The 57,050-nt window shown below is 63.3% G+C and carries 52 protein-coding genes and 2 pseudogenes (1 of these 54 running past the window's edge); 15 read left to right on the forward strand and 39 right to left on the reverse strand.

Translation table 11 applies throughout. The features are described from left to right. From I8J29_RS25645 to I8J29_RS25665, 5 genes are all read right to left on the reverse strand, one after another. A partial coding sequence (locus tag I8J29_RS25645; RefSeq protein ID WP_208850228.1) for a thiamine-phosphate kinase occupies window positions 1-573 on the reverse strand: 573 nt, incomplete at its 3' end. Between the two features lie 167 nt (window positions 574-740). Then, window positions 741-1,607 (reverse strand): YitT family protein, encoded by an 867-nt coding sequence (locus tag I8J29_RS25650; protein ID WP_090644066.1) that lies wholly within the window; start codon window positions 1,605-1,607, stop codon window positions 741-743. A gap of 388 nt (window positions 1,608-1,995) precedes the next feature. Further along, window positions 1,996-2,151, reverse strand: a complete 156-nt coding sequence (locus I8J29_RS25655; protein WP_177222274.1) for a hypothetical protein — start codon at window positions 2,149-2,151, stop codon at window positions 1,996-1,998. A 194-nt stretch (window positions 2,152-2,345) separates the two neighbouring features. Beyond that, window positions 2,346-2,534, reverse strand: coding sequence for an H-type small acid-soluble spore protein (locus tag I8J29_RS25660; protein WP_208850229.1), 189 nt, complete (start codon window positions 2,532-2,534; stop codon window positions 2,346-2,348). Window positions 2,535-2,536: 2 nt separating this feature from the next. Continuing rightward, window positions 2,537-2,722 (reverse strand): hypothetical protein, encoded by a 186-nt coding sequence (locus tag I8J29_RS25665; RefSeq protein WP_090644062.1) that lies wholly within the window; start codon window positions 2,720-2,722, stop codon window positions 2,537-2,539. A 168-nt stretch (window positions 2,723-2,890) separates the two neighbouring features. On the opposite strand from I8J29_RS25665, the gene ku reads away from it, so the two are divergent. Genes ku through ligD form a run of 3 tightly spaced genes read left to right on the forward strand, consistent with a single transcriptional unit; the run spans window position 2,891 to window position 5,889 of the window. Next, window positions 2,891-3,817 carry a non-homologous end joining protein Ku gene (ku, locus tag I8J29_RS25670; protein WP_208850230.1) on the forward strand — a complete coding sequence of 309 codons (927 nt, stop codon included), beginning with the start codon at window positions 2,891-2,893 and terminating at the stop codon, window positions 3,815-3,817. After that, a complete protein-coding gene (locus I8J29_RS25675) occupies window positions 3,818-4,999 on the forward strand; it encodes an ATP-dependent DNA ligase (protein WP_208850231.1) in 1,182 nt (393 codons plus the stop codon). Continuing rightward, window positions 4,996-5,889 (forward strand): non-homologous end-joining DNA ligase, encoded by an 894-nt coding sequence (gene ligD / locus I8J29_RS25680; protein ID WP_208850232.1) that lies wholly within the window; start codon window positions 4,996-4,998, stop codon window positions 5,887-5,889. Before I8J29_RS25675 ends, ligD begins: the two co-directional genes overlap by 4 nt. Window positions 5,890-6,276: 387 nt before the next feature. On the opposite strand, the gene I8J29_RS25685 is transcribed toward ligD, so the two are convergent. Further along, window positions 6,277-7,215: an aldo/keto reductase family protein gene (locus I8J29_RS25685; RefSeq protein ID WP_208850233.1), complete on the reverse strand. Its 939-nt coding sequence runs from the start codon at window positions 7,213-7,215 to the stop codon at window positions 6,277-6,279. Between the two features lie 184 nt (window positions 7,216-7,399). Here I8J29_RS25685 and I8J29_RS25690 point away from each other — a divergent pair, with 184 nt between their 5' ends. Further along, window positions 7,400-7,732 (forward strand): winged helix-turn-helix transcriptional regulator, encoded by a 333-nt coding sequence (locus I8J29_RS25690; RefSeq protein ID WP_090644051.1) that lies wholly within the window; start codon window positions 7,400-7,402, stop codon window positions 7,730-7,732. Between the two features lie 81 nt (window positions 7,733-7,813). Here the strand turns inward: I8J29_RS25690 and I8J29_RS25695 are convergent, their stop codons facing one another. From I8J29_RS25695 to I8J29_RS25790, 20 genes are all read right to left on the reverse strand, one after another. After that, entirely contained in the window at window positions 7,814-8,830 is a 1,017-nt protein-coding gene (locus I8J29_RS25695; RefSeq protein ID WP_208850234.1) for an HD-GYP domain-containing protein, read from the reverse strand. A gap of 211 nt (window positions 8,831-9,041) precedes the next feature. Beyond that, window positions 9,042-9,620, reverse strand: a complete 579-nt coding sequence (locus I8J29_RS25700; protein ID WP_208850235.1) for an RNA polymerase sigma factor — start codon at window positions 9,618-9,620, stop codon at window positions 9,042-9,044. 176 nt (window positions 9,621-9,796) lie between these two features. Next, window positions 9,797-11,020: a copper amine oxidase N-terminal domain-containing protein gene (locus I8J29_RS25705; RefSeq protein ID WP_208850236.1), complete on the reverse strand. Its 1,224-nt coding sequence runs from the start codon at window positions 11,018-11,020 to the stop codon at window positions 9,797-9,799. A 114-nt stretch (window positions 11,021-11,134) separates the two neighbouring features. Continuing rightward, entirely contained in the window at window positions 11,135-11,749 is a 615-nt protein-coding gene (locus I8J29_RS25710) for a phosphatase PAP2 family protein (RefSeq protein WP_208850237.1), read from the reverse strand. Between the two features lie 199 nt (window positions 11,750-11,948). Continuing rightward, the gene (locus tag I8J29_RS25715; protein ID WP_208850238.1) at window positions 11,949-17,546 is read right to left on the reverse strand and encodes an S-layer homology domain-containing protein; all 5,598 of its coding nucleotides are present in this window, start codon (window positions 17,544-17,546) and stop codon (window positions 11,949-11,951) included. 879 nt (window positions 17,547-18,425) lie between these two features. Next, window positions 18,426-19,277 carry a protein phosphatase 2C domain-containing protein gene (locus I8J29_RS25720; protein ID WP_208850239.1) on the reverse strand — a complete coding sequence of 284 codons (852 nt, stop codon included), beginning with the start codon at window positions 19,275-19,277 and terminating at the stop codon, window positions 18,426-18,428. 133 nt (window positions 19,278-19,410) lie between these two features. After that, a complete protein-coding gene (locus I8J29_RS25725) occupies window positions 19,411-20,415 on the reverse strand; it encodes an acrylyl-CoA reductase family protein (protein ID WP_208850266.1) in 1,005 nt (334 codons plus the stop codon). A gap of 209 nt (window positions 20,416-20,624) precedes the next feature. Next, window positions 20,625-20,903, reverse strand: coding sequence for a hypothetical protein (locus I8J29_RS25730; protein WP_208850240.1), 279 nt, complete (start codon window positions 20,901-20,903; stop codon window positions 20,625-20,627). Window positions 20,904-20,908: 5 nt separating this feature from the next. Next, window positions 20,909-22,396: an alpha-N-arabinofuranosidase gene (locus I8J29_RS25735; RefSeq protein ID WP_208850241.1), complete on the reverse strand. Its 1,488-nt coding sequence runs from the start codon at window positions 22,394-22,396 to the stop codon at window positions 20,909-20,911. 105 nt (window positions 22,397-22,501) lie between these two features. Next, window positions 22,502-23,185, reverse strand: coding sequence for a YfjL-like protein (locus I8J29_RS25740; protein ID WP_476703917.1), 684 nt, complete (start codon window positions 23,183-23,185; stop codon window positions 22,502-22,504). 1,281 nt (window positions 23,186-24,466) lie between these two features. After that, the gene (locus tag I8J29_RS25745; RefSeq protein WP_240546491.1) at window positions 24,467-26,143 is read right to left on the reverse strand and encodes a class I adenylate-forming enzyme family protein; all 1,677 of its coding nucleotides are present in this window, start codon (window positions 26,141-26,143) and stop codon (window positions 24,467-24,469) included. Between the two features lie 46 nt (window positions 26,144-26,189). Beyond that, entirely contained in the window at window positions 26,190-27,434 is a 1,245-nt protein-coding gene (fabF, locus tag I8J29_RS25750; protein ID WP_208850243.1) for a beta-ketoacyl-ACP synthase II, read from the reverse strand. Window positions 27,435-27,440: 6 nt separating this feature from the next. Beyond that, window positions 27,441-27,908: an acyl-CoA thioesterase gene (locus I8J29_RS25755; protein ID WP_208850244.1), complete on the reverse strand. Its 468-nt coding sequence runs from the start codon at window positions 27,906-27,908 to the stop codon at window positions 27,441-27,443. Between the two features lie 193 nt (window positions 27,909-28,101). Continuing rightward, window positions 28,102-29,175, reverse strand: coding sequence for an ABC transporter substrate-binding protein (locus I8J29_RS25760; protein ID WP_208850245.1), 1,074 nt, complete (start codon window positions 29,173-29,175; stop codon window positions 28,102-28,104). Then, window positions 29,172-30,014, reverse strand: a complete 843-nt coding sequence (locus I8J29_RS25765; RefSeq protein WP_208850246.1) for an ABC transporter permease — start codon at window positions 30,012-30,014, stop codon at window positions 29,172-29,174. Before I8J29_RS25765 ends, I8J29_RS25760 begins: the two co-directional genes overlap by 4 nt. 6 nt (window positions 30,015-30,020) lie before the next feature. Continuing rightward, a complete protein-coding gene (locus tag I8J29_RS25770) occupies window positions 30,021-30,776 on the reverse strand; it encodes an ABC transporter permease (RefSeq protein ID WP_208850268.1) in 756 nt (251 codons plus the stop codon). An 80-nt stretch (window positions 30,777-30,856) separates the two neighbouring features. Then, window positions 30,857-31,957 (reverse strand): ABC transporter ATP-binding protein, encoded by a 1,101-nt coding sequence (locus I8J29_RS25775; RefSeq protein ID WP_208850247.1) that lies wholly within the window; start codon window positions 31,955-31,957, stop codon window positions 30,857-30,859. A 163-nt stretch (window positions 31,958-32,120) separates the two neighbouring features. After that, window positions 32,121-32,639 carry an AAA family ATPase gene (locus tag I8J29_RS25780; RefSeq protein WP_208850248.1) on the reverse strand — a complete coding sequence of 173 codons (519 nt, stop codon included), beginning with the start codon at window positions 32,637-32,639 and terminating at the stop codon, window positions 32,121-32,123. A gap of 100 nt (window positions 32,640-32,739) precedes the next feature. Further along, the gene (locus tag I8J29_RS25785) at window positions 32,740-33,312 is read right to left on the reverse strand and encodes a hypothetical protein (protein ID WP_208850249.1); all 573 of its coding nucleotides are present in this window, start codon (window positions 33,310-33,312) and stop codon (window positions 32,740-32,742) included. Beyond that, window positions 33,309-33,818 (reverse strand): GNAT family N-acetyltransferase, encoded by a 510-nt coding sequence (locus I8J29_RS25790; protein WP_208850250.1) that lies wholly within the window; start codon window positions 33,816-33,818, stop codon window positions 33,309-33,311. The genes I8J29_RS25785 and I8J29_RS25790 overlap by 4 nt, the downstream gene beginning before the upstream one ends. 187 nt (window positions 33,819-34,005) lie before the next feature. On the opposite strand from I8J29_RS25790, the gene I8J29_RS25795 reads away from it, so the two are divergent. The 4 genes from I8J29_RS25795 (at window position 34,006) to I8J29_RS25810 (ending at window position 37,048) form a co-directional block, all read left to right on the forward strand. Then, window positions 34,006-34,494, forward strand: a complete 489-nt coding sequence (locus I8J29_RS25795; protein ID WP_256252982.1) for a chromate efflux transcriptional regulator ChrS — start codon at window positions 34,006-34,008, stop codon at window positions 34,492-34,494. Between the two features lie 84 nt (window positions 34,495-34,578). After that, complete coding sequence (locus tag I8J29_RS25800; RefSeq protein WP_090644003.1) at window positions 34,579-35,127, forward strand: chromate transporter; 549 nt, start codon at window positions 34,579-34,581, stop codon at window positions 35,125-35,127. A 315-nt stretch (window positions 35,128-35,442) separates the two neighbouring features. Beyond that, window positions 35,443-35,721 carry a hypothetical protein gene (locus I8J29_RS25805; protein WP_208850251.1) on the forward strand — a complete coding sequence of 93 codons (279 nt, stop codon included), beginning with the start codon at window positions 35,443-35,445 and terminating at the stop codon, window positions 35,719-35,721. Window positions 35,722-36,127: 406 nt separating this feature from the next. Further along, window positions 36,128-37,048, forward strand: coding sequence for a GH25 family lysozyme (locus I8J29_RS25810; protein ID WP_208850252.1), 921 nt, complete (start codon window positions 36,128-36,130; stop codon window positions 37,046-37,048). A gap of 141 nt (window positions 37,049-37,189) precedes the next feature. Here I8J29_RS25810 and I8J29_RS25815 read toward each other — a convergent pair whose 3' ends face one another. Both I8J29_RS25815 and I8J29_RS25820 read right to left on the reverse strand, forming a co-directional pair. Next, complete coding sequence (locus I8J29_RS25815) at window positions 37,190-37,783, reverse strand: hypothetical protein (protein ID WP_208850253.1); 594 nt, start codon at window positions 37,781-37,783, stop codon at window positions 37,190-37,192. Continuing rightward, window positions 37,780-38,451: a cobalamin B12-binding domain-containing protein gene (locus I8J29_RS25820; protein WP_240546492.1), complete on the reverse strand. Its 672-nt coding sequence runs from the start codon at window positions 38,449-38,451 to the stop codon at window positions 37,780-37,782. Before I8J29_RS25820 ends, I8J29_RS25815 begins: the two co-directional genes overlap by 4 nt. Before the next feature lie 298 nt (window positions 38,452-38,749). On the opposite strand from I8J29_RS25820, the gene I8J29_RS25825 reads away from it, so the two are divergent. From I8J29_RS25825 to I8J29_RS25830, 4 genes and pseudogenes are all read left to right on the forward strand, one after another. Then, window positions 38,750-39,160 carry a globin family protein gene (locus tag I8J29_RS25825; protein ID WP_240546493.1) on the forward strand — a complete coding sequence of 137 codons (411 nt, stop codon included), beginning with the start codon at window positions 38,750-38,752 and terminating at the stop codon, window positions 39,158-39,160. Between the two features lie 185 nt (window positions 39,161-39,345). Beyond that, a pseudogene (locus tag I8J29_RS33980) lies at window positions 39,346-39,756 on the forward strand (chemotaxis protein CheB); the annotation flags it as partial. Next, window positions 39,638-39,979 (forward strand): annotated as a pseudogene (locus I8J29_RS33985) (hypothetical protein); the annotation flags it as partial. The pseudogenes I8J29_RS33980 and I8J29_RS33985, both read left to right, overlap by 119 nt. A gap of 3 nt (window positions 39,980-39,982) precedes the next feature. Then, the gene (locus I8J29_RS25830; protein ID WP_240546500.1) at window positions 39,983-42,811 is read left to right on the forward strand and encodes a CheR family methyltransferase; all 2,829 of its coding nucleotides are present in this window, start codon (window positions 39,983-39,985) and stop codon (window positions 42,809-42,811) included. Between the two features lie 183 nt (window positions 42,812-42,994). On the opposite strand, the gene I8J29_RS25835 is transcribed toward I8J29_RS25830, so the two are convergent. The 3 genes from I8J29_RS25835 to I8J29_RS25845 form a co-directional block, all read right to left on the reverse strand. Further along, window positions 42,995-44,701 (reverse strand): glycerol-3-phosphate dehydrogenase/oxidase, encoded by a 1,707-nt coding sequence (locus I8J29_RS25835; protein WP_208850254.1) that lies wholly within the window; start codon window positions 44,699-44,701, stop codon window positions 42,995-42,997. A 219-nt stretch (window positions 44,702-44,920) separates the two neighbouring features. Next, on the reverse strand, window positions 44,921-46,432 hold the full coding sequence (gene glpK / locus I8J29_RS25840) for a glycerol kinase GlpK (RefSeq protein ID WP_208850255.1): 1,512 nt from the start codon (window positions 46,430-46,432) through the stop codon (window positions 44,921-44,923). A gap of 49 nt (window positions 46,433-46,481) precedes the next feature. Further along, window positions 46,482-47,036, reverse strand: a complete 555-nt coding sequence (locus tag I8J29_RS25845; protein WP_208850256.1) for a glycerol-3-phosphate responsive antiterminator — start codon at window positions 47,034-47,036, stop codon at window positions 46,482-46,484. 220 nt (window positions 47,037-47,256) lie between these two features. Here I8J29_RS25845 and I8J29_RS25850 point away from each other — a divergent pair, with 220 nt between their 5' ends. Beyond that, window positions 47,257-47,490, forward strand: a complete 234-nt coding sequence (locus I8J29_RS25850; protein WP_208850257.1) for an H-type small acid-soluble spore protein — start codon at window positions 47,257-47,259, stop codon at window positions 47,488-47,490. Between the two features lie 236 nt (window positions 47,491-47,726). On the opposite strand, the gene I8J29_RS25855 is transcribed toward I8J29_RS25850, so the two are convergent. Then, a complete protein-coding gene (locus I8J29_RS25855; RefSeq protein ID WP_208850258.1) occupies window positions 47,727-48,392 on the reverse strand; it encodes a hypothetical protein in 666 nt (221 codons plus the stop codon). A 21-nt stretch (window positions 48,393-48,413) separates the two neighbouring features. After that, window positions 48,414-49,748, reverse strand: a complete 1,335-nt coding sequence (locus I8J29_RS25860; protein WP_208850259.1) for an arsenic transporter — start codon at window positions 49,746-49,748, stop codon at window positions 48,414-48,416. A gap of 439 nt (window positions 49,749-50,187) precedes the next feature. Between I8J29_RS25860 and I8J29_RS25865 the strand changes: the two genes are divergently transcribed. Continuing rightward, on the forward strand, window positions 50,188-51,102 hold the full coding sequence (locus I8J29_RS25865) for an alpha/beta hydrolase (RefSeq protein ID WP_240546494.1): 915 nt from the start codon (window positions 50,188-50,190) through the stop codon (window positions 51,100-51,102). A 432-nt stretch (window positions 51,103-51,534) separates the two neighbouring features. On the opposite strand, the gene I8J29_RS25870 is transcribed toward I8J29_RS25865, so the two are convergent. Continuing rightward, on the reverse strand, window positions 51,535-51,882 hold the full coding sequence (locus I8J29_RS25870) for a DUF805 domain-containing protein (protein WP_208850260.1): 348 nt from the start codon (window positions 51,880-51,882) through the stop codon (window positions 51,535-51,537). Window positions 51,883-52,062: 180 nt separating this feature from the next. On the opposite strand from I8J29_RS25870, the gene I8J29_RS25875 reads away from it, so the two are divergent. Further along, a complete protein-coding gene (locus I8J29_RS25875; RefSeq protein WP_208850261.1) occupies window positions 52,063-52,623 on the forward strand; it encodes a GNAT family N-acetyltransferase in 561 nt (186 codons plus the stop codon). A 966-nt stretch (window positions 52,624-53,589) separates the two neighbouring features. On the opposite strand, the gene I8J29_RS25880 is transcribed toward I8J29_RS25875, so the two are convergent. From I8J29_RS25880 to I8J29_RS25900, 5 genes are all read right to left on the reverse strand, one after another. Further along, window positions 53,590-54,384: a phytanoyl-CoA dioxygenase family protein gene (locus tag I8J29_RS25880; RefSeq protein ID WP_208850262.1), complete on the reverse strand. Its 795-nt coding sequence runs from the start codon at window positions 54,382-54,384 to the stop codon at window positions 53,590-53,592. Window positions 54,385-54,494: 110 nt separating this feature from the next. Beyond that, a complete protein-coding gene (gene galU, locus I8J29_RS25885; protein ID WP_208850263.1) occupies window positions 54,495-55,388 on the reverse strand; it encodes a UTP--glucose-1-phosphate uridylyltransferase GalU in 894 nt (297 codons plus the stop codon). Beyond that, a complete protein-coding gene (locus I8J29_RS25890) occupies window positions 55,385-55,792 on the reverse strand; it encodes a GtrA family protein (protein ID WP_208850264.1) in 408 nt (135 codons plus the stop codon). The genes galU and I8J29_RS25890 overlap by 4 nt, the downstream gene beginning before the upstream one ends. Beyond that, window positions 55,789-56,802, reverse strand: a complete 1,014-nt coding sequence (locus I8J29_RS25895; protein ID WP_208850265.1) for a glycosyltransferase family 2 protein — start codon at window positions 56,800-56,802, stop codon at window positions 55,789-55,791. The genes I8J29_RS25890 and I8J29_RS25895 overlap by 4 nt, the downstream gene beginning before the upstream one ends. 12 nt (window positions 56,803-56,814) lie before the next feature. Continuing rightward, window positions 56,815-57,050: part of a mannosyltransferase YkcB-related protein coding region (locus tag I8J29_RS25900; RefSeq protein WP_476703918.1), annotated on the reverse strand (this coding region is incomplete at its 5' end). The annotated region continues 1,210 nt past the right edge of the window; the window shows 236 of its 1,446 annotated nt.

Here is a 57,050-nt window from a genome sequence, read left to right on the forward strand (position 1 = left end):
CGCCGGGACCGCCCCCGCGGCCGCGGCGAGCAAAAAATGCAGACCGGCCGCGGCCAGCCCCGCGGCGCCGGTCACGAACACGGCGTCGCCGGGCCGCGCGCCCGCCCGGCGGATGGCCTTGCCGGCCGCGACCGTCCCCGCGACCGTCACGGCCACGACCAAATCCCGCGGCGACGACGTCGTGTCGCCGCCGATGACCGCGACGCCGTACCGCGCGGCGCACGCGTACAGCCCGTCGTAGAGCCGGCGCACGCGCTCCGGCCCCCAAGCCTTCGGCGCGCTGACCGACACCAGCGCGTGCCGGGGCGTGCCGCCCATCGCCGCGATGTCGCTCACGTTCGCGGCAAGCGCCTTCCAGCCGACGTCCTCCGGCGCCATCGTCGCGTCGTTGAAGTGGACGGTCTCCACCATCGTGTCGACCGCCAGCAGCCATTCCACCGGGCCGCCGGCATCCGGCGGCGGCCCCACGACCGCGGCGTCGTCGCCGATGCCGAGCACGACGCCCTGCGCAGCCAGCAGGGATGCCGGCTGCCGTTGATCCGTCCAATGGCGGATTCGCGCAAATTCATCCACGTCCGACCCTCCAATGGCAGCGTTCGCGATTCCGAGTAATTGTCCTTATTATATCGGCCCGTCCGCGGCCCCGCAACAAAAGCGGGCAAGGCCGCGCGTCGCCCGCGCGGCCTTGCCCTGATCGACGCGCTTGCATGCCGGCCGGTCCCCCGCATGCAAGCGCGTCGCTAGTGAATGTCCCGCTTCTTGAAGCGGCCGCCCTTGACGTCGTGAATGTTGCCGACCGCGAGGAACGCGCTCGGATCCAGCTCCTGGACGATCGACTTCATCTTCGCTTCCTCCAGACGCGTAATGACGCAGAAGATGACTCGCTTCATGCCGCCGGAGAAGGCGCCTTCGCCCTGCAGGTACGTGACGCCGCGGCCGAGGCGGCTCATGATGGCGTCGCCGATTTCCTTCGCTTCGTCGCTGATGATCCAGACCGACTTCGACTGGTCGAAGCCCTCCAAGGTGACGTCGATCATCTTGAAGGCGATGTAATAGGCGATGAGCGAGTACATCGCGCTGTCCCACGAGAAGACGAAGCCCGCGCTGCCGAGAATGAAAAGATTGAAGAACATGACGATCTCGCCGACCGAGAACGGCGTCTTCTTCGTGAACAGGATCGCGATGATCTCCGTGCCGTCGAGCGAGCCGCCGAAGCGGATGACGAGGCCGACGCCGATGCCGAGAATGACGCCGCCGATGACCGGCGCGAGGAACGTGCTGTAGGTGAGCGCCTTGACCGGATGCAGCAGCGTGGTGCCGATGGACATGACCGTGACGCCGTAGAGCGTCGAGAGCGCGAACGTTTTGCCGATCTGCTTATACCCGATGATAAGAAAGGGCAAATTGATCAAGAATAGAAAGATACCGAGAGACACGCCCGTGATATGAGACAAAATGATGGATATGCCAACGATGCCGCCATCGATGATGTTATTCGGCACGAGAAAAATCTCGAGCGCGACCGATACGAGCGCCGCTCCGATCGTGATGAACACGATCCGCCGAAGCAATTCGAGCTTGGTAAGCTTGTAATGCTGTTTCGCCATCTCTTCTCCCCCTGTCGCATGGATCCCGAAAAATCCATCTTCTTCTTCCATTATAACGCGTTTTCCTGCGATTTCAAAATCAAAAGCCGCGTTATCGCGATTTTTAGATCGTCTAAATCCGTCTATCTTCGAATTTCGTACATTTAATGTAACTTTTCACCATACTAAAGCAAGCATTTCGCTCGGAATTGAGCAGTGTCTAAAAGGAGATGCCATGCAGCCCCGGCGATGCCTTGCGGCCGGCATCCGGTTTCGCGTCCGTCCGCGTCTCCGCCGCCGCAAGCGGGCCTCGTTCCCGCGCGGCGAGCCTTCGCGGACGCGCGAAAAAGCCCGGGCAGCCTGTCCCGGGCTTTTTTCGCCGTACTTTGTTCGTACGCCGGCTTGCCGATTAGAACTTGTCGAAGACGTAATGGACGATAAAGTACAGCGCCCCGAAGAAAATAATGAGATAGGCCGCGTACTTGATGAACGTCGAGGCAACCAGACTGGAATCCGATTTCTGTTCGATATGACGCTCCTCGACATCGATATCGCGATGTGCCATTCGTATCAGCTCCTCTTCGTTTACGGCTTACAGCCGCTGTTAGGACTGATTTACCCCGCTTTCGGACTTGTCAATCAGCCCCGGCTCCCCCTTTGGCGCGCGAATAGACCGGGGCTCCCCGAGCGCCCGGCCGTGCTTATCATGCTCCCGCGTCTTCTATTCTCGGCCCGAAGGACCGGCGCAGCCGCCTCGCCCTACGCTTCGCCCTCTTCCTTCAGACGGTCGCAGGAGACGGTCTGGGTGTCGAGCGGGTTGGAGCCGACCTGCACCGTCGCCATGCCGTTCGCCTCGTCGACGTTCTCGATCCAAACCGATTGGCCGCCTAGATGAACGGCGAACGTGTCCTTCGAATTGTAAATTTCCATCGCGCGTTTCGTGTCCATAATTACTCCTTCGATTCGATGACCATCGTATCCGTGGTGGATTCTTCGATCAGCCCGTTATTCAGCGTTACCGTGCCGCCGCCCAAGCCCTCGTTAATCATCCGGTCGATGTCCATGAAATAATCTTCGCGTCCTTCGTGCTTCTTGTCGTTGCTCGACCCCGTAGGGGAGTTGCCCGCTTCGCTCATCCCTTCCGCCTCCTTCAGATGATTGATGGCCGTGCTAACGAAAATATGCCCGAATCGGCTTAGCTTCATGCATTCGGGGGAAGACTTAGGACTAGAGGAAGCTTGGCGCAATACGGCATCCGGGCGCTTGGCCGCCCGCACCCACAATCCGCGAGGAGGAACGCCTTTATGCATACCGTTTGGAAAGGGGCCATCAGCTTCGGCCTCGTTCACGTGCCCGTCAAAATGTTTAGTGCGACGGAGGACAAGGATATCTCGATGAAGCTGATCCACCGCGTCTGCGGCAGCAACGTCTCCTACATCCGCAAATGCCCGACCTGCGAGGTCGAGGTGGAATGGGACGACATCGTCAAAGGCTACGAATACGAGAAAGGGCGTTACGTCCTGTTCGAGAAGGACGAGCTCGAGCAGCTGTCCGGCGAGGCGACGAAGACGATCAACATTCTCGATTTCGTCGCGCTGGAGGAGATCGATCCGATCTACTTCCAGAAAACGTACTACCTCTCGCCCGACCAGGCCGGCGGCAACGCCTATAACCTGCTGCTCGAAGCGATGCGGCAATCCGGGCGGATCGGCATCGCCAAGGTGGCCATCCGGTCCAAAAGCTCGCTCGCGGCAATCCGCATCATCGGCGACTGCCTGGCGATGGAGACGATTTTCTATCCCGACGAGATCCGCTCGGTGAACCAGGTGCCGGGCTTGCCCGAGACCGTGAACGTCAACGAGAAAGAGCTCTCGATGGCGCGGATGCTCATCGAACAGCTCTCCACGCCGTTCGAGCCCGCCAAATACACGGACGATTACCGCGCCCGGCTGATGGATCTGATCCAGCATAAAATCGCCGGCGAAGAGGTGTCCGTCGCGCCGGAAGCGCAGAAGACGAACGTGCTCGACCTCATGGCCGCGCTGCAGGCGAGCCTCGAGGCCGTAAAGCTGCCGCCGAACGCGCCGGGCGGCCTGGATACGAGCACGGCCGGGGCTGCCGTGCCGGCCGCGGCGGGACAGCCGGCCGCCGCCGAAGGCAGCGAGGTCGTCGCCAAGGTGAAGAAGCCGCGCGCCCCGCGCAAGACGAAGAAGGAAGATACGGTGTCGTAGATGGAACAGACCTGGCCGCAGCCGTTGCCCGACGACCCGTCTCCTTTCGCCGGACCGGACGGCGACCGCTCCGGCCTGCCGCTTCCGATCCCGCTTCCGGCCGAGCCGATGGCCCCTCTCTCCGCGGCCGAGCTGCCGTCCGGCGACGGCTGGGGCTATCAGCTGAAGTGGGACGGCGTGCGCATCCTGGCCCGGTTGGACGGGAACGGCGGCGTGGAGCTGTTCTCGCGGAAGCTGTATTTGAAGAACGGCGTATACCCCGAGATCGCCCTCCTGCTGGAAGCGAAAGCCGGCGCGCTCGGCCGCTGCCTCCTGGACGGCGAAGTCGTCTGGTGGGACGGCATCCGGCCGAATTTCCAGCAGGTGCTCAAGCGGGAGCGCTCGCGCGGGCTGGCGCGCCAGCCGCTGTCCGCGGACGCCGCGCAGCCGGCGACGGCTATGCCGGATGCGTCGGCAGCTTCGGCCGCTGACATGGCGGCCGTCCCGCCGGCGAACGCCGGCTCGGCGGCGCGGCCGAACGCGGTCCGCGCGGCCGCGATGAAGCCGCTTCCCGCCGACGCCGGCGGCCGCAGCTCGTCCGGCGGACTCGTGTACGTGCTGTTCGACCTGCTGGCCGACGAGAGCGGCGATCTTCGCGCGCTCCCTTACGAGGAGCGGCACCGCCGGCTGGCCGCGCTGTGCGGCGACGGCGACCCCCGCTTGTTCGTCACCGACTTGTTCCCTGACGGCGAAGCGCTCTGGTCCTGGGTGGAAGCGAATCGGTGGGAAGGCGTCGTCGGCAAGCGGCTCTCGAGCCCCTACCGCGAAGGCAAGAAGCATCGCGATTGGCTGAAGAAGAAGACGGAGCTCGTGCTGGACGTCGACATCGTCGGGTTGAAGTGGCGGGGCGGCATCGTGGCGAGCCTCGTCATGGAGCTGGAGGGCGAGTATCTCGGGAGCGTCTCGCTCGGCCTGAACGAAGCGCTCCGCAGCGTGCTCGCTTCCACGTTCCGGCCGCAGCGGTCCCATTTGGCCGTCGTCGCCTGCCCGTTTCCCGCGCTGCCGGACGATCTGAAGCACGAGGACGTGCAGTGGCTGTCGCTGCCGTTCCGCTGCCGGGTGACGGGGCTCGAGCTGACGTCCGCGGGGCAGCTGCGCCATCCGAAGCTCGTGACGTTCCTGCCCAAGGAGCCGCTCGCATGAGCCGGGCCGTCAAAGGCACGATCGTGGTCGAAGGACAGGAGCTGACGGTCAGCAATCCCGACAAGCTGCTGTGGCCGGAGATGGGCATCACGAAGGCGGTGTTCCTGCAGCGTCTGGCCGGTCTCGCCCCGTGGCTGCTCAAGCATTGCCAGGACCGTTTGCTGACGACGATCCGGTTCCCGGACGGCGTGAACGGCAAGTCGTTCTACCAGAAGAACAGTCCGACGCCCGCGCCGGACTTCGTGGAGACGGAGCGGCGCGAAGGCATCGACTACGTGAAGCTGACCTCGCTGCCGGTGCTGCTGTGGCTCGGCAATCTGGCCTGCCTGGAATACCACGCCTCGTTCGACCGCGTCAGCGACCCGCTCCGCCCGACGGAGTGGGTGCTCGATCTCGATCCGTCGCTGGAGGAGGAGCCGCGCATCATGGAAGCGGCGCTGCTGGCCGGCGACCTGCTCCGCTCGCTCGGCATCGCCTCGACGCCCAAGACGTCCGGAGCGACCGGCGTTCAGATCATCGTGCCGCTCGTCAAGGATCTCACCTTCGACGAGCTCCGGCGCATCGGCGAGTTCGTCGGGTCGTACCTCTCGGACAAGCATCCGCGGCTGTTCACGGTGGAACGCCTGAAGAAGCACCGCGGGGACCTGATCTACGTCGATTATTTGCAGCATTATCAGGGCAAAACGATCATCGCGCCCTACTCTCCGCGGGCGCGCGCGGCGGCGAGCGTCTCCACCCCGCTGCACTGGGACGAGGTGCGCCGCGGCGCCGCGATCGCGGACTACCACCTGCTGAACATCGAAGAGCGGCTTCACCGCGAGGGCGATTTGCTGGACCGCATTCCCGCCCAGTCGCTGCGGCCGATCCTAACGTTCATCGGGAAACGGTGAACCGCCGGTTGGGCCCATGTTTGTTCGCGACGCATCAAGGCCGCCATTCGACGAATGGCGGCCTTGACGTTTTGCTATGGATTCATGGCGCGGCCGGCGCCGATCGGGCTCCAGGTACCGTACCCGGTACCGCTCTTTCGGCCAAATCGCCGAATTCTGCTCCTGTACCGCACCTGCTACCGCTCTTTCGGCCAAATCGCCGAATTCTGCTCCATGTACCGTACCTGGTACCGCTCTTTCGGCCAAATCGCCGAATTCTGCTCCATGTACCGTACCTGGTACCGCTCTTTCGGCCAAATTGCCGAATTTCTGCTCCATGTACCGTATCTGGTACCGCTCTTTCGGCGGAAGCCGCCGTCAGCCGCGGCCCGCCGGCCTCTGCCTTCCCTACTTCAAAATCTCTTCGACCCGCGCCAGCACGTCCTCGCTCAGCACGACGCCGGACGCTTTCGCGTTCTCGACCACCTGCTCCGGACGGCTTGCGCCGACGAGCGCGCTCGCCACGTTCGGCTGGCGGAGAATCCAGGCCAGCGCCAGCTGACCCGTGGAGATCTCGAGCTCCGACGCGATCTCGGACAGCGCCCGCACTTTCGCGAGCTTCTCTTCCGTGATGCCCTTGCGCACCCATTCCAGCTTGTTCGCGCGGCTGTCGGCCGGGATGTCCGCGAGGGACGTATATTTGCCCGTCAGCAAGCCTTGGGCCAGCGGGGAGAACACGACTTGTCCGATGCCGTTCTTCTCGCCGTACGGGATGACTTCCTTCTCGATGTAACGATCGAACATGTTGTAGACCGGCTGGCTGACGACGATGCGGTCCAGCAGGTAACGGTCCGCCGTGCCCAGCGCGTCCGCCATCTGGGACGCCGTCCATTCGCTCACGCCGGCGTACAGCACCTTGCCCTGCCGGATCAGGTCGTCGATCGCGCGCAGCGTTTCCGTCAGCGGCGTCTCCGGATCGTACCGGTGGCAGTAAAAAATGTCCACGTATTCGGCGCCGAGCCGCTTCAGGCTCGCGTTGGCCTGCTCGATGACGTGCTTGCGGGACAGCCCGCGGTCGTTCGGTCCGTCGCCCATCGGCCAGAACGCTTTCGTCGCCAGGACGTAGGAGTCCCGTTTATAAGCTTTCAGCGTCTCGCCGAGCAGCGTCTCCGCCGCGCCCCGCTCGTACACGTTCGCCGTATCGAAAAAGTTGATGCCGAGGTCGTAAGCTTGCTCGATCGCCTTGACCGCGTTCTGCTTCTCGACGTAACCGCCGTAGGTCAGCCAGCTGCCGAGGCTGATTTCGCTTACTTTCACGCCGCTTCCGCCCAGTCTTCTGTATTGCACCGCAATCCCTCCAAGCTTGATTTTGTGGATCGTGACGGGCTTTCGATTCCAGCCCTTATGCCAGCCCTTCTATTCTATCAGCGGCCGCTCGCAAATAGAAAGTAGTGAAATAAATCTCATTATATTATACCGATTATATCTGCTATACTTAAGGTAACTATGTTCAAGGGAGGCTGAAACCCGCATGACCCTAAGCAATTACGTCCCGAAAGAACCTGCCGTGATCGAGTGCAACATCGAGAAAACGTTGGATGTCATCGGAGGCAAATGGGCCTTCCTCGTGCTTCGCGAGCTGTTCTGCGAGAAGCGCCGCTTCGGCGAGCTGCAGCGGCTCATTCCGGACGTCAGCCCGCGCGCGCTGACGAGCACGCTCCGCCACCTGGAAACCCAGGGCGTGCTGGAGCGCCACGTCTTCCCGACCGTCCCCGTGACGGTTGAATATTCGCTCACCCCGAAGGGCATGGACCTGCACTGCATTTTGCACGAGATGAAGCTGTGGGCCGCCAAGTGGACCTAATCGCCCCGTCGCCTCGGATCATACATGAAAGAGCAGGCGGAACGCGTCGTTCCGGCCTGCTCTTCTTCGTTGACGGGGCGGCTACAGGCCGACGATCCGCTGAATCATTAGGCTGCGCTTGCAGGAGAGGTCGACGAATTCGCCGCCGATCCGGACGAGCGGCGCCTCTTCATCGTGCGGATTGATGTAGACGACCTCGCCGATCCGGCCGTCGGTCAAGAGCACCTGCTGCCCGACCAGCCGGGTCGTGACGTTCTCCAGGAACACCGAGATGATCCCGGGATCCAGTTGACCGAAATAGCTTTCGCGCAGCTGCCGGAGCACCTCGTAGAAGGGCAGCGCTTTATGGTAGGGACGGTCGGACGACATCGCATGGAAAATGTCCGCCACCGCCACGATTTTGCTGAACGGGTCGATGTGGTCGGCGGTCAGCTCGAGGGGGTAGCCGGATCCGTCCTCGCGCTCGTGGTGCTGCAGGGCGGCGAGCGCGGCGCGGTAGCTGACGCCCTCGGTCTTCTTCAGCATCTCGTAGCCAAAGAGCGTGTGCTTCTTGACGAATTCGTACTCGTCCGGCGTCAGCTTGCCCGGCTTGTTCAGGATGTCGTCCGGGATCTTCACTTTGCCGATATCGTGCAGCGTGGCGGCAACGGTAAGCGCTGTCAAATCCGCTTCGCCCAAATCCAGCCACCGGCCGATCATCGCGGCGAGGACGCCTACGCCGATGTTGTGCTCGTACGTGTAATCGCCTTGCGCCTTGACCGCTTCGAACAGCTCGAACACGTTCGGATGGCTTGCCGCCCGCATGACCGCCGGCGCGACCTCCGCCTGCAGCTCCAGAATCGGCACCCGGCCCGTGCCCCGGGCGTCTTCGAACAGCGACTTGGCGCGCGCGACGGCGGCGCCGACCGCTTCGCGGGGCGGCACGGCCGTCGGCGTCGCGGGCTCTGCGGGATCGGGCACGACGGATACGTCCTCGATTCCGTGCCTCTCGAGCAGCGCCAAATGCTCTTCGCTCAGCCGCACGCCGGCCGGCAGCACGGTCACCCCGAAGGCGTTGACCAGATCGTGTTTTGCGATTTTCCCCAAATAATGCCGCATGGCAATGGCGCCTCCACCGAATCGATATTGTCGATCATTTCCAAGGTAAATCTTGGACGATAAGTTTACAATACCACGAGATCGCGCCTATTGTCCTATGGTATTGTTTTACAATTCCGAAACAAAAGGCCTTAAGACCCGTCTCGCAGCGGCGGTCGGAAGGCGTACCATGCAAAAAAGCCCCCTCGGCGAGAGGGGACTTCGGACCTTCCTACATGTCGCCCGCCATCAACGCCAGCGTCCAGCGCTCGATCTTGTACGGCTGCGGCTTGTACTTGCGCCGCACCGGCTTGTTCCGCGCGTAATCGGCGATATCCGGCCGGCCGCGCTTGCGCAGCGCGTTTTTCGAACGGTGCAGCACCATCTTGACCGCGGGCACGGTGCACTGCAGCCGGTCCGCGATATCCTGGTACGTGTAATCGAAGACTTCCGCCAGCAGGAGCATCTCCGTTTCGCGTTCGGACAGCAGCTCCGTCAGCCACTCCACCATCCCCCGCACGGACGCGTAATCGGGGTCGTGATGCGGCTGCTGCATCGCCTCTTCGATCGGAACGGTCAAGCCGCGGCGCCTGCGGTGCGCGTCGATCTGCAAATTGCGGGCGATCTTGTATAACAACGAACGCGGGTGACGCAGCCTCCCCGTATCCCGGTACTGCTTGAACGCCCGAAGCAGCGACTCCTGCATCAAATCCTCCGCCTCCCATTTCGAAGACGTCAAATAGCTGCAATACGCCCGCACGTGCTTCAGGTGCGGCCTCACGGCTTCTTCGAACTCGGTCCACGGCTGCATGCTTTCGCCCCCTTGCTTGTAATGATGTTCGGCTTATCCAGCTCTAAGTCTAGCAGGCCATTATGAACCTCATGTGAAAAAAGGGAGCCGAAAGGCGCTTCAAAAAACCTCATGCCCGCCTGGCGGCGGACATGAGGCTGCGTCGGGCATGGCGCGCGGGTCGCCGGCACGTCTGCCTATTCGTCGATCGTATCGAAGGACAACTCGTTGGCGTTGGAGCCCGGCGTCACGTACCATTTGCCGTCTTTCTTCTCCATGCCGTAGAGCGTCACGGTCTTCACGGCGAAGTTATCTTCCGTCGTGCCGTCCTTCGCGGTCATATCGTAGCGGAAGGCCACGAGCACGAGCGCATGGTCCGCGTCCAGCTCGACGACGGCGCTGCGCGTAACGGCCGCCTTCAGCGCGTAGTCGGGATCCGAGATCAAGCCCTCCACTTCGCCGGCGTCGTCTTCGATGCCTTCGTCGCCCGGCAGCAGCGTCGCTTTATACGCGTTGAGATCGGCTGCGTTGATGGCCGCCGTCTGCGCGTTCACCAGGTCGTTCAACGCGGTCTTGTCCGCGTCGGGCGCTTGAATTTCCTGCGCCCAGAGACTGTTCTCGTCGAGCACCGTCGACGAATCCCAGTCGACCAGGTAAATCGCCCACTTGCCGTTCGCCTCGCGGTGCAGCGTGTAATAGATTTCGTACTCCATGTTCGGGAAGAAGCCGTCGCCGCTCACCTTCGTCGCGTCCTCTACCGTGTACACGACCGCCTCCGAAGGCGAGTACGAATCGAGCGCCATGTCCACGAAATCCGTCTTGCTATGAATCTTCGCGAACTGCTCGCGAATGCTGTCCGAGAGCGCGTCCTTCAGCGGGGATTGGGAATGGAACAGCGCCAGGTACGCGTCCGCGTCCTGCTTGTCCTCGGCGGCCGCCAGCCCTCTCACCGCGGCGAACGCTTCTTCCTGCTGCGCGGCGGTCGGCTTCTTGTCCGCGATCGTGACGATCTTCTTGACGCCGTCCCATGCGACGTCCTTGTCCGACAGCGTCGCGATGAAGCGGACGCCGACCATCGTCCGGCCGTTCAGCAGCTTCATCTCGCCGTTGACCGGCACCTTGGCGCCGTCCACGAGCGCCGTCGTGCCCGTCGGCGTCATCTGGATCGTGCGGGCGTCCGATTTCGCCTTGATCGTTTTGGTCGAGGCGTTGTAATCGATGGCATATCCGAGCTTCGCGAAGAGCGTGCGGAACTCCACGAAGGTTTTGCCGTTCAGCAGTACGGGCGGCGCCGGGAAGATGACCCATTCCCCGTTCAATTTGACCTTGATGTTCGTCGGCGCGGTTGCCGCGGAAGCCGTTCCGGCGAATGCCGCGAGCGCGATCATAAGGGATAATGCCAGTCCAAGCCAACGTTTCATAGTAAACCTCTCTCTCTTCTAATGACAAATCATAGTTGAATCTACCTTAGCGTACTTGATCTTACAGGCATTGGCAATACGCCAATAGTTGCAAGCCGCGCGGCCGCACGGCCGTTACCGCCGCGCCCGCGCCCAGCGCCGGAACAGCCGGACGCACAGCGTCACCCAGCAGGCGCTGACCCAGTAGCCCGCCAGAATATCCGTCGGATAGTGCACGCCGAGATAGACGCGGCTCAGGCCGATGCTCGCGATCATGATGCCGCTGAAGACGAGCAGCGCCGCGCGCCAGCCGCGGTTCGGCAGATGGCGCCACAGCAGGTAGGTCGCGAGGAAGTAGAACGTGAACGCCGCCATGGAATGGCCGCTCGGAAAGCCGTAGCCCTGCTCCTCGACGATCCGGTGAATGTCCGGGCGGGCCCGCTTGTAGATCGGCTTCAGCGCGTCGTTCAGCAGCGTCGAGCCAAGCATGCCGCCGATGAGCAGCACGAGCTCCTTGCGGTGCCGGAGCACGACGGCCAGGAAGACCGCGAGGACGAGCACCGCCGGGATGACGACGCTCGACGAGCCGATCTTGCCCAGCGTCTTGGCGACGGACGTCAGCGCGTCGCTCTCCCAGCCCTGGACCGTGCGGATGATCGAGGTATCGAACTGTTCGAGCTTGTTGCGCGACACGAGCATCGCCAAGCCTTGAAAGCCCGCTGCGGCAAGGATAAGCAAGATAATCCACATCGTGAAGCAGCCTCCGTTTTTAGCATGATTCGTCTATTATAGCGGCTGCCGGGGACTGCCGGCTACGGTTAATTTCCCGCAAAGCAGGGCGGGAAAAGCAAAATGCCGGGAAGTCTCGTGGACTTCCCGGCATTTCGCGGACGGGCAGGGGCCTCTGCCCTTGACCGTCCGGTTTGCGCTTCGCGCCGAACGGATCGGCTTACAGGCTGCCGTTCTTCTGCAGCAGCAGATAGAGACGGTAAATCATTTGCGCGGTTTCCGCCCTCGTCGCCTGGCCCGTCGGGTTCAGCGCCGAGCCGCTGCCTTGGACGACGCCCGCTTTCACCATGTCCGCCGCGGCGTCGACCGCGTACGGCGCCAGCTTCGACGTATCCTTGAAGCCGCTCAGATCCGCCGGCGCGCCGCTCAGCTCCAGCTTGCCGGTCACGTCCATCGCCCGGCTCATGAGCACCATCATGTCCTGACGCGAGATGAAATCGCGCGGGTTGAACTTGTTGTCGCCCGTGCCGTTCGCGATGCCGAGCGCTTTGACGATCCCAAGCGCCTTATAGTAGTAGTCGTTCGCGCTCACGTCGCTGAAGTTGGATGTCGCATCCGCCTTCAGGTCCAGCATCCGGACGAGCATCTCCATGAAGTCGGCGCGCGTAATGCGTTTGCCCGGCTCGAAGGTCGCGGACGACGTGCCGTTGATGATGCCCTTGTCGGCCAGCACCGCGATCGCGTCCTTCGCCCAATCGTAATGGGCATCGACGTCCTTGAACGGGTTGGCCGGAATGACCGGGGTGCCGCCGTTGCCGTTGTTGCCGTTGTTGCCATTGTTGCCGTTGTTGCCATTGTTGCCGTTGTTGCCGTTGTTGCCGTTGCCCGGATTCGCCGCAGTCGTTTCGCTCGACGTGAAGCTCCAAACATCGGAGCGCGTCAGACCGCTGTATGCATCCTTCGCCACGGCGTACCACTGATAGTAATTATCCTTCGTTACGCCGTTCCACGTTACGGAAGCCGTGCTGCCGCTTGCGACGTTCTCCAGCTTGCCGATCGATTGATCCGTGTATACCTTGACGCCAAAGTAATCCGTCGCGACCTGCTTGTGCATCGGCTGCAGATCGACGTCCAGGTCGAACTCGTCCTTGCCCGGATACGTGGTCGGGTCATAGTAGTTGTAGTCGTCCAGGTACGGCGAGTACGTCTTCACGTGAATCTGGTTGTTCTTCGTATCGAACTGGAGCAGACGGATGTAACCGAGTCCGCCCTTCTCCGCGCCTTGGTAGTCGGCCAGCAGCTGGTATACCTTGCGGTCCGTCACGCCGTCTCCGTTGTCGTCGATTTCGTCTACCAGTTTCTCGGCATCGTGATAGTGGCCGCACAGTACCGCGATGACGTTCTTGTTCGGCACGACGACGCGTTCGTGGATTTTCTCCGAGATCGGCGCGCGGTTATCGGATACGAGCAGATACTCGTGGAAGTCGAGAATCGCCTTGCGGTCCGGGTACGCCTTGACCACGTCGTCCATCCATTGGATGTCCTCATCGCGGATATCCCAGCCCATGTAAATCACGATAAAGTCATTGCCGCCGGCCGAGATCAAATCGTAGTGGCCGCGGTTATTCTCGTAGGAACCGCCGTAGGTCGGCTGCTTCTTGAAGCGGTCCTCGCCGAAGTATTGATAGAATTTCGTGTAGTCGGCGAATTGATGGGATACGTCATGGTTGCCCGCAAGCACGCCGTAAGGCACGTTCGCATCCTCGAGGACCTTCATGTCCTTGTCGGCTTCTTGCCACTGGTATTCCTTGTCCGCCTCGTCGACGATATCGCCGGTGTGGATGACGTACTTGATGTTCATGTCGTCCTTGTGATCGACGATCCACTGTACGTTGCCCTCATAAATCTCCGGATAACTCTCGGAGTAGTACTGGGTGTCGGACATCCAGACGAAGCTGAAATCATAATCGTCCTGCTTCACCGGCAGCTCGTCCTGCACCATGACATGAATCGTGCCGTCTATGGCGTAATCGCCGGCTTTCACTTCCGAGGACAGCGTGAACTCTTCGTTGCCCGCGACCTTGCTGTCCAGCATCTTCCACGCCTTGTCCGCGGCGCTCCACGCGTACAGGCTGACTTTACGGCCCTCCAGCGACTTGCCCTTCCAATCGATTTCCACACTGTCCGTGGCCTTGACGGACTTATCGAGGTTCACCTCGAAGCGGTGGTACGGGAATTTCTCGTCGGAATTATTCACCAGGAATTGACCGTCATCCTTGCTGATCAAGCCGTAATCTTCATCCGTGAACGCCGTCTCGCCATCCGGCTTCAGCGTCTTCGGCGGCTCGACGTCCGACGCGTTCTCGAAGGCCGAGAAGCCCGCGCGATGGTCGGCGTCGAACAGATAGCCTTTCAGGAAGTCGACGTTCATGGCGTCATTCGACGGATCCGTCACGTTCACGGACAGGTTCGGCGCTCCGTTCTCTCCATCCGCCGGCGAGACCAGCTCGGGCTTCAGCGGGTTCTCGTCCGGCACGTCGAACGCAATCGTCTTTTCGACTTTGTTCCCGACGTTGTCCTCGGCACTGATGACGAGCTTATGCTCGCCGGGGGTCAGCTTCCCGGAAGACGTCGCGTACGGCAGCGCGATCTCTTTGCCGTCCAGCGTCGTCTTGGACGACTTGACGCCCGATACGGCATCCGTAATCCCCGCGTTAATCGAGAATGCGCCGCGGTACGTCTTGCCGTCTTCCAGGCTCGGCGTGATGGCCGGCGCGGTGTTGTCGACCTTGATCGTCGCCTTCACCTGCTCGTGCGCGGCGTTCTCCACCGTGACGGTATGCTCGCCGTCCGCCAGCTTGGTCGTATCCAGATCGTACGCCTGCGATTTCAGATCGCTTGCCGCGAGCGGAAGCTTGAAGTCCACGACCGGATTTTTGCCCGCGCTGTCGCCCATTTTGATTTCCGTCGCCGGATTCGCGCGGTCCTTATCGTAGATCACGGTGCCGTCGGCCAGCACGAGGCGGACGTTCTTGACCGTGAAATCGTCTTTGTTCTCTTCCGGACGATCGTCGAACGGCGAAGACTTCGTGCCCGCCCGAATCGAGAGGACGTTATCGCCTTCCGTCAGCCGGCTCGCTTCGATCGGCACGGTCAGCGTCTGGTACGTGTTGATCGGATCCATGAACGTGTACAGAATCTCTTGGCCCATCGTCACGCCGTTCTTGAAGTAATAGTTGACCGAGTTCGCTTCGAACGCGAAGGACGGATCCTTCTCGAGCGCATGGTACGTATCCGTCGTCTGCGCCTTGCCGTCGATGCTCAGCTGCAGCGTGTCCGGAGCGGCGCTCTCCGCCGTTCCCTTCACGGCCTTCGTGCCGCCGATAATATCGCCGTTCTTCAGGTTCAAGCGAAGCGGGGAGCGGTCCGGGCCGCCGGTAATCGCGACCGTGGCCGGATCCGTCGTCACGGTATTCGTGCCGTCGGACACTTGGAAATAGTATTGCAGCGCCGTCTTGCCGATCAAGTCCGGCGAATACAGCTTGAAGTGGTACAGCGCGTCGTTATAGTCGCGATACAGATACCGGCTCGCGTACCCGGCGTCCTTGTTCGTCTTGTAGAACAGCTTCACGGACTTCACGCTCAGATCGTCCTGCGCGTACGCTTCGATCGCCAGGTCCTTGGACTGGTCGATGCTCGTCACGCCCGTCAGATCGGTCACCGTCGGCTCCGCTTGATCGGCCGGCGTCGCGACCGGGATCGCCGGAACTTGCTCCGGGGTTACGCTGCCCGGCGTCGGCGTGGCGGTGCCGGCGCTCAGCTTGATCATCGTCGAGCTGCCGTTGGTCGGATAGCCGAAGACGATCGCCTTGTCCGTCGCCGTTTCCGTGACGGAACCTTCATAATAGGCGGCGGACACGTCCGCGTGCGTGTTCGTGCCGATGACGAGTCCCCGTTTGCCGGAGTTGGCCATGCCGTCGGAATGGATTTTGAAAATGTCTTTGTTCTCCGTCAGGTTGGCATGGTAGAAGCCGTTGAAATCGGCCACCGTTTTGGTGCCGTTGGCCGCGTTGATGATCCAGAACACGACCGTCTTGCCCGGCTCGATCATGACGTCCTCGCTCGGGCTTTCGAACGGCCAGACGAGGTCGGCGTCCGGACCCGAGTCCGTGTACCGGTAGTACAGCTTGTAATCCTTCAGGTTGACGGCCTTGTCGGTGTTGTTGTACAGCTCCACGAACTCGTAGCCGTCCGAGCTGCCGACGTTCGTGCTGTTTGGCACGAGCTCCGTTACGAGCAGCGGCGGAACCTTCTGCGGATCGAAATCCGGCACGTTCACGTCGACGGTATAGGTATCCGTCTTGACCGTGTTCTTCGCGTCCTTGACTTCGATGTAATAGTCGAATTTCGCTTCCTTCAGCTCGCCGCGCGGAATGTCCGCCAGATACGTATGGCCGGACGTGACCGTCATCGGCATGGACGAATACGTCGTTTGCGACTGCGTTTTGTAATACACCGTCGCCGACACGGGGTCGAAATCGCCGTTATCGCTTTCTTTGTTCGTGATGTCCGCGGTGATCTGCAGGTTGACGTTCGTCTCCGCGCGCGTCACCGGCGTATGCGCGATGACCGGCGGCTCGTTCGTGCCTTCTTCCGGGAGGGAAACCGGCTGCTTCGGAACTTGAGTCAGGCTGACCTCGCCCGGCGACGCGGCAGTGTCGCCCGCCGAACCGAACAGCATGGCCGTCGTGCCGTCGTCCGGATACTTGTATTGGATCGGCTTGTCTTCGATGTTGCTCACTTGGCCTTCATAGTGGGCCGATACGATCTCCTGGTTCGCGGAATTGCGGAACACGATGCTTCTAGCGCCGCCATTCGCCATGCCGTCATTGGCTATTTTGAACAGGTTTTGACCTAGCTTTAAACTTGTGCCGAAGTGGTCGTTGAACGCCTGCTCGGTCAAATCCTTGCTGGAGGCGTTGGCGATCCAAAGGACGGCCGATTGCTGGGACGGAATGATGACGTCGCCTGTAGCCCACTGGGTTTCCTTGGTCTGGTTCGTGTACAGATAGATCAGCTTGTAATCGTTCAAGTTAATCTCGCGGTTCGAATTGTTGTAGACCTCGATGAATTCGTATCCGTCCAGGGAGTCGCCTCCCGTCGGCTGCACGTTCGCCGAGTTCGGGTTCAGCTCCGTGACGAGCAGCGCCGGCACGTAGTTGTAGTTCATGCTCGCGCGGACGTTAACCGTGTACACTTCCGTATCCTTGGAACCCGTACCGTCGGCCGCTTCGATGTAATATTGCAGCTTGCTCTCGGTGAGCTTCTCCTTCGGAATCGCCGCTTCGTACGCGAACTCGTCGGCCGTCGAACGGTCCTCGTTCTTCGTCATCGGCAGCGCCGTGTACGTCGTTTCCGAGTTCAGCTTGTAGTAGACCGTCGCGCCGACTTTCGCCGCGTCCGCGCCGTTCGGGGACAGCTTCGCCATCAGCTCCAGGTCGCTGTCGTCGATCGCGTCCGTCACCGGCGTATGCGCGATCGTGACCGGCGTCTGCGGCAGCTGCGGTTCTTGGTTGCCGTCGTCCGGCGTCTGCGTCGGCACGAGGACGCTCTCCGCGGTACCCGGGGTGGCGGCGTGTACGCCTGTCGCATACTCGCCATCCGTCACCATGTTCATCTTGGTGCTGCCGTCGATCGGGTAAGAATAGAAGATGCCTTTGTCCTTCACGGTCTGGGCATCGTTTTGATAAGAAGCGGACACGACTATGTTGCCGTTCTTGTCCTTGATATTCAGGTCGCGCGGTTGACTGTTATGCATACCGCCGCCACCGGCCAACCGAAAGAGATTGCTGCCTTCGACAAGCTTCCCGCCATCAACCAATTTGTAATTAGCGTTAAAATCATCAGCAGACATCTTCGTGTTGGCCTCGTTCATTACCCAAAACACGATCGAACCTTTAGCCGGAATAATCGGGTTATCGCCGGCTCTAACCAGCCCCCAAGTGGCATCCACATCTTGATGGGTACCATCCAAGTAATGGTAGTCGATGCTGTAATTATCAAAAAACGTAACCGGTGAATTTGAATTGTTATAGACTTCAATAAATTCAAAAGCATCCTTTGCATCCGTAATATCCGGTACGTTCGAACTATCCGGCACAAGCTCCGTAATCAACAGCTTCGGTACCTTCGCAAAATCGAATCCCGCCTGCGCGCCGTCCGCGCGGACGATGCTCGAGCCGTAAGGGCTCATGATTCCCAACAACAGACTTGCCGTCGTCAACGCGCCGAGTGCCGGCTTGACGAGCTTTCTTCTACCCACGAGATGTGCACGCTCCGTTTCATGTTGTGTGCGGTCATCGCTGCGAGGCGCCCCCTCCGCTAGACTGCCAAAAAATAAAAAACGCGTTTTTTTAGTTTATAAAGTATTTGTGTGCCGGAAGTTAATGCCATGTTGAAATCTCGTAAACATTTCCATTAGCCGTAAAATCTGCATGCAATTGGTCGAATAGGGGCAGGCGTCAATTGAAACGGCCCGAACGAGGAAGGGTGAACTTTGTTTACGAAGAGGCAATCGGGGAACTTCCTTCGCTGATATCGAAAGCGCAAGGCACAGGCCGCCAGTACAAAAAACCGCCCGCCGCGCTCCGTTCAGGAGGCGGCTGGGCGGCATGCGCGAAGCGGTCATGCGAGGAGGCTAAGGGGCGAGCGAGAGCCAAATGGCCGTTTTGTCGTCGGACTTCTTTACCCGCGGGAATCGCGTGCAGTCCGGGTCGGTCTCTTCGAGCTCCGCGACCCATTCCATGTACGGACGCAAGCCCTTCTCCCGGACGAGCGCCGCGATTTCGATGGCGCTGTCTTTGTCCGATTCGCCCGGCGGCTTCGGCATGTACAGGCCATCCGTGAACAGCAGCAGCGCGGCGACGTTGGAGGTGCTGATCCGGCCGGTTTCCACGAAATCCGCGCACGCGGGATCGCCGTTCAGCGAGCCGTAGCCGCCCCGGCGATTCGCGAGGGCGCGGCCGGCGATGATTTGGCCCTTCGTATGGTCCCACAGCTCTGCTTTCGTGCGAAGACCCGCTTGGACGCCCTGCAGCCAGACGGCCTTCGTCCGGTCGTCCACGTGCGCCAGCTGGTCATGCGTCAGGATACGGATGGTGCCGTCTTCGTAATAAACGGCGATCATGCAGTCCCCGAGCTGCGCGTATTCGATCCAAGTCGGTCCGACGCGGACGAACGCGGCGCAGGCGCTCCAGAGCGCTTCCGGCACATCCGGGGAAATGCCGGCCTCCGCCATCGCCGTCCGCAGCCGCGCGTTCGCGAACGTCAACAGCTCATCCAGGCTCGCGCCGGCCAGCTCATCGCTTCGGCACGCTTCCGCCGCATGCCGCGCGGCCAAATACCCGCCGGTCTCCCCGCCCGGTCCGCGGTAAGGGGCGAGCGACGTCGCCCCGTCGAGCACGCCGAAGAGCCCGAGACGCTCCTCGCGGACGACCGCGTCCTCGTTCCAGGTTCCGACGCCCTGGATCGTTTCCACCGTAATGCGCATGTTCCGATGCCTCCTCGTTGCGGCGCCAAGCCGCGCGTTCTCGTACCAGCTTAAGCCAGCTTCCGCCGGCTTGGCAAGCCGCGGTACCGGCCGGGACAGGACGGCAGGGTACGACCCGATCTCGTCCGGTACCTTAATCCCGCGCGACCTTGACGATCGTTCGGCCGCGGACGCCGCCCTTCAATATCGCGGGCAGCGCCTCGGGCAGCCGGTCGAGCGCAAGCTCGTCCGCCTCCATCGCCTCCAGCCGCTCCGGCTTCCAGTCGGTGCCGATGCGCCGCCACAGCGCCTCGCGCAGCGGCGCGGGACAAAGCACGGAATCGATCCCGAGCAGGTTGACGCCGCGCAGAATGAACGGGAATACCGTCGCGGGGAACTCGCCGCCGCCCGTCAGTCCGCTCAGCGCGACGGAGCCGCCGTAGCGGATCGTGCTCAGCACGTACGGCAGCGACGGGCCGCCGACGGGATCGACCGCCGCCGCCCACCGCTCGGCGCGAAGCGGTTTGCGCTCCCCTTCCGGCGCTTGGAGCGCCTCGCGCCCGATAACGTCGCGCGCCCCGAGCAGACGCAAGTAGTCGTGCTCGGACGCCTTGCCCGTGCTGGCGGTCACGTCGTACCCCGCGCGGGCCAGCATCGCGACCGCATGACTCCCGACCCCGCCCGTCGCGCCCAGCACGAGCACCGGGCCCGCGCCGGGCGCAAGGCCGTTCGCTTCGAGCCGATGCAGCGACAGCGCGGCGGTAAAGCCGGCCGTGCCGACGAGCATCGCTTCGCGAAGGGTCAGGCCCGGCGGCCGGGACGTCAGCCAGTCGCCCGGCACGCGGGCGTACTCGCTGTAGCCGCCGAAACGGCCGGTGCCGAGCTCGTAACCGGTCGCGATGACTTCGTCGCCTTCGCGCCAGCGCGGATGCGACGAAGCGACGACCGTGCCCGCCAGATCGATGCCCGGAATCATCGGATACGCGCGCAGGACGCGTCCCCCCGGCGTGGCCGCCAAGCCGTCCTTGTAATTGATGCCGGAGTAGGCGACGCGGATCGTCACGTCCCCTTCGGGCAAGTCCGAGAGCCGCAGCTCGCGGACGCCGATCTCGAACCGGTCGTCTTGCTTATCGACTACGACCGCTTTGAACGTCTTCATCTCCATGGGCGAACCCTTCCCTTCTCCTGCCTTCGCTGTTGCTTTCGCTTTCGCCTTCGAATCGAATAGCGCTCCCCTTAGCATACCGCTACCGGGCGCGATTACAAAATACCGCAATGGTACCGCCATCCGGTACCGCCGTCCGCATCGGACGCGAATCAAAAAACCGCCCCGCCGCCAAGAAGGCGACGGGACGGTCAATTCACGCGCTATCTCCATAACGAGCCGCCGGGCCGCGGACAATCCTTCGCCGCCAGCTTGGCCCGGACGCGGACGAAACAGCCGCAGTGGGCGCAGGTCGTGCCGTACTGCAGCGACGGACAAGCGGCGCACTGATCCAGCCTCGCGCCGTATCGCCCGTCGTCGACGCAGTCGCCGGGATGCAGCGCCAGCTTGCCGAGCACCCGCTCGATCTGCTCCTCGGTCGCATGCACGGAGGCGCCGCAGCCTTTGCAGAGCTTCCGCTCCCCCGTCTTTGTCGCCGGCATGCGCCTTACCCGATTCGCAGCATCGCGACGGAAGCGGCGGGCAGCGTCACGCGAATCGTGCCATCGGCTCCGCGTTCCGCGCCCGCGAACGGCACCGGACGCACGCGGTCCGGCTGCTCCGGCGTATTGTGCGCGTTCAGCGCGTCGCCCTGCAGCAGCGTGCCGGCGATCGGCGCGTCCGGGGCGGACAGTCCCCGCAGTTCGAGCGACAGCGCGGCCGCTTCGTCGTGGCTGAGGTTGCACAAGCTGACGTGCAGCGCGCCGTCCTTGCCGCGGGAAGCGGACACGCTCGTCTGCGGAATGGAGACGCCGCCGACCGTGTACGGTGCGGCCGCGAAGTCCAGATCCAGCAGCTCCGCGTCGTGATGCGCCTTGAACATGTCGAAGACATGGTAGGTCGGCGTCAGCGCCATCCGGTCGCCCTCCGTCAGGACGACGGCCTGCAGCACGTTGACCGTCTGGGCGATGTTCGCCATCCGGACGCGGTCGGCGTGCTTGTGGAAAATATGCAGCGTCGCGGCGGCGACAAGCGCGTCCCGCATCGTGTTTTGCTGATAGAGGAAGCCCGGATTCGTGCCCGGTTCGACGTCGTACCAGGTGCCCCATTCGTCGACGATCAGGCTGATGCGCTTGGCGGGGTCGTACCGGTCCATGATCGTCTTGTGCTTCCCGATCAGCTCGTCCATGACGAGCGCCTTGCGCAGCGTGCCGAACCAGGCCTCCGCCCCGAAATCCGTAGCCGACCCTTTCTCCGCCCAAACGCCGGGAATCGTATAATAGTGAAGCGTCAGCCCGTCCATGAAGCGCCCGGCTTCGCGCATGAGCACGTCCGTCCATGCGAAGTCGAAGTCGCTCGCGCCGCACGCGATCCGGAAGATCCGGTTGTCGCCGTAATTGCGCACGTACGTCTGGTAGCGCCGGTATTCGTCGGCGTAATATTCCGGGCGCATGTTGCCGCCGCAGCCCCAATTCTCGTTGCCCACGCCGAAATACGCGACTTTCCACGGCTGCGCCCGGCCGTTCTCCGCGCGAAGCGATGCCATCGGCGACTCGCCCCCGAACGTCAGGTACTCCACCCATTCCTGCATTTCCTGCACCGTGCCGCTGCCGAGGTTGCCGTTGATGTACGGCTCGCAGCCGAGCAGCTCGCAGAGCAGCATGAATTCGTGCGTGCCGAAATGGTTGTTTTCGACGACCCCGCCCCAATGCGTGTTGACCATCCGCTTGCGGTCCGCGCGTGGACCGATGCCGTCCTTCCAGTGGTACTCGTCGGCGAAGCAGCCCCCGGGCCAGCGCAGCACCGGAATGTTCAGCCCTTGAAGCGCTTGCAAAACGTCGTTGCGGATGCCCTTCGTGTTCGGAATCGCGGAATCCTCGCCGACCCAAATGCCTTCGTAGATGCAGCGTCCCAGATGCTCGGCGAAATGCCCGTATAGATTGCGGTTGATGGTGCCGATCGGACGATCGGCGTTAATGACGGCGCGATTGGTCATGCCTGTTGTCAGCCTCCATGATTAATAATTTTGTTAATCAATAAACAAAACATTAACTCCCGTTCTCATTAAACCTCATGTCGCGCCGTTTTTCAATGCTTTCGCCTAATAAATCAGCTTGTGGTCCGACAAAATCTTCGCGAAATCCCGCTGCCGGATCGTCACGTCGGTTCGGCCGAGCGTAATGTCCAAATCCAGCTGCAGGTCGGCCAAGGCCCCGACCAGCGCGAGGAGCGCGTCCCCGCTCTCTTCGACGCTTCGCTCCTCGGAACCCGGCCCGACGTAAATACCGAATCGCGAACCGGACGCGATGACGGACGGGTCGTAACGGTACGGCGGGAAAGGCACCGTATGCAGGAGCGGGCCGTCCGCCTCGGCTTGCTCCGTGAAGACGATTTCGGGGAAGCAGTCCGATCCCGGGAAGAGCTTGAAGAGCGCCGCCTCGCACGCTTGCTTCGTCTCGCGCTCCCACGTCGCGCCCAAATAATCATCCGCCAGCCCGCCGCCCGCCTTCCTGCGGACCTCGAACCGGATCCCCGCGTTCCCTTCGGGACGGACGGCCGCCCAATAGTCGCCCTCCTGGATCCCGTATTCGATGGCCTCCACATGGAAGTGCGCCTGCGGATACGTCGCGTTCAAATAACGGGCCACATCTCGCCGAAACCAATATTTTTGGATCGGATCCCCGCTGCCCGTCAGGAAAAAGACCAATTTCCAAACAAGTACTACAATTCCAATAATTACTAAAATTAGGATGATTCTGACTAGATTTTTTCGCAATACGTCCATCCTGCCGCCTCATTTCTTGCGCGATCCTATATATGCAGTGTAAGTTTATTTGCCTTTTCTACCAAGTCCCTATTTTTTAACGGTACCTGTACGGGACTTGCGGCACGCCCGAGAGCCGCTCCGGAGAGCGGTGCCGGGCGGCGGGACTTATGGGGCGGCGGCGCGGCCGGGGCCAGGGGCGTCAGAGGATGGGCCATCCCGTGGCGGCACAGTGGGAGTGGCCGGGGCTCATCGTCGCGAGAGGCGACAGCGGCTCGCCATCGTTCAGCGGATCGCCTGATGCGGGGCGGCGGGGGCTTGCCCATCGGGATCGGTCCGTGTTCGGCGCGGAGCGGCCTTGGCCCGCCGTGGCGGAGGCGGCCGTTTGCCCCTGAACGCGGCGCCGGTGCTTGCACTTGCGGGCAAGGCCCTCGCGCGGAGCGGAAGCGGCCGTTTCCGGCGGCGCGGGCGACGGTGGACGGTTCCCGCTGTGGCGTTAGCGACAACCGTTGGCCCGGTACGCAGCGCCGACTACCTAGCTTATCGCGCAGGAATTGCTCGACTCCGACTTTTTGCGGACATACGTTCCGTTATTTGACCATATTGCCGCCATTTTGCGATTTCGCGGTCAGGAGAGCCGCTATTTGCTCAAATTCGCTACAACTAACGACCTCGCAAACCAAATAGCGGCGCCTGTGGCCGCCAAAACGCAGAAATCGCGAGTTTCGCGCGAATAACGGATTTCCTGTCCGCTCACACGGCATCCTCCCCGTCCTGGTAATGCCAACGTAACCACGGATCGACGTGCCGCTCGGGGCTGCACGCCAACGAGTCGACCGGCTAACGGGCCAATCGCGCGTTGGTCCGACGGTTCGGCAATCTGGCGAATCGACCAAGCCATCCGCCTGTCCGCAAACCCTTCATGTTAGCGAGCTTCAAACCTGGCAGCCCGCCGTCGCGAAGGTCGACCGCCAAGAGGCGGCACGGTCGCTGCCCAGCGAAAACCCGTTCACCGCACAAAAAAAGGCACCCCCAAGGCCAATTGATCGGCTTTGGAAGCGCCATGAAAAATGCTAGTGATGCTGCTTTCCGTACAAACCGCTGACCGCACGGCGCGGGAGAGCCGCTTCGCCTCGACCATCGCCCGATCGCCCGCGCGAGACAGTCGCTTCGCCTTGTCTGTCTCCCGATCGCCGGCTCGGAACGCCCGTTCCGTCCCCGCTGTCGCCCGACCGCCATCACGGGACGGCCGCTCCCCCTCGGCCATCGCCCCGACCGCCGCCCAAACCGGGTCTCCGCGCCTTACACCCGCTCGAACAACCCCTGCTTCTGATCCTCGACCGCCATTGCGCGGACCTCGAAATGCTTCTTCTTGCCCGTCGCCGTGTACGGCAGCTCGTCGATGAACCGGTAGAAGCGCGGCCGCTTGTACGTGGCCAGCATGAGGTGCTCGCTGCAATACTTGCCGAGCTCCTTGGCCGTCAGCGACGGGTCCGACTTGATGACGTACGCGACGACGGATTCGCCGCGCAGCTCGTCCGGCACGCCGACGACGACCGCTTCCTGCACCTTCGGATGCTGGTTCAGGATTTCCTCGACCTGGACCGGATGGATGTTCTCCCCGGAGGAGAGGATCATGTCGTTCTTGCGGCCGACGACCGTGACGAATTCATTCTCGTCCCATGTGCCCATGTCCCCGATGTAAATCCAGCCTTTATAGAACACCTTGCGGCTCTCGGCTTCCTTGTTGACGTACGTGTACGCCGTCTTGCCGACGGACCGCACGATGATCTCGCCGACCTCCTTGCCGTCCCGCGCGACGACGTCGTCCGGCTCCGCTTTGCGGTCGGGATAAATCTTCACCACCGCCACGTCGTCGTCCGTGCAGGAGCGGCCCGCCGTGCCGGCCATATCCGGCAGGTCGAACGGGCGCAGGAACGTGTTCCAGAACGCCTCCGTCGTGCCGTAGCCGTTGAAAATATTCGGCGTCAGCGTCTGCTGGTACCGGATGCAGTCTTCCTTCTCGAGCGGCGCCCCCATCGTGACGATGCCCTTCAGCCCGCTCAGGTCGGCCGGATGCTTCAGCTGCTGCTGGTACAGCATCTTCAGCATCGGCGGCGCGCCGATCACGAACGTCAGCCCGTAGTCCGGGATGTACTCCAGCACGGTCTTCGGGTTGAAGTGGCGCATGATCACGACCTCGCCCCCGACGAACAGCGTCGGGTTCGGGCCCCCGGAGTGCAGGCCGCCGCGGTGGAACCACGGGCTCATGTTCATCGTCCGGTCCATCGGCGTCAGCGGAAAATGCATCGCGACGTCGTGGGCCGACAGCACGTCGTTCACGTTGTTGAGCGGCACGCCCTTCGGCTGCCCCGTCGTGCCGGACGTGTACAGCCGCGTATTTTCCTCGTAAATGTGCTTCGGCGCGAGCGGCGGATCGTCCTCGGAACGGTCCCGGACATAGTCGGCATAGGTCACATGGCCCTCCGGCGCTTCGTTCTGCCCGGTAAAATCGGCCATGACGACCCGCTTCGGCCGGTGCTCGGCCATGGCGAGCGCCTGCAGCGCCGTCTCACGGAACTCGCTGTCGTAGACGAACACCGCCGGCTTGCTGTCGTCGAGGATGAACGCCGTCTCCCCCGGGGAGAGGCGGAAATTGATCGGATTGTTGATCGCGCCGATCTTCTGCGGAGCCAAGAAGCTGAAAACGAACTCGGCCGAGTTCGGCAGCTGGTACGTGACGACCTCGCCCCGTCCGACGCCGTCCGCCAAGAGCGCGCGGGCGAACCGGTTCGCCTCGCGGTTGAGCTCCGCGTACGTCCACCGAAGCCCGCGCAGCGGGTCCGTCAGCGCGGGTCGATTCGCAAACCGGCGGGTATTGCGCAGAAATCCGTTCAGATACGTAAACGAATGCTCGAACGTCTCCTTGAACATCCCTGCGTCGTAGGTTAAATCGTGCTCCATTTCCATGCGGTCCATGTCTCCTCCACCTTTCGATAACGCATATAATTGGCGATCGTCCCGCCTATCGTCCGTCGTACGCCCCGACGATCAAGGAAGCGTTTTGCCCGCCGAAGCCGAAGGAATTGGACATCGCGCGCCGTACGGCCGCCTGCCGCGCCACGTTCGGCACATAGTCCAAATCGCATTCCGGATCGGGGGTCTCGTAGTTCAGCGTCGGCGGCAGCACGCCTTCGCGGATCGCCTGGATGCAGGCGATCAGCTCCGTCACGCCGCCGGCGCCCATCAGATGCCCGGTCGCGCCCTTGATCGAGCTGACGGGCACGCCGCCGGCGCGCTCGCCGAACACGGTCTTGAGCGCCTTCGTCTCGATGCGGTCGCCGAGCGGCGTGGACGTGCCGTGCGCGCTGACGTAATCGATGTCCGCCGGCGTCAGCCCGGCGCGTTCGAGCGCGAGCCGCATGCAGTCGATCTCGCCGCGGCCGTTCGGCTCGGACGACGTGACGTGATACGCGTCCGTCGTGTTCGCGTAGCCGAGCAGCTCGGCGAAGACGGCCGCGCCCCGGCGTTCCGCGGATGCCAGCGTCTCCAGCACGACCGCGCCGCCGCCCTCGCCCATGACGAAGCCGTCGCGGTTCAGGTCGAACGGCCGGCTCGCCCGCGCCGGATCCGCGTTGCGCGTCGACAGCGCGCGGCTGGCCGCGAGGCCCGCGTCCATAAGGGCGCACAGGATCGATTCCGCGCCCACGGCCACCACGGCATCGGCCTGTCCCGACTGCAGCAGCATGGCGCCGAGGCCGATCGCGTCCGCGCCCGAGGAGCAGGCCGTATTCAGCGTGTAGCCCGGCCCGCGAAAATCATGCGTAATCCCGATATGCGCGGCCGCGATGTTGCCGAGCATCTTGGTCACGAGATGCGGGCTCACCCGGTAGCTGCCGCTTTGCGTGGCCGCCTCCTGCGCCTGCGTCGCCGTGAAGATGCCCGCGAGCGCGGTGCCGAGCACCACGGCGACCCGTTCCGGCCGCGCACGGATGCGGCTCTGCGCCAGCGCCTCCTCGGCCGCGATCAACGCGAACTGCATGAAAATATCGGTCTGCTGCGCCAGCTTGCGCGGCATGTAGTCGGCCGGGTCGAACGGCTTCACCTCGGCCGCGATCCGGACCGGAAGCCGCTCCGCGTCGAAGCGCTCGATGGCGCCGATGCCGCTGCGGCCTTCCTTCAAGCCGTTCCAATACGCGCCGACGCCGATGCCGAGCGGCGTGACGGCCCCCATGCCCGTCACGGCAATGCGTGCTTGATTGCCTGTCATTCTACTTCACTGTCCCTTCTCCGCCCGGGCGTCCGCTTCGCCCAAGGCCGGCCAGTTGGCCGTCAGTCGATCCCACAGCCGCGGATGCCGCCGCTTCAGGTTGAACGGGGCGCCGTCGTCGCCGACGTACGCGTGCGCCGTGGCGCCTTCGGCGGCCAGCGTGCCGTCCCGCTTGAAGACGCGGTAGCCGAACGCGAGCCGGGAACGCGTCAGCTCCGTCAAGGACGCGTGCACCGCGATCCGCTCCTCGGGCTTCAGCATTTTTTTGTAGGCGCAGTCCGCCTTCAGGCAGACGAGCGAGATGCCCGCGCGATGAAATACGTCCATATAGGGAAACCCATGCTCCGCCATCAGCTGCATGCGCGCATTCGTGAACCAGTCGAACGTCTTGGCGTAATAGGAGATTCCGGCTGCGTCGCAGTCCCCCCAAGTCACCGTCATGTCGTACACGTAATCGGGACGGAATTCAGTCATGCCATGCCCTCCGATCTAAGATGTAATCTTTACCAGCTTGCCCGTCCGATCGGCCGTTCAAGCGCCCGCGCGCCGGCCGAATCGTCCGGAAGGACGACAAAAAAGCGCACAAAGCGCTTTTTGCCCGTCCTATTTACCTAATTCGCAGGCGGATCGCGGAATCCTGCCAACGTCCTAAATTTTTTATAGTGGCTTACTTTTTATGCATCTTAAACTCCAGGAACAGCTCGTTGTAGTGCGACAGCATCTTCTTCCCTAGATTCCGGTAAACCTCCAGCTTGGAGGTCAGCTCCGGATCCGGGTAAAACCGCTTGTCCCCCGAGATGTCCTCCGGCAAATACCCCATGGCGCCTTTGTTCGGCGTGGCGTAGCCGACGTACTCGGCGTTCTGCGCGGCATGCTTCGGATCGAGCATGAAGTCGATGAACGCGTGCGCGCCTTCGACGTTCTTGGCCGTCTTCGGGATGACCATGTTGTCGAACCACAAGTTGGAGCCTTCCTCCGGCACGACGTAATCGAGCTTGTCGTTGGCGTCCATGATTTCCGAAGCGTCCCCGGACCAAACGACCCCGACCGCCGCTTCCTCGTTCGCGAGCAGCATCTTGATCTCGTCGCCGACGATCGCCTTCACGTTCGGCGTCAGCTCGCCGAGCTTCGCCTTCGCCTGCTGGAGATGGTCCTCGTTCGTGTCGTTCAGCGAGTAATGCAGGCTGTTCAGCCCGAAGCCGATCACCTCGCGCGCGCCGTCGACGAGCAGAATCTGGTTGCGCAGGCTCTTGTCCCACAGGTCGTTCCAGCTCTTGAACGTCCGCCCGCCGAGCATCTCCGAATTATAGACGATGCCGACCGTGCCCCAGAAGTACGGGATGGAATATTCGTTGTTCGGATCGAACGGCAGGTTCATGAACCGCGGGTCGATGTATTTGAGGTTGGGCAGCTTCGACTTGTCGATCGGCAGCAGCAGATGCTCCTGCTTCATCTTATCGATCGCGTATTCGGAAGGGACGCTGACGTCGAAGGTCGTGCCGCCCTGCTCGATCTTGGTCATCATCGCCTCGTTGGAATCGAACGTCTGGTAGATGACCTTGAGCCCGGATTCCTTCTCGAATTCGGCGATCAGGTCGGGATCGATGTAATCGCCCCAGTTGTAGATTGTCAGCGTGTTCGCGCCGGAGAAGCCTTGGGACGAATTGAGCGCCGAAGCGCCGTACAGGAGCGCGAAACCGAGCGCGACCACGAGGATCAGCATGCGCAGCAGCTGGTTCATTTGTTTGGCAGCCCCCATTCCGCGTTCCGGCCGCGCCGGCCGGCCGCCCCCGCTTGCCCGCGGCGGCTGATGAAGTAATAGCCGACGACGAGCGCCAGCGTGAACAGGAAGATGAGCGTCGACAGCGCATTGATGGACAGCGAGACGCCTTGTCTAGCTCTTGAATAGATCTCGACCGACAGCGTCGTGAAGCCATTGCCCGTGACGAAGAACGTCACCGCGAAATCGTCGAGCGAGTAGGTCAGCGCCATGAAGAAGCCGGCGAAGATGCCCGACTTGATGACCGGCAGCACGACCTTCGTCAGCACGTCCCATTCCGTCGCGCCGAGGTCGCGCGCGGCGTCGAGCAGCGTCGGGCTCATTTCCTTCAGCCGCGGCAGCACCATGATGACGACGATCGGCACGCTGAACGCGATGTGCGAGATGAGCACGGACGCGAAGCCGAGCTTGATGCCGAGCATCGTGAAGAAGATCAGGAACGACGCGCCGATGATGACGTCCGGGCTGACGATCAGCACGTTGTTCAGCGACAACAGCGCGTTCTGCCGCCGCACCCGGCGCGTCCGGTGAATCGCGATGGCGCCGATGACGCCGAGAATCGTCGAGATCGCCGACGAGAACAGCGCGATGACGACCGTGTTCAGCACGATAATGAGCAGCCGCGTATCCGCGAACACTTCCCGGTACCAGTGCCAGGTGAAGCCTTCGAAGCCGTGCATCGTCTCCCCGCTGTTGAAGGAGTAGTAGCCCAAGTAGAGAATCGGCGCGTAGAGGATAAGGAACACGAGCCACAGATACAGGTTGGACGGTTTGAATCTCGGGTTGAAGGAATTCCGCATGGCCCGTTACCTCCTCGTCCGGACGCGGTTGCCGGTCAACAGCATGATGACGGCCATCGCGATGATGAGAAAGACCGCGATCGTCGCCCCCATGCCCCAGTCCTGCGTCACGAGAAAATGCTGCTCGATCGCCGTGCCGAGCGTGATGACCCGGCTGCCCGCGATGAGCCGCGTGATCATGAAGAGCGACAGCGCCGGGATGAACACCGCCTGGCAGCCGGACTTCACGCCGCTCAGCGTGAGCGGGAACACGACGCGCCGGAACGTCGTCCACGTCGAAGCGCCGAGGTCGCGCGACGCGTCGAGCAGCGACGGGTTCAGCTCCTCCAGCGCGTTGAACACGGGCAGAATCATGAACGGGATGAATATATAGACCGACACGAACACGAAGCTGAAATCCGTGAACAAGATTTGCTGCCGCCCGATGCCGAGCGTCTCCAAAATCGCGTTCGCCGCGCCGTACGTGCCGAACAGGCCGATGAACGCGTACGTTTTGAGCAGCAGGTTGATCCAGCTCGGCAGAATCAGCAGCAGCAGCCACAGCTGCTTGTGCTTCGTTCTGGTGAGCAGGTACGCCGCCGGATAGCCGACGAGCAGCGAGAACGCCGTGATGAGGAAGGCGTACCAGAACGAGCTGAGCGTCATCCGCATGTAGACGGGCGTGAAGAAATGGGCGTAGTTCGAGAACGTGAAGGCGCCCTCCACGTCGAACAGCGAATCGTAGAGGATCAGCGCGATCGGCGCGAAGACGAACAGCAGCATCCAGAGCAGGTACGGGACAAGATAGACGTTGCGCGCGCGGGACGCCGCGGCGCCCTGCGCCTGCGTTTCCGCCGCCGCCCTCACGAGTACGCCTCCAGCCGCTTGTCGAATTCCTCTTCCGTCTCGTTAAAGCGCATGACGTGGATCGCCTCGGGGTCGAACGTCAGGCCGATCGCCTCGCCGACCTCCGCCTTGCGGGTGGAGTGCACGAGCCAGCGGTTGCCCGCGCCGTCGGCGCATTGGATCTCGTAGTGCACGCCGCGGAACAGCTGCGTCTCGACGCGCACCTCCAGCTTGCCTTCGCCGGGACGCGTGATCTCCAGGTCCTCCGGGCGGATGACGATGTCGACCGGCTCGTTCGGCTGCAGCCCTTGGTCCACGCAGGCGAACGATTTGCCCGCGAACTCGACGAGGAAGTCCTTCGTCATCCGGCCGGCCACGATGTTGGATTCCCCGATGAAGTCGGCCACGAACCGGTTGATCGGCTCGTCGTAGATGTCCGTCGGCGTGCCGCTCTGCTGGATGATGCCGTTGTTCAGGACGAAGATCTCGTCCGACATCGCGAGCGCTTCCTCCTGGTCGTGCGTGACGAAGATGAACGTGATGCCGAGGCGGCGCTGCAGCTCGCGCAGCTCGACCTGCATTTCGGTCCGGAGCTTCAGGTCGAGCGCCGACAGCGGCTCGTCGAGCAGGATGATTTCCGGCCGGTTGACGATGGCCCGGGCGATGGCGACGCGCTGCCGCTGCCCGCCGGACATCTCGTGAATCTCGCGGTTCTCGTAGCCGGCCAGGTTGACGAAGCGCAGCGCTTCCAGCACCTTCTCCTTGATCTCCGCCTGCTTGAGCTTCTTGATGCGCAGGCCGAACGCCACGTTCTCGAACACGTCCAGATGCGGGAACAACGCGTAGTCCTGGAATACCGTATTTACCTGCCGCTTGTTGGCGGGCACGTGGTTGATCACCTTGCCGTGAAAATAAATGTCGCCCCGCGTCGGCTCCGTGAAGCCCGCGATCAGCCGCAGGATCGTCGTCTTGCCGCAGCCCGACGGGCCCAGCAGCGTGTAAAACTTGCCGCGCTCCATGTCGAAGCTGACGTTCTTGAGGACGGCTTCGTCGCCCTCGTACTGCTTCGTGACGCCCCGGAACGAAATGATCGTTCCCGGGTTGTCCGGTCCGTTCATGCTCGCGATCCCTCCTCTACGCTCTCATTTATCCTGTCGAATCAGGCCGTTAACGCTTTCTTGGATAGTATACCCAATCGCCCCCCGGGCATGAAGCGTTTCCTTTGTAAAGGCGGCCGGCCGCGCCTTGCCGGAGGCCGGTCCGCCGGACGGCCGTTCGGCGTCATTCGACGACGAAGCGGTCCTCGCGCAAAATCGTCTCGACCGCTTGGTCCAGCGTCAGCGCCGTCGTATCGAGCGCGTGCGCGCTGCCGGCATGGTCGGCGAGCATGCCGCACCGTTCGCCCATGCGCAGCTCGGGCGGCCGCTCCGCGTCCCTCCGGCGCAGCTCGCCTTCCTCGGCGACCAGCAGCGCGAACTTCAGCGCCGCGAGGCCGGCCGTCTCGCCGAGCGCCGCGCGGAACAGCGCGATATCCTCGCGGAACACGACGTAATTGACGACGACGTCATGGCCGGTTGCCGCGAAATTCCGGGCCAAGGCGCCGATGTTCCGCCACATCAAGCCGACGTGGAACGGACTTTCCCACGGCGCGCGGTTGCCCCCGGCTACCATATGGTACACGTCGTCGCCGTCGATCAGCGCGCTGCGTTCGAGCCGCTCCGCGATCGCTCGCGACGTCGTCGATTTGCCCGCGCCCGGCGGTCCGGACAATAAGTAAATGACCGGCATGCGGTCGTTCATGGCGATTCGCTCCTCTTCTTTAATCGATCCATGATATTCGGCATGGCTCCTGCCGGCGCGAAAGCGCAGAGCCGACCGAGCGATGCAGGGCCGGTGCCTCTTAAGCCCCCGTCAATATCTTCCCGTTCGCGTCCGCCGCGCGCACGACGAAGCTGCCGACGTCCTGCCCGCCCAGCTCCTTCGTCGCGATGGCGTACTTCTCGCCGACCTCCAGCTCGACATAGACCGTGGACGCTTGCTTCACGTCCGCGGCGCCGGCGGGATCGGCCAGCGTATCGTTGCTGACGATGACGGTCTTGACCGCCGGATCGAAGGATTCCGCCGCGAAGACGACGGCGATCTTGCCTTCCTCCTCGCCCGCGCCGGCCGAGAACCAGGCGTACCTGACCGACTCGCGTCCCTGCAGCGCGGCCATCTCGACCGATGTGCCGGGCTCGTAGAGCAGCCCCCACTTGCGGTGCACGATCTGCGCCTTGCTTTGGCTGCCGTTCGTCAGAATGGCGATCTTGTCGCTGCCGAGCGCGCGTTCGTAAGCGACGCTCTGGCCGGGGTAGGACGCGGAATGCGCGAAGGCGCTCCGCGCGCTGAAGTAGCTCCCGGACTGGTCGTACGCAAAATAAAGCACCGCGACCGCGATCAACGCGACCGCGAGGATCGTGTTACGTCTTCTCATTCGGCGATCATCCTCTCGTAGCGCAGCTGCACGAATTCCTCGCCCCGGGTGACGACGCGGCGCGCCCCGTCGGCCCGGAAGCCCTGCCGTTCGTAGAAGCGCCTCGCGCCTTCGTTGCGTTCGAGCACCCACAGTCCGGCCAGCGCGCAGCCCTTCTCCCGAAGCCGCTCGAGGCCCCAGGCCATCAGCCGCTGCCCGAGCCCGCGCCCCCAATATTCCCGCAGCAGATAGAGGGCGGTCACTTCCCCGTCCGCCTGCCGCGCATCCGGGGGAAAGCGCAGGCTGATATAGCCGACGGCCCGGTGCCCGATCAGCAGCATGCCGGTATGCTCGGGCTCCCGGAGCCGCTCGCGGCACTCGGACTGCCGGCTTTCCGCGGTCACGCGGTTCAGAAAATCGTTCGGCAGCAGCTTCCGGTAAGCGTCGTGGTAGCTTCTCGCCTGCAGCTCGCCGAGCTTGTCCCAATCCTCCGGCACCGCCCACCGGATCAAAGCGGCTTTCAACACGTTGTACGCAGCTCCTTCGGCTCAGATTGTTCGTATGCGCATGTGAAAGTATTATACCAACGGACCGTCCATTTGAGAATGCGCCAATTGCTTTCGCCGACATAACGAAAACAAATTCATAAATCCCCTTTCGTAACGCAAACCAATATGCTACGATGATTTCAAAATGACAGCAAGGAGTGGGGATGTGACCGCCAAACCGCCGCAAGATTTCGCGCTTCCCGCCGTCGACCTGGACGAAACCGACCGCAAAATCCTGACGTCGCTGCACGAGAACGCGCGCATCTCCTACACGGAGCTCGGCAAGCTCGTCGGCCTGTCCCGCGTCGCGGTGCAGACGCGAATCGCCGCGCTCATGGACGAAGGCGTCATCGAACGGTTCACGGCCGTCATCAACCCGGCCCGGATCGGCATCGACATCTCGGCCTTCTTCAACGTCGAGGTCGAGCCGCAATTTCTGGAGGACGTCTCCGTCAAGCTCGCGGAAGAGCCTGAAGTGACCAGCCTCTATCATATGAGCGGGCCGAGCAAGCTGCACATGCACGGAATCTTCGCATCGATCCGGGAGATGGAACGGTTTCTCGTCGAGAAGGTGTACGCCATGCCGGGCATCGTCAGCGTCGACAGCCAGCTGCTGTTGAAGCGCTACAAGAGCCGCATGGGCATGAAGCTATAAGGCGGACGGGATGCCGCAAGCCGGAAGAAGCCGCAAGCCGTAACTAGCGAAGATAGACGAAGGATACGAGAGGACGGAGAACCCATGTGGACTGAATTATGGAAGCTGTTTATTTCGTTCGGACGCGCGACGATGCTCGGCTACGGAGGCGGGCCTTCGATCATTCCGCTGTACGAGAACGAGGTCGTGAGCCGAATGTCGTGGATGACGACGGAGGACTTCGGGCACGCGCTCGCGTTCGGCAATTCGCTGCCCGGACCGATCGCGACCAAGCTGGCCGCGTATATCGGCTTCAAGGTCGCCGGCTGGGCCGGCGCCTGCGTCGCGCTGGCCGCCGTCGTCCTGCCGACCGCGCTGCTCATGATCGTGCTCGTCGGCGTCATGTCCAAGCTGCAGAACAATCCTTACATTAAAGGCATGATCCGCGGCATTCAGCCCGTCATCTTCGTCATGATGGCGATGCTCGCCTACGACTTCGCCAAGTACGCGATGAAGACGTCGCCCGGCTTCATCACGTTCATCCCGTTCCTGCTCGCGGCGGCTTTTTTCGTCTCCGTGTATTACCTGAACCTGAGCGCGGTCTGGGGCATCGTCGGGTCGCTCGTCATCGGCGCGCTGTTCCTGCGGGGGTAGCCTCCGAGCAGGGGCAGCCTTCGATCGGGACGCCGCGCCCGGCGGAACAGGATCCGGCGGACGGCATTTCGCCCGTCCGCCAGGTCCCTTTTGTTGTCCTCCCGTTCCGCCTCCGCGATTTTCCCTTCCCGCCGATCCGCTCTTCCTTCCTTTCCTTCCCGCTCCTCGCCGCCCCATACACCGGACGCCCGGCGAGCGCATAATTTAAGGTAGCCCTGTTGAACTCGGGTACCGTTCCGTCCGCCTCGCCGGCGGAGCCGTTCCCGCGTCATCGCCGCACACGCTCGCTTACTGGCCGGGAAGGAGGCTTGCCGAATGAAGAAACGGAATGCAAACGCGGCCGCAAGCGCCGCCGACATCAACCAGATCGCCGAGTCGGAGAAGCTCTCCGACAAGCTCGCCGTCATCGGCGGCGCCTTCGCGACTCTCGGCGACTTCCTCGGAACTCTCGCGGCCATTATCGCGATCGAGGAAACCGCCGCGGACGACCGGCAGGCCGAGCAGGAGAAGAACGAGCAGCAGGCGAAGATGGCCGACATGCAGCGGCAAATCGACGCCCTTCAGCAGAAGCTCGAACGCCTGAGCAAGCCCTGACGTTCTCGGCAAGCCATGACGCCCTCGGCAAGTCATGACGTTCTCGGCAAACCATGACGCCCTCGGCAAGTCATGACGTTCTCGGCAAACCATGACGCCCTCGGCAAGCCGCTCCCCGGCGGCCGCGCCGCCCATCGCCGCGTCCCGGGCGGCTGTCTCGCTCAGCTTCGCTTTCAAGCGCGAGGATTCGCCGGATCGGCGATCCCGGCGCTTTTTTCGGGCGACGCTTGAAGACAAGCCCCTGCTCCCCTGATCTCGGAAGGCGATCTCGCTTCGCCCGATCGCGGCTCGCCTCGCTGCCGGTCCACCCAATCTGTCCAATCCAGGCGCTTGTACCAGAACGCCCTCTCTCGCAGCCTCATAATCTATTAAGAGGCAGAATACGAGGCGAAGGAGCCGTGATGGCATGCAAGCGAGAAACGCAAGCAACGTGAACGTCATTGATGTCTCGCATCATCAAGGCATCGTGGACTGGGACAAGGTACGGGCTGCCGGCGTGGCCGGGGCCTTCATAAAAGCAACGGAGGGCACGGGCTTCAAGGATCCGGCGATGGCGACCAACGCGGCTAACGCGGCAGCCGCGGGGCTGAAGATCGGGTTCTATCATTACGCGCATCCGGAGACGAACGACGCCGAGGCGGAGGCGCAATTCTTCGTCGCGCGGATCTCGGACTACAAGGCCGACTTCCCGCACGTCCTCGACGTCGAGGGGGACGCGTCCAAGGTGCCGTCCGCGCGGCTGACGAATTGGTGCGCCGCGTGGCTGCAGGAGGTCGAACGGCTGACGGGACACGATACGATGATCTATACCGGCGCGAGCTTCGCCAAGTCATACCTGGGCAAGAAGCTCGGCGCGTGGCCGCTCTGGATCGCCCATTACGGCGTGAATAAACCGATGGATAATCCGACGTGGGACGAATGGGCGGTCTTCCAGTACACGTCGACGGGCACCGTCAACGGCATCGCCGGCAGCGTCGACCTGGACGTCATGGAAGAAGCGTTCTACCAGAAGTATTCCGGGGCCAACGCGGTGAAACCGTACGGCGACGAGGACACGATCAAGGTGGTCGTCAACGACAAGCTGGCCGCCTACGGCCGCAACCGGAACGGCACGGTGTACGCGCCGCTGCGGCAGATCGGCGAATCGCTCGGCGCCGTCGTGACGTGGGACGCGGCGACCCGGATGCCGTACGTCAACGGCGTGCCGGTCGCCCAGTTCACGCTGATCGACGGGTCGGCCTACGTCAGCGTCCGCGCCGTGGGCAGCTTCCTCGGCGGCACGGTATCGTGGGACGGCAAGAACCAGAAGGTGTACATCTATTATTAATGGCGGCGGCAGGGCGGCAAGCCCGCAAGCCGCGCGCGAAAAAACGGGACGGAGCCGCGCCGAAGCGCTGCCCGTCCCGTTCTCGTTCCGTTGGCGCCGCGATGGGATTCGCGCCCGCCGCGTCCCGGCTCGCCAGACTCCCTAGCCCCTTCGCCCGCCGCCGCGCCGGCCGCCGTCAAGCCCCTCCAGCGCGGCATCGACCTGGGCAAGAATCAAGTCGGCGTATTCCGCCTTGTGAAGCTCGACGAGTCCCGGCTTCACGACGCCGACGAGCTCGCGGATCGTCTCCAGCGCGGTCCGAACCTCGCCGTGCGCGCCGGAGCGCGAGGCGGGCGCGGCCGTACCGCCGCCGTGGACAAGCCCCAGGCCGAGACCGAAGTCGGCCCCGCCCCGCTCCAGCCGTTCGCGGAGCGCGCGCAGCTGGCCGGCGCCGGCGTCGAAGCCGGGCTGCCGGCAGATGCAGACGAGCTGCCCGATGCCGGAAGCCTCTTCCCACCGCTGGTACACGTCGAACAGCGCCGCCGGCTGCTCCGTCGTCCGCAGGTTCAGCTCCACGCGCATGCCCGAATGCGCCGGCGTCACGAACCGGTCCGCCTTGGCCAGCGACCCGCTGTCCACCAGTTCCCGCCAATCCTCGGCCGGCGGGAACGCGGCGGCCGCTTCCATGGAGGCGTTCCGAATCCGGTAATCCGCGCCGATCTCGAAGTGCGGCACCGGCAGTTCCGCGTGCTTCATCGTCCGCTCAGCTCCCTGCTTGTCCGTCTTGCGCCTCGCTCCGTATCGGCGGCCAGCCATTCGCTCAGCTCCAGCAAGCCGGGCGTCGGCACGACGCGCTCCGCCGCCCGGCGATGCGCGAGGTACGGCTCCGTCAGCCGCCCGCCGAGCAGAATCGCCGGCTCGCGGGGCAGCCGGCCGAAGGCGTCGACGTAGTCGCGCAGCCGCGGCAGATGATAGACGATGGAGACCGACAGCCCGATCGCGTCCGGCTTCCAGGACAGCGCGCTCGCGAGCGCGTACTCGAGCGGCAGATCGGCGCCGTAGAACCGCGCCTCCCAGCCCTGCTCCCGGAACAGCGCGGCGACCATCTTCAAGCCGAGCGCGTGCGTCTCCCCTTCCACGCACAGCAGCATCGCCCGCCGGCCGTTCGCCGGCGCCTTGCCGAGCAGCGCCTCATACCGCGAAATCAAGAGATCGCACAATCCCGAAGCCACATGCTCGTCGGCGACCGTAATCACGTTATGCTCCCACAGCGAACCGATGTAGCGCATGGCCGGCGTCAGCACCCGATCGAAAATGAACAGGCTGTTTGCCCCCGCGCCGACGAACGCTTCGATTTTCGCCCAGCATGCCTCCGCCTGCCCGCCGATGAGCAGCTCCGCGAAGTGCTCCGGTTCCATTTGCATGCCGTTCACCCTCTTTTTTGGTTTTTGAATACCGGTATAGATGACTAGGAAAATGACGAGGATCGTTGCCTGGCATAACCGTCATGAACCGACAGTGTGGATAATTGTAAACCACATTCCCCGTTCAGCCTAGGGGCATGATTTGTCTGCTGCTGTCGAATTTGACGAGACTCCCGAACTGCTTATATGATGGTAATAATTCTCTTAAAATCGAACAAGCCGCACGCCGTCTGCAAGAGTCCGAAGCCGCACAGGTCATAATTTCTCCGCAAGCCCCTACGACGATAGGAGGGTAAGGATGACGATGCAAGGACGATACGATCGGCTGATCGACCGGGTCGTGGAGCGGATCTACGCCCGGGAGCCCGAGCTGCTCGCCAAGTACGGCGAGCGCGGCCGGGTCAAGTGCCGCGAAGACAACCACCATCACATGCGCCATCTCGAAACCGCGTTTCGCATGCAGGATTCGCGCATCTTTACGGATTACGCCGTATGGCTGAACGGCATATTGCTTGCCCATGGCCTGGAAACCCGTCATTTAATAGAAGCCTTCCGCCTGATCGAGGAATCGCTGCCCTTGGCGGAAGCCGTCACGGAGCCGGAGATAGACGGCTTTCGCCGCGACCTGCAAGCCGCCGTCGAACGGCTCGGGCGCGAATCGCGCTCCGCTGCCGCCGCAGGCTGTCCGGAGGTGGAAGTAACGACATGAGCGAAGACGCGAAGCACGTGCGCGATTCCGCCGTTTCCGGCGAGCCGTCCGCAACGGCGGCGCCGGACGAGCCGGTTCCCCCGGAAACCCCCTTGACGCCGAATACGCCGGATACGCCGGCCTATATCGTGGGCATCGGCGCGTCGGCCGGCGGTTTGGAAGCGCTTGAACTGTTTTTCGACCATATGCCCCCGGATACCGGAATGGCGTTCATCGTCGTTCAGCATCTGTCGCCGGACTATAAAAGCCTGATGGCCCATATCTTGAGCAAAAACACGCGCATGCTGCTGGTCGAGGTCGAGCACGACATGCAGGTCGAGCCGAACCGCGTCTACCTGATCCCGCCGCGCAAGAACATGACGATCTTCGGCGGCCGCCTGCAGCTGACCGATTCCGTGCCAAGAACGGGACTGCGCCTGCCCATCGATATGTTCTTCCGTTCGCTCGCTGCCGACTACGGCCCGCGGGCCATTGCCGTTGTGCTTTCCGGCGCGGGCAGCGACGGCTCCCGCGGCATCCAGGCGATCAAGGAATCCGGCGGCTTCGTCATCGCCCAGGACGGCGAATCGGCGAAGTTCGACGGCATGCCGAGCAGCGCCTGGCAGACCGGCCTCGTCGATTGCGTGCTGGCGCCCCGTCAAATGGCGGAGAAGCTCCTCCAGCTCACGCAAGCATCCCAAGAAGAAGAGAGGGCGGCTCCGACGACGACGATTACGACCGACCAAATACATACAGCTCATTTTCGACCAAATCAAACAAGCGTCCGGCATCGATTTTACGTATTACAAGCGCAACAGCGTCCTGCGGCGGATCGAACGGCGGATGGCGCTCAGCAATTTGCCGACCATCGCCGATTATTTAGCCTTCCTGAGCCGACAGCCCGACGAGCTGTACGCGCTGCGCAAGGACCTGCTCATCGGCGTGACCAACTTCTTCCGCGACGCCGAAGCGTTCGGGCTCCTGTACGAGAAGGTGCTGCCGCGGATCTTCGAGAACAAGCGCCGGGAGAAGGAAATCCGCGTCTGGGTGGCCGGCTGCTCCACGGGAGAAGAGGCGTACTCCGTCGCGATTCTGATGCGCAAGTACGCCGACGGCCTGGACGAGCCGTACGCGATCAAGATTTTCGCTACGGACCTCGACAAGGAATCGATCGAATACGCCAGCCAGGGCGTGTACTCCGAGAGCATCAACTCCCACTTGTCCGAGGAGGACGTCGCCCGCTTCTTCATTCAGGACGACGGCATGTTCCAGGTGACCAAGGAAATCCGGAAGATGGTCGTGTTCGCGCCGCACAACATCATCAAGGACCCGCCGTTCAGCAATCTCGATCTCGTCACGTGCCGCAACATGCTCATCTACCTGCAGCCGGAAATGCAGTTCAAGGTGCTGTCGCTGTTCCACTTCGCGCTGACGCCGGAAGGCTTCCTCTTCCTCGGGCCGAGCGAGACGATCGGCAAGTTCACGAACCAATTCGAGCCGATCGACCGGCAGTGGAATATTTTCGCCCATAAGAACGCGAAGGCTCCGAGCGGATCCCGCTCCGCCCGCATGACCGGGAGCATCGCTCCGCCGTCCTATCGGCTCAAGCCGGAGCTGCCCGCGGCGGCCGCTTCCCCGGACGTCCGGGGAAGCGCCAAAACCGACCAGCTGCTGGCCGCGCTGGCCGAGGAGCACGTCCCGCCGAGCCTGGTGATCGACGCCGGCAACGACGTCGTCCATCTGAACGGGGCGATCAACGACTATCTGCTGCTGGCCAAAGGCAAGCCGAGCCTGAACGTCTACAAGATGGTCGACGCCGGCTTGTCCGTCGCCCTCTCCACCGCCCTGCAGAAGGTGCGCAAGGAGAAGCGCGAGGTTGTCTACCGGTCGCTTACGGTGCAGACGAACGCCGGCCAGCGGGTGACCGATCTCAAGATCAGGCCGTTCTCGCTCCTCCATCCCGAGTACGACCGCCATGTCCTCGTCCTGTTCGAGGAACCGGCCCAGCCCGCGCCGCTGCCCGCGCTGACGCTCGCCTCCGCCGACTTGGCCGGCACCGCCAACACGCGCATCTACGAGCTGGAGCAGGAGCTGCGGTTGACGGAGGAGACGCTGCAAGCGACCGTCGAGGAGCTGGAGACGTCCAACGAGGAGCTCCAATCGACGAACGAAGAGCTCGTCGCCGCGAACGAGGAGCTCCAAAGCGCGAACGAGGAGCTGCAGTCCGTCAACGAAGAGCTGGTCACCGTCAACACGGAATTCCAGTTCAAGATCCAGGAGCTCATCGAGCTGAACAACGACATCAACAACTTCCTGGTGAGCACGCGCATCGGCACGATTTTCCTGGACAAGCGGATGTGCATCCGCCGCTTCACGCCGGCCATCACGAAGGAGATCCATCTGATGGACGTCGATTACGGGCGACCGATCGACCACATCTCCCACCACTTCAAGAACAACGCGCTGCTCGACGACGCCCGGAGCGTGCTGCAGACGCTCGTCCCGCTGGAGAAGGAGGTGCAGAGCAAGACCGGCACCTGGTACAGCATGCGGATCATGCCTTACCGGACGGAGGACAATTTCGTCAGCGGCGTCGTGCTCACCTTCGTCGACATCACGGAGCTGAAGACCGCGAACGAGGAACTGCAGAAGCTGTCGTACGCCATCGAGCAAAGCCCGAGCATGACGATGATGACCGATACCGCGGGCGTCGTCGAATACGTCAATCCGCAGTTCACCCAAGTGACCGGCTTCGGCCTCGAAGAGGTGTACGGCCTGAACATGCGGGAGCTGAGCCGGTGGGAGGACATCGATCCTTCCTTCGAGCAGCTGCTCGCGACGGTCGAACGCGGCGAGACCTGGACCGGCGAGCTGAGCGGCCGGACCAAGCAGGGCGGCGATTACTGGGAGTCGGTCAAGATCATCCCGATCAAGGACGACGCCGGACGGCTCATCCACTTCCTTAAGCTGTCCGAGGACATCAGCGAGCGGAAGAACGCCGAGGAGATGCTCCGCAAGACGGAGATGCTCTCGGCCGTCGGCCAGCTGGCGGCCGGCATCGCGCACGAGATCCGCAATCCGCTGACGGCGCTTAAAGGGTTCACCAAGCTGATGGGCGTCGCGAACGACAGCAAGAGCAGCTACGTCGAGATCATGATGGGCGAGCTGAACCGGATCGAGCAAATCGTGAGCGAGCTGCTCGTCCTGGCCAAGCCGCAGGCCGTCGACTTCGCGACGAAAGAGCTCGAGCCGATCGTGCAGGACGTGCTCATGCTGCTGGAATCGCAGGCCAATCTGAACGGCGTCGAGGTCGTGTCGGAGCTGGAGCCGGGCTTGGCCGTCCACTGCGTCGAGAACCAGCTGAAGCAGGTGTTCATCAATCTGCTGAAGAACGCCATCGAGGCGATGCCGAACGGCGGGCGCATCCACGTCCGGTCCGCTTCGGGGCCGGAGGGCCGCATCGGCGTCCGGTTCAGCGACAATGGCCCCGGCATTCCGGAGAGCAAGCTGGCCAAGCTCGGGGAGCCGTTCTATTCCACGAAGGAGAAGGGCACCGGCCTCGGGCTGATGGTCAGCTACAAGATCATCGAAAACCATCAAGGCGGCATTCAGTTCCAGAGCAAGGAAGGCGTCGGCACGACCGTGACGATCGACCTTCCGGCCGAAGCGTAAGCGGCGCTTACGGCAGTCGGGCCGCGCGGCCGGTTAGCCGCACGCAAGCCGCGCGAGCGGCGCGCAGCCGGCGAGCCGCGCCGAACGAGCAAAGCCTCCGCACCGCACCTTTCGAGGCGTTGGTGCGGAGGCTTTGCTGCGCTTCTGCCTTCGGCGCGCCTGCCGCGGCCGCCGCCGATGGCGTCACACCGGCTGCAGCTGCGGCTGCGGATCCGGCTGCGGCTCCACGGCCTCGGCCAGCAGCCGGTCCACGTCCGCGCCGTACGCCTCCCGCTGCCCGGCGGTCCAGCCGAGCCGGTCCGCCATCGCCGCGACGACGGCCGCCTTCCGCGCCCGCACCTCCGCAATGCGGAAGAACAGGCCGCCGCTCCGGCGGACGAGGAAGTCCGCGGGCTTCGCCGCCATCTCTTCGTCCATCGCGTAGCGGAGCTGCACGGCCAAGGCGAGCGGCAGCCCGTGCTTCGCCGCCCACGGCTTCGCCGCCTCCGCGAGCTCGAACAGCCGCGGCGCGTTGGCGCCGTAGCGCCGGGCGAGGAACGCGGCTTCGTCCGCGGAGAAGCCGCGGCGCATCCCTTCGCCCGTCTTCGTGCGGACGTACGCCTCGAAGTTCCTGGAGCCGCCGAGGTCGCCGCCGGAGATCGGAATCGTCTTCGTGCCGCTCGCCGGCAGCTTGCGCTTGCCTTCCGCCACCATCAGCTCCGCGACCTTGTCGACGACCGTCTCCGCCATCTTGCGGTAGCCCGTCAGCTTGCCGCCGGCGATGGAGACGAGCCCGGAAGGCGAGACGAAGATTTCGTCCCGGCGCGAAATCTCCGACGGCGATTTGCCTTCCTGCTGGATGAGCGGCCGCAGGCCCGCCCAGCTCGACTCCACGTCGGCCGTCGTCAGCACGAGATCCGGGAACATGAAATTCGCCGCTTCGAGCAGATACGTCCGGTCCGCCTCCGTCATCGTCGGATGCGCGGTGTCGCCGGTATAGTTGGTATCCGTCGTGCCGAAATACGCCTTGCCCTCGCGCGGAATCGCGAACACCATCCGCCCGTCCGGCGTGTCGAAATACACGGCTTGCCGCAGCGGGAAGCGCGCGCCGTCGAACACGAGATGCACGCCCTTCGTCAGCCGCAGCGTCTTGCCCTGCTTCGAGCCGTCCAGCTCGCGCACCCGGTCGACCCACGGACCGGCGGCGTTCACGATGCGGTCGGCCGCGACCGTATACGTCCCGCCGCCGATCAAGTCGCGCACGACCGCGCCGGTCAGCTTGCCGCCGGCGTCGTACGTCAGCTCCTCGACCTTGGCGTAGTTGACGGCGCGGGCGCCCCGCTCGACCGCCTTCTTCATCACTTCGATCGTAAGGCGCGCGTCGTCGGTCCGGTATTCGACGTAATAGCCGCCTCCCTTCATCCCGTCGCGCTTCAGCAGCGGCTCCTTATCCAGCGTCTGCCGCGCGCTCAGCATGACGCGCCGTTCGCCCCGCTTGACGCCGGCCAGGAAATCATAGACGCGCAGGCCGATGCTCGTCGAGAATTTCCCGAACGTGCCGCCGGCATACAGCGGCAGCAGCATCCACTCCGGCGTCGTCACGTGCGGCCCGTTCTCGTAGACGACGGCCCGCTCCTTGCCGACTTCGGCCACGACGCCGATCTCCAGCTGCTTCAAATACCGCAGGCCGCCGTGGACCAGCTTCGTCGAGCGGCTCGACGTCCCCGCCGCGAAATCCTGCATCTCCACGACCGCCGTTCGCAGCCCGCGCGACGCCGCGTCCAGCGCGATGCCCGCGCCCGTGATGCCGCCGCCGATGACGAGCAGCTCCGGCGGTTTCTCCTGCAGCTCGCGCAAGACGGCCGTGCGGTCCTCCGCCGCGAACCGTCCGTTCTTCGTCGTTCTTGTCATGATGAGTACGCCTGCCTTTCCCCTGCTTCAGTGTACGCCGGAAACCCGCTGCCCGCGCGCGGATGAACTACCCTCAGGCATGATTACCCGAAAGGCCGCCGGCCGCATGCAAAAAACCACGAAAAATCGCCGACCGCGCGCTGTAAAACGCGCCGGCCGCAATCTTCGTGGTTTCTCCGTGTCTCCAACCGTTATTAACTTACCGCAACTATACCACGCCTACTCGCAAAAAGCCATGGCCGCTTTGACCGCGCGCAGCCAGCCGTCGTACAAGGCCGTTCGCCGCGCCTCGTCCATGGACGGCGCGAACGTCCGCTCGACCCGCCGCAGCGCGCGAATCTCGTCGCGGCCGCTCCAATAGCCAACGGCAAGGCCGGCCAGGAACGCCGCGCCGAGCGCCGTCGATTCGTTCGCCGCCGGCCGTTCGATCGGCACGCCGAGCAGATCGCTCTGGAACTGCATGAGCGGATCGTTCGCCACCGCGCCGCCGTCGACGGCAAGCGCGCGGAGGGCGATGCCCGACTCCGCTTCCATGACCTTCAGCACGTCCTTCGTCTGGTAGGCGAGCGATTCCAGCACCGCCCGGACGAGATGCGCCTTCGTCGTGCCGCGCGTCAGGCCGAACATCGCCCCGCGCACGTCGCTGTTCCAGTACGGCGTGCCCAGCCCGACGAACGCGGGCACAACGTAGACGCCCTCCGCCGACGGGGCCGCGAGCTCGGCGGTTTCCGCGGCCGAGGCGATCAGGCCGAGCCCGTCGCGCAGCCACTGGACCGCGGCGCCGGCGACGAAGACGCTGCCCTCGAGCGCGTATTCGACGCGGCCGTCCGCCTGCCAGGCGATCGTCGTCAGCAGCCCGCTGCCGCTCTTGACCGGCCGCTCGCCGGTGTTCATCAGCATGAAGCAGCCGGTGCCGTACGTGTTCTTCACGCTGCCCGTTTCGAAGCAGGCTTGCCCGAACAAGGCCGCCTGCTGATCGCCAGCCGCGCCGGCGATCGGAATCGCGCGCCCGCCGAACAGCGACGGCTCCGTGTGGCCGTACACCTCCGACGAGGAACGCACCTCCGGCAGCATCGCCTTCGGCACCTCGAGCAGCGCCAGCAGCTCGTCGTCCCATGCAAGCTCGTAGATGTTGTACATCAGCGTCCGCGAGGCGTTCGTCGCGTCCGTCACGTGCGCCGCCCCGCCGGTCAGCTTCCAGACGAGCCACGCGTCGACGGTGCCGAACAGCAGCCCGCCCGCCTCCGCCCGCTCGCGCGCGCCGTCCACGTTCGCCAGTATCCAAGCGACCTTCGTGCCGGAGAAGTACGGATCGATCAGCAGCCCCGTCCGCTCCCTGACGGCGTCCCCGTGCCCGTCCGCCGCGAGCCGCGAGCAGATGTCCGCGGACTGGCGGGACTGCCACACGATCGCCGGGTAGATCGGCTCGCCCGTCGCGCGGTCCCAGACGATCGTCGTTTCCCGCTGGTTCGTGATGCCGAGTCCGGCGATCCGCTCCGCCGGCACGCCCGTCTCCGCGAGCACCCGCCGCATGACGCGAAGCGCGGAAGCCCAGATGAATTCGGCGTCCGCCTCGACCCAGCCCGGGTGCGGATAGCGAAGCGGCAGTTCTTCCCTCGCCATGCCCGCGATCGCGCCGGACCGGTCCACGAGCAGCGCGCGCGTGCTCGTCGTGCCTTGGTCGAGCGCCAGTATATAAGCGTCCTCGAATTTGTTGGCTTCGTTGTTCATCCGTTTCTCCCCCTTCAATGCGGCCGCGGCCCCATGCGCCGCCGGCCCGTTACGCCTCCCACAGCTCGCGGCGCGACGTCGTCACCGCGGCGGCGCCGGCCTCCAGCGCCTGCCGGACATGCGCCTCCGTGCGGATCAGCCCGCCCGCGATGACGGGTACCCCGGTGCGCGCCTTGACCTCCGCGATGATTTCCGGCATGATGCCCGGCAAGACCTCCACGAAGTCCGGCTGCGTCTTCTCGACGAGCGCGTAACTGCGCTCCAGCGCGTCGGAATCCAGCAGGAACAGCCGCTGGATGGCGATCAGGCCGTTCTGCTTCGTCCGCTGGATGACGCCGGCCCGCGTCGAGATCAGCCCCGCCGGCCGCACGGACTGGCATAGAAACTCCGCCGCGTATTCGTCGTTGCGCAGACCGTCGATCAGATCGGCGTGCAGCAGCACGTCCTTCCCGTGCGCCCGGGCCAAATCCGCGATCGGCTTCATTTGGCCCACGTGGCCGCCTAGCAGCACGAAGCCCGGGAACGGCGCGGATAGAAGCGCTTCCACTTCCTTCAGCTTGCGCACGGCCGGCAGGACGCGCCCGCCCGGCTGAAACAGCTTCATTCGCTTTAACTCCTTTCGCCGCCGCCGGCCGAAGCCTCTTCAGCCCGCCGCGGCGTCGTTCGTCATGATTCAATATGCCAGATTTCGCTCGCGTTGACAATCGAAGGCGGGCGGCGTTTTTTGCCAGCGCGCTTTCTTTTTGGGGCGTCATGCATAAACCCGCCCGCGAAAGCGGCATATTGAGGGGGAAGTCCAACTCGCCGAACAAGGAGGCCGCCGCATGAACAAACTGCGCGCGCAAGAAATCGCCGAATCGCCGGTCATGGCCGACGTCGTCTGCGACGGGGTCCCGATCTACATCCAGCACGTCGACGAAGAAAACGACACGGCCCGCGTCTACCCGCTGGGCAAGCCCGACGAGGAGCGGACCGTGCCGCTGAGCAGCCTGACCGAACCGTCGCCGTTCCAATCGGACGGCATCCAGATGATGTGCCCGCCGTCGCGGGAGACCTGATCCCCGACACAAAAAAGAGACCCGCGGCAACGGGCTGCGGGTCTGAAGTCTTGCTATATAATAGGGGGTTGAGACTTATTATAGGGACCGAAGATTAAAAGAAGATGAAAATGGCGTTGCAGTTCCGTTACAAATGCGTGTCAATCCGGTGGACGATCGGCCATCGGCGAGGACGCTGCCGTAAGCCGGGGCTTCGGCGTCTATTTTTGCGTCCGCGCCGGAACGCCCGTTCGCCGTTACAAGGCAGGCAGGTAGAGCGACTTCAGATGGTCGAGCAGGTAGTACGCGCTTTCCCCGTTCGCGTCTCCGATTTCGACCATGCCCCCTCCGGCTTGCCGGACCATGCCGACGATTTCGGCAGGCCCGCCGACGTTGAGGAGCGCGAGACGCCCCTCCGCCAGCTTCACCTGCTCCCGGAACGATTCCGCGAGCCGCTGCCGGCGGGCGGCGTCCTTCGCGGATGCGCCGACCGCGGCGCTTGGATACGGATCGTATTCCTTCGGGTACGGGACGAGCCACTTCAGATGCTTCAGCGCGACGATGAGCCCGGGATAGAGCGGCGTATAGATCTGCAGGTAATCCGGCTTGACGGCCGTTACGAACCCTTCGAGCACGGAGCCGCCCACCTGCAATTCGACATAACGTCCTTCCGCCGCCTTCAACATCCGTTCCATGCTCGCAACCTCGCCCCGGTACGCCGGCGCCGGCGCTCCCGATTCACCGCCGCCGAAGCTCTCCCGCACCCGCTGCACGTGCGCGAGCGGCATATAGATGAACCGCTCCCGGTCTTGCACGACGAGCAGGTCGGGTCCCGCCTCGATGACGATGCCCTCGACGCTCCGCTTGCCCGCCATGTCCGCCAGCACCTGCTTTCCGATCCACTTCTCCAATGGTGTCTCCATGCTTATCCACTCCTTTCGCAGTTAGAATAGCCACTTCACCCAATACGCGAGCACGATCAGGGTAAACACGACCGTGACCGGAATCGCGATGATCGTGACTCGCAAATAATGCAGCCAGCTGATTTTCACGCCGCCCTTGTTGACGATGTGCATCCACATGAGCGTCGCGAGCGTGCCGATCGGCAGCAGCAGCGACCCGATGTCGCTTCCGATGACGCTGGCGAGGTACGAGATCTTGAGCGTCAACGGATCCAGGTCCATATGGGTCAAGGTCAGCGTGCCGACCATGAGCGCCGGATGGTTGTTGAACAAGTTGGACAGCAGGCTGAGCATCGCGCCCATCAGGACGCTGGCGTTCAGCAGGCCGCTCGCGACGATCGGCTGCAGCACGCGGATCAGGTAGTCGGTCAGGCCGATATTGTTCAGGCCGTAAATGATGACGTACATGCCGAACGCGAAGACGAGAATGTACCACGGCGTTTTTTTGAGCATATCCATCGGGGTGACCTTCAGGTACAGCCAGCGCCAAGCCAGCAGCACGGCCGACCCGATCACCGCCATGAGCGATACGGGAATGCCGACGTAGGACGCGGCGAACAGGCTGACCCGCACGCAGAACACGAAGATGAGCACGTTGCGCATGAATTTGGCCCGGTTGCCGTTGTCGCTGTACACCTCCTTCAGCGGATGGCTGCCCGGCATGAAGCCGTGCTTGGGCACCTTCGGAATCTGCTTCGGCAGCGACTTGTAGAAGATCGCGTACAGCATGCCCGCGAGCACGCATAGACCGAGCGAAGCCGGCACGAACATCATGGCGGTGTGCATATAGAGGCTCATATGGACGATTTTGAGCGCGATCAGGTTGACGATGTTGCTCACGCCGATCGGGGCGCTCGACGCCGTGGCGATGATGGCGCCGGAGATGAGGTACGGTATTTTCTGATGGGGCTTCAGCCCCATGTTCTTCAGCAGCATCAGCAGAATCGGCGTCGTGATGAGGATGCTTCCGTCGTTGTTGACGAACAGCGTCATGAGGAAGCAGAACAGGTTCGTCAGCCAGAACAGCCGGATGCCGGAGCCGTTCGCCTTCTTCGCCAGCAGGTCCGCCGCCCAATAGAAGAACCCGAAGCTCTCGAGCACGATCGCCATGACGATGGTCGCTATGATCGTGATCGCCGCGCCGCTGATCGTTTCGAGAATGCTTCCGAGGTCGGACAGCGAAACGCTGCCGCTCAGCAGCACGAACGCCGCCCCGATCGAGGCCGGGATCGCCTCGTTCACGTTGGGCCGCCAGAAGATGAACCCAATGGTCAACAAGAAGGCGCATACCGTCGTGAGGACCATTAAATCATGCATGTCTCCACCTCTCTTTCCATGGGGGATGTAGGATCCTGTGCTGTGGCGTTGCCGCTCCTACCGGAAATCGGGAGCCGCGGGAGACGATGCGGTTTTCATAGATTCGTGCCGCCGGGAGGCGATCTACAGCAAGGATGTACTGTATTTATACGTCCGAGACAGATGGCTCGTACTGGTCGATGAACCCGACTCTATGAAAACCATCGTCTATCAAGCGGTGACGTTTGCCCGCGGGTGACGTTTGCTGGCCATGGACGGCGGCCCGGCCCGCGGAGGACGAACCGGAACGCGCGTCCGCCGGGCGCGGCGAGCCGGGCCTAGGCGGATGCCCGCGCGGCGGACCGGGATCGCGCACCCGAAATTGCGCCGGCGGGTCACGCGCCCGCCGTGCCGGGCGTATAGTAAAGCATCCAAACGACGGAAAGGAACATCGAATGCCATGACGTTTTATTTGTCCAGCCCGAACGGCGCGACGCATTACGCCAGCTACGGCCCTTACGGGAGAGACGGCTCGTACGGCTCGTACGGCAGCGTCCAGCCGCCGGCGACGTTCTACTATGTCACGCCCGCCACGCAGTGGGGCGCCCATAACGATCCCGGCATGCGCCAAAAAGCGCAGCCGCTCACCTTCGTCCTCGTTCACGGCTCCTGGGCGGACGCCGGCTTCTGGGACGGCGTCGCCGCCGAGCTCCGCAAGCAGGGCCACACCGTCTACGCTCCCGAATACCCCGGCCATGGAGCCGATTACAAAAACACGACCGCGACCCATGCCATGATGTCGAAGGCCGTGGCCGACTACATCCAGAACCATGACCTGCGCGACGTCGTGCTCGTCGGCCACAGCTTCGGCGGTTCCGTCGTGCAGAAGGCGGCGGAATACGTGCCGGACCGGCTGAAACGGATCGTGTTCATCGACGGCTTCGTCGTGAAGGACGGCAACAGTCTCGCGGACGAACTGCCGCCGCAGACCGCCGCGTTCTTCGGCGAGCTGGCGAAGCAGTCGGGCAACGGCACGGTTATGCTGCCTTTTCCGTTCTTCCGGGACGCCTTCCTCAACCTGGCGCCGCTTGACGTCGCGCAGAAGATCTATGCCGGCGTCAAGCCGGAGCCGGGCGGCCCGTTCACGGAGAAGCTGGATTTGAAGAAGTTCTACGCGCTCCAGACGCCGAAGAGCTACGTCTACTTGTACCAGGACAACGTGCTTCCCCAGGGCGAGAATTACAGCTGGCATCCGCATATGTCGAGCCGGCTCGGTCAGTTCCGGCTTATCGTCGGCGACGCCGACCATATGACGTATTTCAAGACGGAGCCGAAGAAGATCGCCGAGCTGCTGTACATGGCGGGGCGCGATTGACGCGCTGAAGCGGGGCTGGGGCGCGGGGCCATGGTGCACGGCGGACGCGGGGCGCGATTGGCGCGTTGAAGCCGGGTTGGGGCGCGGAGCTAAGGCGCACGGCGGACGCGGGGCGCGATTGACGCGCTGAAGCGGGGCTGGGGCGCGGGGCGTTTAAGCAGGCGCCCCGCCCCCAGCCAGGCGCACGGCGGGCGCATCGCGCAGGCGTCTAGGCCGGCGCGAAGGCGCACGGCAGGTGCATCGTGCGGGCGTCTAGGCCGGCGCGAAGGCACACGGCGGGCATATGGCGCGGGGCGTCTAGGTCATGCCTGCGCCACACGCGCCCGCCTTATGCCTGCGCCAAGCAAGCCTGGCGCTAGGCGCAAAAAAAAAGCGGAGCCGCCGTCTTGACTGCTCCGCTTTTTTGCCGCTCGTCTGTCTCACCCTATTCGGCTACTCGTATTTCGGATTCGGTCCATACTGGTTGTCGTTCGGCTCGCCATCGAGGCAGACGAAGACGAGCAGAACGATCGCGCCGACGAACGGGATGAGGATGATGAAATACCACCAGCCCGAACGGCCGGTATCGTGAAGCCGCCGGACCGTGACCGCGAGCGTCGGCAGGAGAACGGCCAGCGAGTACAGGCCTGAGAGCAGCCGGCCGCTGCCGAGCAGGCCGTCCACGACGGCGAGCGCGATCGACACGAGGATGTTGAAGAGCACGAACATCCAGTACTCCTTGCGCCTGGCCCGTCCCGTGAAGCCGACGTAATTTTGCAGCACCTTCAAGTACCATTCCATGTCCGCATCCCTCCGCATGAAAATTTCGCGCCTGCCTTTTAGCGTATTTTCTTCGTACGTCGACAATGCCTTTCCGTTTCGGTATCGTTAAACTTATCGCGCGAGGAGATCGGACGCACCGGATGGAACCGCCTCCGATCAGCCATAATAGCGGTAAATTACGGAAACGGAGGTCGCCTTATGAGCACGCGAATCGAGACGGCCGACGATGCGCCGCAGGTTATCCCGCTGCTGCTGGACGCGATCGGGACGATCGCCTATTTGCTGACGGGCGCTTCGGACGAAGCGGACGCGGCGGAGCGGCTGGCCGATTTTTTCAAGCAGCCGGGCAACCGGATCAGCTGCGGGCATGTGCTCGTGGCGGAGCGGGACGGACAAGTGGCCGGCATGCTCGTCGCGTACCCCGGCGACGACGCCGGCCGGCTGGACGAGCCGTACCTGGCGCGAATGCGGCGCGACTTCGGGGACGCCGAGCGCGTCATCGTCCGGGAAGCGCGGGACGGCGAGTATTATTTGGACGCGCTGGCGGTGGCGGAAGCCTTCCGCGGCCAAGGCGTCGCGAAGACGCTGATGGCGGACGCCGAACGGCGGGCGGCGGAGCTCGGCTTCGGCCGCACGGCGCTCATCGTGGAGGCGGACAACGAGCGGGCGTACGGCATCTACGCGCGCGGCGGCTACGTCGAGGACGGCATGCTGCGCATCGGCGGGAGCGACTACCGCCGGATGGTGAAGCGGCTGTAGAAGATTGGGCAGTCGCACGCGGCAAGTACATTGCCGATGGACGAGGCGTTCGCGAATGCAAGAGCGGTGGAAGCCTAGTAGTCGCCGTGTTTACGCGGATGCAGTAGCGCCGCTGGGGCGGGAGTGCTTGAACGCGAGCGTCAGGGGCTGCGGTGCTTGTTCGCGAACGTCAGGGGCTGCGGTGCTTGTTCGCGATCGCACCGTTGGCGGACAGAAGATCCGCTATTTGCCCCATTTTGCCGATTGGCGACTTTGGCGGACACAGGAGCCGTTATTTGCCTCGAACGGTTCGATTTCGGCCGCGTTTTGCACCAATAAGCGCTCCCGTGGCCGCACGATTTTAAACCGGGGCGAAATGGACGCAATAGCGGATCTATTGGCCGCGAAACTCCATTCGAGCACGGGACGCCTCGTCCGCAGGTGCTTAGCTCCCCACCAACCGACTCTTGCCTTGGGTTTGGCGGACAGGAGATCCGCTATTTGCCCCATATTGCCGATTTGGCGACTTTGGCGGACACAGGAGCCGTTATTCGCCTCGTACGCTTCGATTTCGGCCGCGTTTTGCTCCAATAAGCGCTCCCGTGGCCGCACGATTCTAGATCGGGGCGAAACGGACGCAATAGCGGATCTATTGGCCGCGAAACTCCATTCGAGCACGGGGCGACTCGCCCGGAGGTGCTTAGCTCCCCACCAACCGACTCTTGCCTTGGGTTTGGCGGACAGGAGATCCGCTATTTGCCCCATATTGCCGATTTGGCGACTTTGGCGGACACAGGAGCCGTTACTTGCCTCGTACGCTTCGATTTCGGCCGCGTTTTGCTCCAATAAGCGCTCCTGTGGCCGCACGATTCTAGATCGGGGCCAAGACCGCCCAGCCGCCAACGCAAAAAACGGACCGTCCCCAAGGACCGGTCCGTTCCTTTATTCACACCCCGCGGGCCGCAGCCCCATGCCGCCAGCCGCGGATTACGCCAGCTTCGGCATCAAGCCGCCCTGCAGCTTCTCGCCGGCCTCGAACCCGAGACCGTCCGTGATGACGTGGCCGGCGCCGCTGTACGTCGTGCCGTCTTCCATGAAGACGATCGCGAGTGCCCGGCGCGGACGGTCCGTCATGTTGGCATGCGCGTAGTGGAACGTCATGCCGTCGTGGAACGTGCAGCTGCCCGCTTTCATCCGGCAGATGACCGCGGTGTTGCGGTCGACGACGTCCTTCGCGCCCTCCTGCTCGAAAATGTCCTCCGGCGTCACCAGGCTGACGCCCTTCAGGTTGCGGATGCGCTGCGATTTCGGCACGAACATCATGCAGCCGTTATGCTCGTCGACGTCGTCGAGCGCGACCCAGATGGAGAACGCGTTTTGCGGCTTCATCTCGTTCATCGGCCAGTACGGCCGGTCTTGGTGCCACGGCGTCGACTTCGAATCGCCCGGCATCTTGAGCAGCGCGTGGTCGTGGAAGAGCCGCACGCCCGCGAAGCCCGTCAGCTGCTTGCCGAGATCGGCGAACCGCTCGCCGAGCACGAACCGCGCCATGCCGCCGTGATCGCGCCACGTGTTGACGCGCTGATTCAGCACCTTGTAGTACGCGCCGCCGGCCTTGTCGGTCTGCACGCCGCGCCCGCCTTCGCCGTACATCGTCTCGTCCATGTATTGCCGCAGCTCCGCCAGCTCCTCCGGCGACAGCACGTCGTCGATTTGCACGAAGCCGTTTTCCCGGTAAAACGCCACCTGCTCGGCGGTCAGTTGTCGATTCGCTTTCAACATGTCCCTCAATCCCCTTTGCGTTTCGGATACCTTCACTGTACACCTGAAGCGCGCGGGCCTTCTTGGACGATACGCGGAAAAACACGGACGATCTGCCAAAGTTGTAAACGCTATCCCGTCACCGCCCGCCGCTCGCCCGCCAGCTCGCGGAGGTACGGGAGCAGCGCGTCGCGCAGCTCCTCCCGCTGCAGGCCGACCTCGATGATCGCCTTCATGTAGCCGATCTTGTCGCCGATGTCGTAGCGCTTGCCGGCGAGCGGGAGCGCGAGCAGCTCCTCGTCCGCGCACATGGCGTGCAGCGCGTCGGTCAGCTGGTACTCCCCGCCCGCGCCGCGCTCCAGCGTCTCCAGCACGGGGAAAATATCCGGCTTCAGCACGTACCGCCCCATCACGGCAAGGTTGGACGGCGCTTCGCGGAAGGCCGGCTTCTCGACGAGGCCTTCGACGGCATGCGCGCCGAACGTCCGCGCCGCGGCCGGCTCGACGATCCCGTACTTGCCGACCTCCTCGTCCGGCACCTCGCGGACGCCGACGACCTGCCGGTTCGTCCGCCGGTACAGGTCGATCAGCCGCGACAGCGCCGGCGGCTCCGACATCAGGATGTCGTCGCCGAGCAGCACCGCGAACGGCTCGTCCCCGACGAACTGCTTGGCGCACAAAATGGCGTGCCCGAGGCCGAGCGGCTCCTTCTGCCGGATGAAATGCACGTTCGCCATGTCGCCGATCGCCTGCACCTCCCGCAGCAGCTGCTCCTTGCCCTTCTCCGCCAGCAGCTGCTCCAGCTCGACGGACTTGTCGAAATGGTCCTCGATCGACTTTTTGTTCCGTCCCGTGACGATGAGGATGCTCTCGATGCCGCTTTGCACGGCTTCCTCCACGATGTATTGGATCGCCGGTTTGTCCACGATCGGCAGCATTTCCTTCGGCTGCGCCTTGGTGGCGGGGAGGAACCGGGTTCCGAGGCCCGCGGCGGGAATGACGGCTTTGCGAATACGAGGGGTCATGAGGCATCTCGCTCCTTTGCTTCGGTAATCGGGCCGCGGGCGCCGAAGACCCAGTATCGGCTGCCCGCGTAATTGATCAGCATGCCGGCGCCCGTGGCCAGCAGCTTGCTCGGCAGCAGCGGCAGCCCCGCTTGGGCATGCAGCAGCTCCAGCAGCCATGAGACGACCGCCAGCACGGCCAGGTTCAGCAGCGCGAACCGCGGCAATTCTTGCATGCGGCCGGCGCGCGAGCGAAACGTCCAGCTGCGGTTCAGCAGATAGCTGTTCAGCATGCCGCAGCCGTACGAAAGGGCCTGCGCGGCCAGCACGGGGCAGCCCGCCGCCGTCAGGGCCCCGAACGCGAGCAGGTCCGCGCCCGTGTTCAGCAGCCCGACGGCGCCGAACTTCAGCAGCCGGCCGTTCATCGCTGGGCGCCGCCGGCCTTCGGCAGCGCCGGTTTCTCCGGCACGCCCGCGGCGCCCGCCGCGCCGGAAGCGCCCGTCATGCCGCGGACGTCGCGGACGATGTAGAGCGGCCGGCCCTTCGTCTCGTCATAGATTCGGCCGACGTATTCGCCGAGCACGCCGAGCATAATCAGGATAAATCCGTTAAAAATAAGCATGATTCCCATCAAGGACGGCCAGCCTTTGATCGTCGCGTGCGTGAACGCCGCGAGATACAGCACGTACAGCAGGAACAGGAAGCCGATGCCGGACAGCGCCGCGCCCATGTAGCCCGCCAGCTTGAGCGGCTTGTAGGAGAAGGACGTGAGGCCGTCGAGGCACAGCTTGATCATTTTGCGCAGCGGGTACTTCGTCTCCCCGGCGAGCCGTTCGTCCCGGTCGTACGCGATGGACGTCTGGCGGAAGCCGACCCAGCTGACGAGCCCTCGGACGAACCGGTTGTTCTCGGGCAGCCGCTTCATCTGGTCGACGACCTTGCGGTCCATGAGCCGGAAATCCCCCGTGTCCACCGGGATGTCAATGTCGGTCGAGGCGCGCAGGATGCGGTAGAACGCGGCGGCGGACCATTTCTTGAACCGGCTCTCGCCGCTCCGCTTGCTGCGGGTCGCGTAGACGACCTCGTAACCCTCCTTCCACTTCTCGATCATCGCCAAAATCAGCTCCGGCGGGTCCTGCAGGTCCGCGTCGATGATGATGACCGCGTCGCCGGTAGCGTAGTCCATACCCGCCGTGATGGCGATCTGATGCCCGAAATTGCGGGAGAAGTCGATCAGCTTGACCGTCTCGTCCCAGTAGCCGTATTCCTCGATGATCGCCGCGCTGCGGTCCTTGCTGCCGTCGTTGACGAACAGCAGCTCGTACGTCTGGCCGGTGCCGCTCATGACCTTCTTCAGCCGCCGGTACGTCTCCTGGATGACGGCCTCTTCGTTATACATGGGGACGATAATGGAAAATACCGCTTTTCTGCTCATCGCGATCCCTCCTTAATTCCGGTCCGGGCTGACTTCGTACAGCGTACCGCCGCCGTTCATCCCGCGGAAGCCGAAGGATTGGCTGCTATCGCCCGCGGACGCCGCATCGCCGGACTGCCAGTCGCTCGAAGGCACTTCCGTGCCGTGCTGCTCGATCCACGACGTCACTTCGGAGCTGCCGCCCCGCCCGCCGGAGATCAGGAAATATTTCAGCTTGCCGCTCGCGACGAGCTTCTGCAGCTTCTCCG

It is taken from the genome of Paenibacillus artemisiicola, assembly GCF_017652985.1.
In the GTDB taxonomy this organism is placed as follows: Bacteria; Bacillota; Bacilli; order Paenibacillales; family Paenibacillaceae; genus Paenibacillus_Z; species Paenibacillus_Z artemisiicola.

Coding starts and splice junctions, on each gene's coding strand:
- I8J29_RS25710 (WP_208850237.1), bottom strand. CDS start 11,749: ATGTGGATTATCTTGCTTATCCTTGCCGCAGCGGGCTTTCAAGGCTTG.
- I8J29_RS25675 (WP_208850231.1), top strand. CDS start 3,818: ATGGAACAGACCTGGCCGCAGCCGTTGCCCGACGACCCGTCTCCTTTC.
- fabF (WP_208850243.1), bottom strand. CDS start 27,434: ATGACAGGCAATCAAGCACGCATTGCCGTGACGGGCATGGGGGCCGTC.
- I8J29_RS25830 (WP_240546500.1), top strand. CDS start 39,983: ATGGCGCTCAGCAATTTGCCGACCATCGCCGATTATTTAGCCTTCCTG.
- I8J29_RS25870 (WP_208850260.1), bottom strand. CDS start 51,882: ATGGAATGGTACTTGAAGGTGCTGCAAAATTACGTCGGCTTCACGGGA.
- I8J29_RS25820 (WP_240546492.1), bottom strand. CDS start 38,451: ATGCAAATGGAACCGGAGCACTTCGCGGAGCTGCTCATCGGCGGGCAG.
- I8J29_RS25855 (WP_208850258.1), bottom strand. CDS start 48,392: ATGGAGACACCATTGGAGAAGTGGATCGGAAAGCAGGTGCTGGCGGAC.
- I8J29_RS25655 (WP_177222274.1), bottom strand. CDS start 2,151: ATGGCACATCGCGATATCGATGTCGAGGAGCGTCATATCGAACAGAAA.
- ligD (WP_208850232.1), top strand. CDS start 4,996: ATGAGCCGGGCCGTCAAAGGCACGATCGTGGTCGAAGGACAGGAGCTG.
- I8J29_RS25850 (WP_208850257.1), top strand. CDS start 47,257: ATGAACAAACTGCGCGCGCAAGAAATCGCCGAATCGCCGGTCATGGCC.
- I8J29_RS25780 (WP_208850248.1), bottom strand. CDS start 32,639: ATGAACGACCGCATGCCGGTCATTTACTTATTGTCCGGACCGCCGGGC.
- I8J29_RS25700 (WP_208850235.1), bottom strand. CDS start 9,620: ATGCAGCCGTGGACCGAGTTCGAAGAAGCCGTGAGGCCGCACCTGAAG.
- I8J29_RS25705 (WP_208850236.1), bottom strand. CDS start 11,020: ATGAAACGTTGGCTTGGACTGGCATTATCCCTTATGATCGCGCTCGCG.
- I8J29_RS25650 (WP_090644066.1), bottom strand. CDS start 1,607: ATGGCGAAACAGCATTACAAGCTTACCAAGCTCGAATTGCTTCGGCGG.
- I8J29_RS25745 (WP_240546491.1), bottom strand. CDS start 26,143: ATGGACCGCATGGAAATGGAGCACGATTTAACCTACGACGCAGGGATG.
- I8J29_RS25800 (WP_090644003.1), top strand. CDS start 34,579: ATGTGGACTGAATTATGGAAGCTGTTTATTTCGTTCGGACGCGCGACG.
- I8J29_RS25695 (WP_208850234.1), bottom strand. CDS start 8,830: ATGCGGCATTATTTGGGGAAAATCGCAAAACACGATCTGGTCAACGCC.
- I8J29_RS25880 (WP_208850262.1), bottom strand. CDS start 54,384: ATGTTGAAAGCGAATCGACAACTGACCGCCGAGCAGGTGGCGTTTTAC.
- ku (WP_208850230.1), top strand. CDS start 2,891: ATGCATACCGTTTGGAAAGGGGCCATCAGCTTCGGCCTCGTTCACGTG.
- I8J29_RS25755 (WP_208850244.1), bottom strand. CDS start 27,908: ATGACTGAATTCCGTCCCGATTACGTGTACGACATGACGGTGACTTGG.
- I8J29_RS25765 (WP_208850246.1), bottom strand. CDS start 30,014: ATGCGGAATTCCTTCAACCCGAGATTCAAACCGTCCAACCTGTATCTG.
- I8J29_RS25730 (WP_208850240.1), bottom strand. CDS start 20,903: ATGCCGGCGACAAAGACGGGGGAGCGGAAGCTCTGCAAAGGCTGCGGC.
- I8J29_RS25725 (WP_208850266.1), bottom strand. CDS start 20,415: ATGAAGACGTTCAAAGCGGTCGTAGTCGATAAGCAAGACGACCGGTTC.
- I8J29_RS25875 (WP_208850261.1), top strand. CDS start 52,063: ATGAGCACGCGAATCGAGACGGCCGACGATGCGCCGCAGGTTATCCCG.
- I8J29_RS25895 (WP_208850265.1), bottom strand. CDS start 56,802: ATGAGCAGAAAAGCGGTATTTTCCATTATCGTCCCCATGTATAACGAA.
- I8J29_RS25660 (WP_208850229.1), bottom strand. CDS start 2,534: ATGGACACGAAACGCGCGATGGAAATTTACAATTCGAAGGACACGTTC.
- glpK (WP_208850255.1), bottom strand. CDS start 46,432: ATGAACAACGAAGCCAACAAATTCGAGGACGCTTATATACTGGCGCTC.
- I8J29_RS25760 (WP_208850245.1), bottom strand. CDS start 29,175: ATGAACCAGCTGCTGCGCATGCTGATCCTCGTGGTCGCGCTCGGTTTC.
- I8J29_RS25735 (WP_208850241.1), bottom strand. CDS start 22,396: ATGACCAATCGCGCCGTCATTAACGCCGATCGTCCGATCGGCACCATC.
- I8J29_RS25770 (WP_208850268.1), bottom strand. CDS start 30,776: ATGCTGCTGTTCGTCTTCGCGCCGATCGCGCTGATCCTCTACGATTCG.
- I8J29_RS25720 (WP_208850239.1), bottom strand. CDS start 19,277: ATGCGCATTACGGTGGAAACGATCCAGGGCGTCGGAACCTGGAACGAG.
- I8J29_RS25665 (WP_090644062.1), bottom strand. CDS start 2,722: ATGAGCGAAGCGGGCAACTCCCCTACGGGGTCGAGCAACGACAAGAAG.
- I8J29_RS25690 (WP_090644051.1), top strand. CDS start 7,400: ATGACCCTAAGCAATTACGTCCCGAAAGAACCTGCCGTGATCGAGTGC.
- I8J29_RS25775 (WP_208850247.1), bottom strand. CDS start 31,957: ATGAACGGACCGGACAACCCGGGAACGATCATTTCGTTCCGGGGCGTC.
- I8J29_RS25845 (WP_208850256.1), bottom strand. CDS start 47,036: ATGAAGCTGTTTCAGCCGGGCGGGCGCGTCCTGCCGGCCGTGCGCAAG.
- I8J29_RS25865 (WP_240546494.1), top strand. CDS start 50,188: ATGACGTTTTATTTGTCCAGCCCGAACGGCGCGACGCATTACGCCAGC.
- I8J29_RS25825 (WP_240546493.1), top strand. CDS start 38,750: ATGACGATGCAAGGACGATACGATCGGCTGATCGACCGGGTCGTGGAG.
- I8J29_RS25810 (WP_208850252.1), top strand. CDS start 36,128: ATGCAAGCGAGAAACGCAAGCAACGTGAACGTCATTGATGTCTCGCAT.
- I8J29_RS25815 (WP_208850253.1), bottom strand. CDS start 37,783: ATGAAGCACGCGGAACTGCCGGTGCCGCACTTCGAGATCGGCGCGGAT.
- I8J29_RS25805 (WP_208850251.1), top strand. CDS start 35,443: ATGAAGAAACGGAATGCAAACGCGGCCGCAAGCGCCGCCGACATCAAC.
- I8J29_RS25715 (WP_208850238.1), bottom strand. CDS start 17,546: ATGCATAACAGTCAACCGCGCGACCTGAATATCAAGGACAAGAACGGC.
- I8J29_RS25860 (WP_208850259.1), bottom strand. CDS start 49,748: ATGCATGATTTAATGGTCCTCACGACGGTATGCGCCTTCTTGTTGACC.
- galU (WP_208850263.1), bottom strand. CDS start 55,388: ATGACCCCTCGTATTCGCAAAGCCGTCATTCCCGCCGCGGGCCTCGGA.
- I8J29_RS25740 (WP_476703917.1), bottom strand. CDS start 23,185: ATGGACGTATTGCGAAAAAATCTAGTCAGAATCATCCTAATTTTAGTA.
- I8J29_RS25890 (WP_208850264.1), bottom strand. CDS start 55,792: ATGAACGGCCGGCTGCTGAAGTTCGGCGCCGTCGGGCTGCTGAACACG.
- I8J29_RS25835 (WP_208850254.1), bottom strand. CDS start 44,701: ATGACAAGAACGACGAAGAACGGACGGTTCGCGGCGGAGGACCGCACG.
- I8J29_RS25785 (WP_208850249.1), bottom strand. CDS start 33,312: ATGAGAAGACGTAACACGATCCTCGCGGTCGCGTTGATCGCGGTCGCG.